The 47,645-nt window shown below is 32.4% G+C and carries 53 protein-coding genes and 3 pseudogenes (1 of these 56 running past the window's edge); 34 read left to right on the plus strand and 22 right to left on the minus strand.

The features are described from left to right. A protein-coding gene (locus KAR67_RS04265; RefSeq protein ID WP_002876220.1) for an adenosylmethionine--8-amino-7-oxononanoate transaminase crosses the window boundary here: on the minus strand, nucleotides 1-520 show its beginning. 764 nt of this gene lie to the left of the window's left edge; 520 of the gene's 1,284 nt are visible here — the first part of the coding sequence; its start codon is at nucleotides 518-520; the stop codon falls past the left edge of the window. Between the two features lie 66 nt (nucleotides 521-586). On the opposite strand from KAR67_RS04265, the gene KAR67_RS04270 reads away from it, so the two are divergent. From KAR67_RS04270 to KAR67_RS04300, 7 genes are read left to right on the plus strand one after another with little or no spacing between them, the layout of a single operon-like run. Then, nucleotides 587-1,729 (plus strand): pyridoxal phosphate-dependent aminotransferase family protein, encoded by a 1,143-nt coding sequence (locus KAR67_RS04270; protein ID WP_002908752.1) that lies wholly within the window; start codon nucleotides 587-589, stop codon nucleotides 1,727-1,729. Continuing rightward, nucleotides 1,726-2,337, plus strand: a complete 612-nt coding sequence (locus KAR67_RS04275) for a pimeloyl-ACP methyl esterase BioG family protein (RefSeq protein ID WP_170876380.1) — start codon at nucleotides 1,726-1,728, stop codon at nucleotides 2,335-2,337. The genes KAR67_RS04270 and KAR67_RS04275 overlap by 4 nt, the downstream gene beginning before the upstream one ends. Beyond that, nucleotides 2,334-3,020 carry a malonyl-ACP O-methyltransferase BioC gene (gene bioC, locus KAR67_RS04280; protein ID WP_002854349.1) on the plus strand — a complete coding sequence of 229 codons (687 nt, stop codon included), beginning with the start codon at nucleotides 2,334-2,336 and terminating at the stop codon, nucleotides 3,018-3,020. The genes KAR67_RS04275 and bioC overlap by 4 nt, the downstream gene beginning before the upstream one ends. 53 nt (nucleotides 3,021-3,073) lie before the next feature. Beyond that, on the plus strand, nucleotides 3,074-3,823 hold the full coding sequence (modA, locus tag KAR67_RS04285; RefSeq protein WP_002854529.1) for a molybdate ABC transporter substrate-binding protein: 750 nt from the start codon (nucleotides 3,074-3,076) through the stop codon (nucleotides 3,821-3,823). Next, nucleotides 3,820-4,221: a TOBE domain-containing protein gene (locus KAR67_RS04290; protein ID WP_139890751.1), complete on the plus strand. Its 402-nt coding sequence runs from the start codon at nucleotides 3,820-3,822 to the stop codon at nucleotides 4,219-4,221. Before modA ends, KAR67_RS04290 begins: the two co-directional genes overlap by 4 nt. Then, complete coding sequence (gene modB / locus KAR67_RS04295) at nucleotides 4,214-4,882, plus strand: molybdate ABC transporter permease subunit (RefSeq protein ID WP_057037935.1); 669 nt, start codon at nucleotides 4,214-4,216, stop codon at nucleotides 4,880-4,882. The genes KAR67_RS04290 and modB overlap by 8 nt, the downstream gene beginning before the upstream one ends. 9 nt (nucleotides 4,883-4,891) lie before the next feature. Continuing rightward, entirely contained in the window at nucleotides 4,892-5,776 is an 885-nt protein-coding gene (locus KAR67_RS04300; protein WP_170876381.1) for a sulfate/molybdate ABC transporter ATP-binding protein, read from the plus strand. An 84-nt stretch (nucleotides 5,777-5,860) separates the two neighbouring features. On the opposite strand, the gene KAR67_RS04305 is transcribed toward KAR67_RS04300, so the two are convergent. Further along, complete coding sequence (locus KAR67_RS04305) at nucleotides 5,861-6,634, minus strand: OXA-61 family class D beta-lactamase OXA-193 (protein ID WP_002783228.1); 774 nt, start codon at nucleotides 6,632-6,634, stop codon at nucleotides 5,861-5,863. A gap of 219 nt (nucleotides 6,635-6,853) precedes the next feature. On the opposite strand from KAR67_RS04305, the gene panB reads away from it, so the two are divergent. From panB to panD, 3 genes are read left to right on the plus strand one after another with little or no spacing between them, the layout of a single operon-like run. Then, a complete protein-coding gene (gene panB / locus KAR67_RS04310; RefSeq protein WP_002783229.1) occupies nucleotides 6,854-7,678 on the plus strand; it encodes a 3-methyl-2-oxobutanoate hydroxymethyltransferase in 825 nt (274 codons plus the stop codon). A 10-nt stretch (nucleotides 7,679-7,688) separates the two neighbouring features. Further along, on the plus strand, nucleotides 7,689-8,537 hold the full coding sequence (gene panC / locus KAR67_RS04315; protein WP_002778123.1) for a pantoate--beta-alanine ligase: 849 nt from the start codon (nucleotides 7,689-7,691) through the stop codon (nucleotides 8,535-8,537). Next, entirely contained in the window at nucleotides 8,534-8,914 is a 381-nt protein-coding gene (panD, locus tag KAR67_RS04320) for an aspartate 1-decarboxylase (protein WP_002778106.1), read from the plus strand. The genes panC and panD overlap by 4 nt, the downstream gene beginning before the upstream one ends. A 158-nt stretch (nucleotides 8,915-9,072) precedes the next feature. Here the strand turns inward: panD and KAR67_RS04325 are convergent, their stop codons facing one another. From KAR67_RS04325 to surE, 3 genes are read right to left on the minus strand one after another with little or no spacing between them, the layout of a single operon-like run. Beyond that, on the minus strand, nucleotides 9,073-9,483 hold the full coding sequence (locus tag KAR67_RS04325) for a GNAT family N-acetyltransferase (protein WP_002788009.1): 411 nt from the start codon (nucleotides 9,481-9,483) through the stop codon (nucleotides 9,073-9,075). Then, the gene (locus tag KAR67_RS04330; protein WP_072212055.1) at nucleotides 9,467-10,126 is read right to left on the minus strand and encodes a ThiF family adenylyltransferase; all 660 of its coding nucleotides are present in this window, start codon (nucleotides 10,124-10,126) and stop codon (nucleotides 9,467-9,469) included. The genes KAR67_RS04325 and KAR67_RS04330 overlap by 17 nt, the downstream gene beginning before the upstream one ends. Then, nucleotides 10,116-10,892 carry a 5'/3'-nucleotidase SurE gene (gene surE, locus KAR67_RS04335; protein ID WP_002788012.1) on the minus strand — a complete coding sequence of 259 codons (777 nt, stop codon included), beginning with the start codon at nucleotides 10,890-10,892 and terminating at the stop codon, nucleotides 10,116-10,118. The genes KAR67_RS04330 and surE overlap by 11 nt, the downstream gene beginning before the upstream one ends. 162 nt (nucleotides 10,893-11,054) lie before the next feature. Between surE and KAR67_RS04340 the strand changes: the two genes are divergently transcribed. The 7 genes and pseudogenes from KAR67_RS04340 to cdtC all read left to right on the plus strand — a co-directional run bounded on the left by KAR67_RS04340 (nucleotide 11,055) and on the right by cdtC (nucleotide 14,599). After that, nucleotides 11,055-11,351, plus strand: a complete 297-nt coding sequence (locus KAR67_RS04340; RefSeq protein WP_170876382.1) for an MFS transporter — start codon at nucleotides 11,055-11,057, stop codon at nucleotides 11,349-11,351. Beyond that, the gene (locus KAR67_RS04345; RefSeq protein ID WP_002788016.1) at nucleotides 11,342-11,545 is read left to right on the plus strand and encodes a hypothetical protein; all 204 of its coding nucleotides are present in this window, start codon (nucleotides 11,342-11,344) and stop codon (nucleotides 11,543-11,545) included. The genes KAR67_RS04340 and KAR67_RS04345 overlap by 10 nt, the downstream gene beginning before the upstream one ends. A gap of 149 nt (nucleotides 11,546-11,694) precedes the next feature. Continuing rightward, entirely contained in the window at nucleotides 11,695-11,862 is a 168-nt protein-coding gene (locus KAR67_RS04350; RefSeq protein ID WP_100219628.1) for a phosphoglycerate transporter, read from the plus strand. A gap of 341 nt (nucleotides 11,863-12,203) precedes the next feature. Further along, nucleotides 12,204-12,425 (plus strand): hypothetical protein, encoded by a 222-nt coding sequence (locus KAR67_RS04355; RefSeq protein ID WP_131235566.1) that lies wholly within the window; start codon nucleotides 12,204-12,206, stop codon nucleotides 12,423-12,425. Then, on the plus strand, nucleotides 12,413-13,189 hold the full coding sequence (gene cdtA, locus KAR67_RS04360) for a cytolethal distending toxin subunit Cc-CdtA (protein ID WP_002783241.1): 777 nt from the start codon (nucleotides 12,413-12,415) through the stop codon (nucleotides 13,187-13,189). Before KAR67_RS04355 ends, cdtA begins: the two co-directional genes overlap by 13 nt. A 24-nt stretch (nucleotides 13,190-13,213) precedes the next feature. Next, nucleotides 13,214-14,017: a cytolethal distending toxin nuclease subunit Cc-CdtB gene (cdtB, locus tag KAR67_RS04365; RefSeq protein WP_057032186.1), complete on the plus strand. Its 804-nt coding sequence runs from the start codon at nucleotides 13,214-13,216 to the stop codon at nucleotides 14,015-14,017. A 9-nt stretch (nucleotides 14,018-14,026) separates the two neighbouring features. Continuing rightward, nucleotides 14,027-14,599, plus strand: a pseudogene (gene cdtC, locus KAR67_RS04370) (cytolethal distending toxin subunit Cc-CdtC). A gap of 53 nt (nucleotides 14,600-14,652) precedes the next feature. Here cdtC and zupT read toward each other — a convergent pair. After that, nucleotides 14,653-15,528, minus strand: coding sequence for a zinc transporter ZupT (gene zupT, locus KAR67_RS04375; RefSeq protein ID WP_002783252.1), 876 nt, complete (start codon nucleotides 15,526-15,528; stop codon nucleotides 14,653-14,655). 147 nt (nucleotides 15,529-15,675) lie between these two features. Between zupT and lpxB the strand changes: the two genes are divergently transcribed. From lpxB to KAR67_RS04415, 8 genes are read left to right on the plus strand one after another with little or no spacing between them, the layout of a single operon-like run. Next, nucleotides 15,676-16,767, plus strand: a complete 1,092-nt coding sequence (lpxB, locus tag KAR67_RS04380; RefSeq protein ID WP_002778080.1) for a lipid-A-disaccharide synthase — start codon at nucleotides 15,676-15,678, stop codon at nucleotides 16,765-16,767. A gap of 17 nt (nucleotides 16,768-16,784) precedes the next feature. Beyond that, nucleotides 16,785-17,270, plus strand: coding sequence for a transcription elongation factor GreA (gene greA / locus KAR67_RS04385; protein ID WP_002778078.1), 486 nt, complete (start codon nucleotides 16,785-16,787; stop codon nucleotides 17,268-17,270). Nucleotides 17,271-17,279: 9 nt separating this feature from the next. After that, on the plus strand, nucleotides 17,280-18,038 hold the full coding sequence (locus KAR67_RS04390) for a metallophosphoesterase (RefSeq protein ID WP_323321445.1): 759 nt from the start codon (nucleotides 17,280-17,282) through the stop codon (nucleotides 18,036-18,038). Next, nucleotides 18,031-18,987: a chemotaxis protein gene (locus KAR67_RS04395; RefSeq protein WP_002778075.1), complete on the plus strand. Its 957-nt coding sequence runs from the start codon at nucleotides 18,031-18,033 to the stop codon at nucleotides 18,985-18,987. The genes KAR67_RS04390 and KAR67_RS04395 overlap by 8 nt, the downstream gene beginning before the upstream one ends. Nucleotides 18,988-18,990: 3 nt before the next feature. After that, complete coding sequence (locus KAR67_RS04400; RefSeq protein ID WP_002782069.1) at nucleotides 18,991-21,285, plus strand: chemotaxis protein CheW; 2,295 nt, start codon at nucleotides 18,991-18,993, stop codon at nucleotides 21,283-21,285. Nucleotides 21,286-21,289: 4 nt separating this feature from the next. Continuing rightward, complete coding sequence (locus tag KAR67_RS04405) at nucleotides 21,290-21,811, plus strand: chemotaxis protein CheW (protein WP_002778071.1); 522 nt, start codon at nucleotides 21,290-21,292, stop codon at nucleotides 21,809-21,811. Then, complete coding sequence (gene serB, locus KAR67_RS04410; RefSeq protein WP_052777552.1) at nucleotides 21,811-22,434, plus strand: phosphoserine phosphatase SerB; 624 nt, start codon at nucleotides 21,811-21,813, stop codon at nucleotides 22,432-22,434. Before KAR67_RS04405 ends, serB begins: the two co-directional genes overlap by 1 nt. A gap of 1 nt (nucleotide 22,435) precedes the next feature. Then, nucleotides 22,436-23,422, plus strand: coding sequence for a transaldolase (locus KAR67_RS04415; protein WP_070253309.1), 987 nt, complete (start codon nucleotides 22,436-22,438; stop codon nucleotides 23,420-23,422). Here KAR67_RS04415 and KAR67_RS04420 read toward each other — a convergent pair. After that, entirely contained in the window at nucleotides 23,419-23,841 is a 423-nt protein-coding gene (locus KAR67_RS04420) for a Sua5/YciO/YrdC/YwlC family protein (RefSeq protein WP_002778064.1), read from the minus strand. The two genes, KAR67_RS04415 and KAR67_RS04420, sit on opposite strands and share 4 nt — an antisense overlap. Further along, entirely contained in the window at nucleotides 23,838-27,107 is a 3,270-nt protein-coding gene (gene carB / locus KAR67_RS04425; protein ID WP_070263325.1) for a carbamoyl-phosphate synthase large subunit, read from the minus strand. Before carB ends, KAR67_RS04420 begins: the two co-directional genes overlap by 4 nt. Nucleotides 27,108-27,213: 106 nt before the next feature. Here carB and KAR67_RS04430 point away from each other — a divergent pair. The 3 genes and pseudogenes from KAR67_RS04430 (at nucleotide 27,214) to KAR67_RS09630 (ending at nucleotide 28,172) form a co-directional block, all read left to right on the plus strand. Beyond that, nucleotides 27,214-27,410, plus strand: a pseudogene (locus KAR67_RS04430) (hypothetical protein). A gap of 45 nt (nucleotides 27,411-27,455) precedes the next feature. Then, nucleotides 27,456-27,804, plus strand: a pseudogene (locus tag KAR67_RS04435) (hypothetical protein). Next, a complete protein-coding gene (locus tag KAR67_RS09630; RefSeq protein ID WP_002808731.1) occupies nucleotides 27,780-28,172 on the plus strand; it encodes a hypothetical protein in 393 nt (130 codons plus the stop codon). Before KAR67_RS04435 ends, KAR67_RS09630 begins: the two are co-directional and overlap by 25 nt. On the opposite strand, the gene KAR67_RS04445 is transcribed toward KAR67_RS09630, so the two are convergent. From KAR67_RS04445 to KAR67_RS04470, 6 genes are all read right to left on the minus strand, one after another. Beyond that, nucleotides 28,156-29,049 (minus strand): DMT family transporter, encoded by an 894-nt coding sequence (locus tag KAR67_RS04445; protein WP_002778056.1) that lies wholly within the window; start codon nucleotides 29,047-29,049, stop codon nucleotides 28,156-28,158. The genes KAR67_RS09630 and KAR67_RS04445 overlap by 17 nt on opposite strands. Continuing rightward, the gene (locus KAR67_RS04450; protein WP_002778054.1) at nucleotides 29,043-29,984 is read right to left on the minus strand and encodes a fatty acid desaturase family protein; all 942 of its coding nucleotides are present in this window, start codon (nucleotides 29,982-29,984) and stop codon (nucleotides 29,043-29,045) included. Before KAR67_RS04450 ends, KAR67_RS04445 begins: the two co-directional genes overlap by 7 nt. Before the next feature lie 83 nt (nucleotides 29,985-30,067). Next, on the minus strand, nucleotides 30,068-31,522 hold the full coding sequence (gene prpD, locus KAR67_RS04455) for a 2-methylcitrate dehydratase (protein WP_002788042.1): 1,455 nt from the start codon (nucleotides 31,520-31,522) through the stop codon (nucleotides 30,068-30,070). A 9-nt stretch (nucleotides 31,523-31,531) separates the two neighbouring features. Continuing rightward, a complete protein-coding gene (locus KAR67_RS04460; RefSeq protein ID WP_057030652.1) occupies nucleotides 31,532-32,659 on the minus strand; it encodes a citrate synthase/methylcitrate synthase in 1,128 nt (375 codons plus the stop codon). Next, complete coding sequence (gene prpB / locus KAR67_RS04465) at nucleotides 32,656-33,531, minus strand: methylisocitrate lyase (protein ID WP_002778052.1); 876 nt, start codon at nucleotides 33,529-33,531, stop codon at nucleotides 32,656-32,658. Before prpB ends, KAR67_RS04460 begins: the two co-directional genes overlap by 4 nt. After that, nucleotides 33,531-35,438 carry a propionyl-CoA synthetase gene (locus tag KAR67_RS04470; protein ID WP_002778051.1) on the minus strand — a complete coding sequence of 636 codons (1,908 nt, stop codon included), beginning with the start codon at nucleotides 35,436-35,438 and terminating at the stop codon, nucleotides 33,531-33,533. Before KAR67_RS04470 ends, prpB begins: the two co-directional genes overlap by 1 nt. A gap of 190 nt (nucleotides 35,439-35,628) precedes the next feature. Between KAR67_RS04470 and KAR67_RS04475 the strand changes: the two genes are divergently transcribed. Further along, nucleotides 35,629-36,609, plus strand: a complete 981-nt coding sequence (locus KAR67_RS04475) for a hypothetical protein (RefSeq protein WP_173939646.1) — start codon at nucleotides 35,629-35,631, stop codon at nucleotides 36,607-36,609. Here the strand turns inward: KAR67_RS04475 and mreC are convergent. The 8 genes from mreC to KAR67_RS04515 form a co-directional block, all read right to left on the minus strand. Further along, entirely contained in the window at nucleotides 36,604-37,353 is a 750-nt protein-coding gene (mreC, locus tag KAR67_RS04480; protein ID WP_002778048.1) for a rod shape-determining protein MreC, read from the minus strand. The two genes, KAR67_RS04475 and mreC, sit on opposite strands and share 6 nt — an antisense overlap. Next, nucleotides 37,343-38,383: a rod shape-determining protein gene (locus tag KAR67_RS04485; RefSeq protein WP_002788045.1), complete on the minus strand. Its 1,041-nt coding sequence runs from the start codon at nucleotides 38,381-38,383 to the stop codon at nucleotides 37,343-37,345. Before KAR67_RS04485 ends, mreC begins: the two co-directional genes overlap by 11 nt. 13 nt (nucleotides 38,384-38,396) lie before the next feature. Beyond that, the gene (gene clpX, locus KAR67_RS04490; RefSeq protein WP_002778039.1) at nucleotides 38,397-39,620 is read right to left on the minus strand and encodes an ATP-dependent Clp protease ATP-binding subunit ClpX; all 1,224 of its coding nucleotides are present in this window, start codon (nucleotides 39,618-39,620) and stop codon (nucleotides 38,397-38,399) included. Next, on the minus strand, nucleotides 39,613-40,404 hold the full coding sequence (gene lpxA / locus KAR67_RS04495) for an acyl-ACP--UDP-N-acetylglucosamine O-acyltransferase (RefSeq protein WP_002843034.1): 792 nt from the start codon (nucleotides 40,402-40,404) through the stop codon (nucleotides 39,613-39,615). Before lpxA ends, clpX begins: the two co-directional genes overlap by 8 nt. A 10-nt stretch (nucleotides 40,405-40,414) precedes the next feature. Further along, nucleotides 40,415-40,855 carry a 3-hydroxyacyl-ACP dehydratase FabZ gene (fabZ, locus tag KAR67_RS04500; RefSeq protein WP_002782472.1) on the minus strand — a complete coding sequence of 147 codons (441 nt, stop codon included), beginning with the start codon at nucleotides 40,853-40,855 and terminating at the stop codon, nucleotides 40,415-40,417. A 114-nt stretch (nucleotides 40,856-40,969) separates the two neighbouring features. Beyond that, entirely contained in the window at nucleotides 40,970-42,061 is a 1,092-nt protein-coding gene (locus tag KAR67_RS04505; protein ID WP_002778036.1) for an epoxyqueuosine reductase QueH, read from the minus strand. Beyond that, nucleotides 42,061-42,519, minus strand: coding sequence for a thioredoxin-dependent thiol peroxidase (bcp, locus tag KAR67_RS04510; RefSeq protein WP_002778035.1), 459 nt, complete (start codon nucleotides 42,517-42,519; stop codon nucleotides 42,061-42,063). Before bcp ends, KAR67_RS04505 begins: the two co-directional genes overlap by 1 nt. Beyond that, complete coding sequence (locus KAR67_RS04515) at nucleotides 42,516-42,722, minus strand: 4-oxalocrotonate tautomerase family protein (protein WP_002778034.1); 207 nt, start codon at nucleotides 42,720-42,722, stop codon at nucleotides 42,516-42,518. The genes bcp and KAR67_RS04515 overlap by 4 nt, the downstream gene beginning before the upstream one ends. A gap of 326 nt (nucleotides 42,723-43,048) precedes the next feature. On the opposite strand from KAR67_RS04515, the gene ilvE reads away from it, so the two are divergent. The 5 genes from ilvE to KAR67_RS04540 form a co-directional block, all read left to right on the plus strand. Continuing rightward, a complete protein-coding gene (ilvE, locus tag KAR67_RS04520; protein WP_002782466.1) occupies nucleotides 43,049-43,963 on the plus strand; it encodes a branched-chain-amino-acid transaminase in 915 nt (304 codons plus the stop codon). Between the two features lie 15 nt (nucleotides 43,964-43,978). After that, a complete protein-coding gene (locus KAR67_RS04525; RefSeq protein WP_002831023.1) occupies nucleotides 43,979-45,061 on the plus strand; it encodes a prohibitin family protein in 1,083 nt (360 codons plus the stop codon). A 10-nt stretch (nucleotides 45,062-45,071) separates the two neighbouring features. Continuing rightward, nucleotides 45,072-45,602, plus strand: a complete 531-nt coding sequence (locus KAR67_RS04530) for a DUF2393 family protein (protein ID WP_002782463.1) — start codon at nucleotides 45,072-45,074, stop codon at nucleotides 45,600-45,602. Then, nucleotides 45,602-46,111, plus strand: a complete 510-nt coding sequence (locus KAR67_RS04535; RefSeq protein ID WP_002778025.1) for a DUF2393 family protein — start codon at nucleotides 45,602-45,604, stop codon at nucleotides 46,109-46,111. The genes KAR67_RS04530 and KAR67_RS04535 overlap by 1 nt, the downstream gene beginning before the upstream one ends. A gap of 111 nt (nucleotides 46,112-46,222) precedes the next feature. Next, nucleotides 46,223-47,645: cache domain-containing protein (locus KAR67_RS04540; RefSeq protein WP_192801062.1), on the plus strand; the 1,423-nt coding region annotated here is incomplete at its 3' end.

Genomic DNA, 47,645 nt, shown 5'->3' on the forward strand with positions numbered 1-47,645 from the left:
ACTCTAAAAGTAAAGGCTTATAAGTATCTTTATAAAGTGCTACATCTCCTACACTTAAGGCTCCTAAGGTTTCACCATGATAAGAATTACTTAAAGATAAAAATTTACTTTTTTTCACTCCCTTATTTAAATGATAATGAAAGCTCATCTTAAGTGCGACTTCAATAGCGCTTGAACCATTATCTGCGTAAAAACATTTGTTAAAATTCCTGCCTACTTTTTCGCAAAGTCTTGCAGAAAGCTTGATGATGGGCTCATGTGTAAAACCTGCTAAAATCACATGCTCTAGCTCATCAACTTGTTTTTTAATGGCATTTGCGATTTTTTCATTACAATGCCCAAAAAGATTTACCCACCACGAGCTCACACAGTCCATATAAGCCTTATCATCAAAATCATAAAGCCACACTCCTTTAGCTCTTTTTATAGGAATGAGTGGCAAATTTTCATGATCTTTCATTTGCGTACAAGGGTGCCAAATATGCTCTAAATCGAGATTTTTTAAGATTTGATTTTGCATTATAACTTCTTTTTTAAATATATTTTGGCAAAATAATACTTTAAATTTCTGAATTTTAGGAAAAAAATGAGCCTTGAAAATATCTTAGAAGCCCTTGAAAAAAATCACAATCTTAGAAAACTTACAAGCCTCAAACATGAAGGAAATTTTGTTTTTAAAGAGGGTAAAAAGCTTTTAAATTTAGCGGGGAATGATTATTTAAATTTAAGCTCTTGCAAATCTTTAAAAGATGAATTTTTAGATAATGTCAAAGAACAAGACTTATTTTTTTCAAGCTCAAGTTCAAGGAGCTTGAGTGGAAATTTTACAATTTATGAGGAATTAGAAAGCTTTTTAAAATCCAAATTTAAAGAAAAAGAAATCTTACATTTTAACAGCGGTTATCATCTTAATATCTCTTGTATAGCTGCACTTGTGAGCATTCCAAATACACTTTTTTTAGCAGATAAATTCATCCATGCAAGTATGATTGATGGACTAAAACTTGGCGGAGCAAAATTTTTTCGCTTTCATCATAACGATATGAATCATTTAGAAAATTTAATTCAAAAACATTATGATCATTATGAAAATATCATCATTTTAAGCGAAGCATTATTTAGCATGGATGGTGATTTTTCTGATTTTAATACACTCATCGCCTTTAAAGAAAAATACCCTAAAATCAAACTTTATATCGATGAAGCGCACAGCGTGGGTTGCTTTGATGAGGAGGGCTTGGGACTTGTTAAAGCTTTAAATTTGGAAGAAAAGGTTGATTTTATAGTTTTTACCTTTGGCAAGGCTCTTGCTTCTATGGGTGCTTGCATAATTTGTAATAATCTTTATAAAAGCTTTTTTATCAACAAAGCTAGAGCTTTTATTTATTCTACAGCGCTGCCTCCTATCAATATAGCTTGGACAAAATTTATTTTTGAAAAAATGAGCGAGCTAAAAGAAAAAAGAGAAAAATTACAAATCATAGGCAACTTTTTTAAAAATCAACTCATAGAAAAAAATCATCAAATTTTAGGCGATGCTTACATCATCTCCTTGGTTTTGGGAGAAAATCAAAAGACTATAGAATTAGCAAAAAAACTTGAAACAAATGGCATTTTTGCACCCGCTATAAAAGAACCTACGGTGCCTAAAAATACAGCTAGAATTCGTTTTTCTTTGCATGCAGGACTTAGTAAAGAAGATTTAAAGAAAGTGATAGAACTTTTATGAAAATAAGCAATTTAATTCAAAATGAAAACTCACAAGAACTTATCTTGGTATTTGGCGGTTTTGCTTCACATCCTAGCCATTTTGCACATTTAAAAAGCGATAAAAATGTAGTTTTGGTTTATGATTATGAAAATTTAGACTTTAAATTTGATTTAAACTCTTTTTCTAAAATCACTCTCATAGCTTTTTCTATGGGAGTTTGCGTAGCAAGTAGAGTTTTAAAAGATATAGAGTTTTCGCAAAAAATAGCTATCAATGGCACTCCTTTTGGCATAGATAAATTAAAAGGAATTCATCCTGCAATTTTTGCTAAGCAAATTAAAAAATTTGATCTCACGGCTTTTAAAAAATCTTTATTTAAAGAGCGCAAAAATGAAGCAAAAAACTTTATTTTTAAAGATGAAAAAGATTTAAAAACCGAGCTTGAAAAACTTTTCGAATTTGCCTCAAAAGAGTGTAATGAAAACTTTATTTGGGACAAAATTTACTCAAGCAATAATGATGAAATTTTTCCTCAAAATGCTTTAAAAAACACTTTTTCAAAGCTTATTTTCCTAAATGAGCCACATTTTGCTTTTTTTCATTTTAAAACTTGGGATGAAATTTGAATTTTTTAAAAGCAAAAGATTATCAAAAACACGCAAAAGTGCAAGATTTAATGGGTTTAAAACTTTGTGAAATTTTAAAAAATTTAGAAATTTCGCATTTTAAAAAAGTGTTTGAATTTGGTTGTGGTAGGGGCGAATTTAGCGACAAACTTTCAAAAATTATCACTTTTGATGAATATCTAAAAAATGATATTTTGGATTATCCTGACAATCTTAATGTAGAAATTTTTGATATGAATACCCTAGCTACACAGATTTTAAGCAAGCAAAAATTTGATCTTATCACTTCTAATGCGAGTTTGCAATGGCTTGATTTAAAGCAGGTTTTGCCCACACTAGCAAATATGTTAAATGAAAAAGGAATTTTACTTCTTTCTACTTTTGGAAAAATGAATTTAAAAGAGATCAAACAAAGCACAGGCTTGGGTTTAAAATATTTTAGCACAAAAGAACTTGAACAAATTTTTAAACCCTATTTTTCTGATATTAAAATCACTGAAGAAATTGTAAATTTGGAATTTCAAAACGCTTTAGAGGTTTTTAAGCATTTGAAATTAAGCGGGGTAAATTCTTTGGGATTTTATCGCTTAAACAAGCAATTCTTAAAAGAATTTGAAGAAAAATTCCAAAATAAACTCACTTATCATCCTATTTTTATTTTATGCAAAAAAGATACAAAATAAAATTTCTTATGTTATAATACAAAAAATCAAGATTATCTACAAAGGAAAGTGCAGTGAAAAAGCTTGTGTTAATTTTTATAGTGTTGTTTTTATCTTTAAATTTAAATGCACAAAATTTAAGTGTTTTCGTAGCTTCTTCAGCTTCAAAAGCTATGGAAGAAGTCAAAAATGAATTTTTAAAATCACACCCTAATGACAATATAGATCTTGTTTTTGGTGCTTCGGGAAAGTATTATCAACTTTTGAAACAAGGGAGAGAATTTGATCTATTTTTTTCAGCCGATACAAAATACGCGCAAGCAATTTATGAGGATCAAAACGCTTTAGATAAACCAAAAGTTTATGTTTTAGGTATCTTAGCCTTATATAGCTTAGATGAAAGCTTACTTGAAGGTGGGATAGAAAAGCTAAAAGATAAAGCAAATAAAATTCATCACCTAAGCCTTGCAAATCCAAAAGTTGCTCCTTATGGAGTGGCTGCTAAAGAAGTACTTGAAAATTTAAAATTAGACAAACTCTTTGAAGATAAAATTGTTTTAGGTGAAAATATCTCCGTGCCCGTTTTACATGTCGATAGCAATAATGCGGATTTGGGTATTGTGGCTTATTCTTTAGTATCTTCTATCAATCATCCTAAGGGCAAAGCTATTTTAATCGATCAAAAATACTTCACCCCTTTAAAACAAAGCTATGTCATCACAAGATACGCTAAAGATAAAAAATTAGCCTTTGAATTTAGCGATTTTATCAGCTCACAAAAAGCAAAAGAAATCTTTAAAAAATACGGATTTGACACACCTTGAATATCTTAAATGGCAAGATTATAGAGCTTTTAAATGAGGGTGAGATTGTCATCGTTAAGATCAGTATTAAAGAGCATATTTTTAAAGTTTTAATGCTTGATCTTCATTCTTTGCAAGATCTTAAAATAGGTACAAAAATTCAAGTACTTTTTAAAGAACACGAACTTGGCTTTGCCTTGCCTCATTCTATTTTAAGTGTGGAAAATTCATTTCTAGCAAGGATTAAAAGTATTAAAAAGGGCAAAATTCTATATCATATCTTTTTTGATTTTGAGGGTGATGAAATTTCTAGCATTATCACCAAAGAAAAAGCCTTAGAGCTCAAACTTGAAGAAGGACAAGAATGGCTTTGCTTTGTCAAGGAAAATGATATCATTTTAAAGGCTGTTTATGGATAATGATTTTTTACAAACCCTTTATCTTACCTTTAAACTTGCATTTATCACCACCTTTATGCTCTTTTTCATCGGAGTATTTTTAGCCTATCTTTTAAGCTTTGTGAAATTTCCTTTTAAAAGTTTGGTACAAACCTTTGTAGCCTTGCCTTTGGTTTTACCTCCAAGTGTTTTGGGCTTTTATCTACTCATAAGCTTTTCACAAAACAGCTTTTTAGGACAATTTTTAAAAGAATATTTTAACCTTTCTTTGGTTTTTAGCTTTGAAGGTTTAGTATTTGCTTCTTTGATTTTTTCTCTGCCCTTTATGGTAAATCCTTTACAAAGTGCTTTTTCATCAATCAATCAAAACCTACTTGATGCTTCTTATGCTCTAGGAAAGGGTAAAATTTATACACTTTTTAGAGTGATTTTACCCAATTCTAAAGTAGGGATTTTTAGTGCTTGCGCGATGAGTTTTGCACACACCATTGGTGAATTTGGAGTGGTGATGATGATAGGTGGACACAAAAAAGGTGAAACTTTGGTCGCAAGTATTGCTATTTATGATGAGCTTGAAGTTTTAAACTATACTTTAGCACATCAATACGCTTTTACTTTATTTGCGATTTCTTTTACCATACTCTTAAGTCTTTATTTTGTAAATAAAAAAATCGCTCTATAGGCCACTTTTATGATAAAAATCGATATAAAACTTCCCATTAACACAGCAAAAGGCAAGAAGCAACTAGAATTAAACACTTGCCTAAAAGCAAATGAAATCACTGCTATTTTTGGAGAAAGCGGTGCGGGAAAAACGACTCTACTTAAAATCATTGCAGGACTTATAAAACCTGAATTTGGGCGCATAGAAGTAGGAGATGAGCTTTGGCTTGATACCCAAAAAAATATCAATTTAGCCATACAAAAAAGAAAAATCGGCTTTGTTTTTCAAGATTATGCTCTTTTTCCAAATATGAGCGTAAAAGAAAACATTTCTTACGCTGCGACTTCAAAACAAAAAGTAGAAGAGCTTTTAAGCTTAATGAATTTGGAAAATTTAGCCAAAATTTATCCCAAAAATTTAAGTGGCGGACAAGCACAAAGAGTGGCTTTAGCAAGGGCTTTAGCAAGAGAGCCACAAATTTTACTTTTAGATGAGCCTTTGAGTGCATTGGACTTTAAAATGCGATCTTTTTTACAAGATGAGCTTGTGAAAATTTTACAACATTTTAAAATCACGACTTTATTAGTAAGTCACGATTTGGCTGAAATTTACAAATTGAGCCATAGAATTTTAGAGCTTAGTGATGGAAAAATCATCAAAGATGCAAGAACAAATGAATTTTTTACCTCATCAAATTTAAGTGCGAAATTGCGCTTGAGCGCGACTTTGCTTGAGATGAAAAAAAGTGATATTTTAGTTATTTTTACTTTGCTTTTAAATCAAGATATCGTTAAAATCACACTTAGCGAAGAGGAATTTTTAAAATCTTATAAAGATGTAAAAATCGGCGATACGCTTTTGCTATCCATAAAAGCCTTTAACCCTATCATCGTAGGAAAACTTGATAAATAAGAGCAAAAATTTAATTTTTTAATGAGTACTTTAAGTGTACGCAAATCATACAATTAAGTATTTTTGCATTTTACGAAATACTCACTAGCCATCATTTTTAACTTTTTTTACAAGTTCATCTAAATATTTTTCTAAAATTTTTTCTCTTTTATATAAATCTTCAAATTTATCAATATCTAAATTTAGCGCGAAAGCCTTATATTTATTTTCATCTTTTAAATACACAAAACCTACAATCCAAGCAATTTTTTGCTCATCATTAAAACCTGTTTTTCCAAAAAGCTCTAAATTTTCCATATTTTTTAAATAAATCATTTCCTTAACACTATTCATTGCTTCTTGAGAAAAAGGTAAGCTATTTTGTGAAAGTCTAAAAAGCAAAATTGCTTGTTCTTTAGCGCTTATTTTTAGTGAGTTGTCAAGCCAAAAAGTATCGATCTTGGAAATTTTAGCATTACCATAATGAAGCTTGTTTAAATATTCTTGCATAGTTTTGATACCAATTCTTCTTGCCACTTCTTTAAAAGCAAGAACATTAGAATATTTTATAGCTGAACTTAAATTCATATCTTGCGCCCAAGAAGATAAAAATACTTTTTCACCTCTATAGTGATAAAAAATTTCTTTTTTAGTTTTTATCACACCACTATCAAGTGCAATTAGAGCATTAAAAATTTTAAAAGTGGAAGCGGGAGAGAAAGTCTCCATAGCCCTTGAAAAGTCGTTACTCGCCCAAGTTTTTCCATCATAAAAAACAAAAGTGCCGCTTGTATTATACTCTTTAAACCAATTATTTAATATCTTATCTTGCCCAAACACTAAATTTAAGAAAAGTAAAAATAAAGTTATTTTTTTCATAAAATATCTTTCTATTTAAATAATTTTAAACAAAATACTTTTTAAAGCTTTATTTTATTTAAATATCCTTTAAAATGAACTGAAATTTTCTAAAATTGCAACCATTAAAGCAATCCATCGATTAAATATAACTTACTTTATCATTCATTTACTATTTATGAAAAATTATATGCTAGTTTTTTGCTTATTATTTTATAGCTAAAAATTGAGGTATGCAAAATGAGAAAAAGTATGATTAGTTTTTTGGAAAAAAAGGCCAAAAATGAAAAAATAACCATGGTAAGTGCGTATGATTATCATAGTGCAAGAATTTTAGACAATAGCGATATAGATATTATATTGGTTGGAGATTCATTAGCCATGACGGTACTTGGTATGCAAGATACTTTAAGTGTTACTATGGATGAAATGTTGATCTTTACCAAAGCTGTTTCTCGCGGAGCTAAAAAGTCTTTCGTACTTGCGGATATGCCTTTCATGTCTTATCAAAGCTCGGATCGTGACGCTATCTTAAATGCCTCAAGATTTATCAAAGAAAGCCACGCAAATGGGGTAAAAGTGGAAGGGGGTATAGAAATCGCAAGCAAGATTAAATTGATTTCCCAATCAGGAATACCCGTCGTTGCTCACCTAGGTTTAACCCCACAAGCTGTAAATATGCTAGGTGGCTATAGGGTTCAAGGTAAAGATTTACAATCGGCCCAAAAAATTATAGATGATGCAAAAGCTGTGCAAGATGCGGGTGCTTGTATGTTGGTTTTAGAATGTGTGCCTGTAAAACTAGCACAAAAAATAAGCTCTATTTTAGAAATTCCAACAATCGGCATAGGTTCAGGCAAATACTGCGATGGACAAGTTTTAGTTTATCACGATCTTTTGGGTTTAAATAAAGATTTTAAAGCAAAATTTGTAAAGCATTTTGATAAAATTGATCCTCAAGTAGGAGTTGAAAAATATAGAGATGAAGTTAAAAGCGGTATTTTTCCTTCCCAAGAGCACAGCTTTGATTATTTAGATGATGAATTATTAGATAAATTATACTAAGGATACAAATATGCAAGTCATTACTTCTGTCAAAGAAGCAAAACAAATTGTAAAAGATTGGAAATCACATCAACTTAGTATAGGCTATGTTCCAACCATGGGTTTTTTACACGATGGACATTTAAGTTTAGTCAAACATGCCAAAACACAAGATAAGGTTATAGTAAGTATCTTTGTAAATCCTATGCAATTTGGGCCTAATGAAGATTTTTCTAGTTATCCAAGAGATTTAGAACGCGACATTAAAATGTGTCAAGATAATGGCGTTGATATGGTTTTTATCCCCGATGCAACTCAAATGTATCTTAAGAATTTTAGCACCTATGTAGATATGAATACGATCACTGATAAACTTTGTGGGGCTAAAAGACCGGGGCATTTTAGAGGCGTTTGCACGGTTTTAACTAAATTTTTTAATATCCTAAACCCTGATATAGTCTATATGGGGCAAAAAGACGCGCAGCAATGCGTAGTCGTTAGGCATATGGTTGATGATTTAAATTTTGATTTAAAAATTCAAATTTGTCCTATCATTAGAGAAGAAGATGGCTTAGCTAAAAGCTCTAGAAATGTATATCTTAGCAAAGAAGAAAGAAAAGCGTCACTAGCTATATCTCAAAGCATTTTTTTGGCTGAAAAATTAGTCCGAGAGGGAGAAAAAAATACTTCTAAGATCATCCAAGCTATGAAAGATATTTTAGAAAAAGAAAAACTAATCAAAATCGATTATATAGAATTAGTCGATTTTAACACCATGGAAAATATCGAAAATATCACTGATAATGTTTTAGGAGCGGTGGCTGCTTTTGTTGGAAAAACAAGACTCATTGATAATTTTTTAGTACAAGGATTAAAATGAATATCACTTTACTCAAATCAAAAATACATCGCGCAAGCGTAACAGAAGCTAGGCTTGATTATGTAGGAAGTATAAGTATAGATGAAAAATTATTGCAAGCGAGTGGAATTTTAGAATACGAAAAAGTCCAAGTAGTCAATGTCAATAATGGCGCTAGATTTGAAACCTATACCATAGCCACGCAAGAAGAAGGAGTTGTATGCTTAAATGGTGCTGCGGCTCGTCTTGCAGAAGTGGGAGATAAGGTGATCATCATGTCTTATGCTGATTTTAATGAAGAAGAAGTAAAAACATTTAAACCAAAAGTTGTTTTTGTGGATGAAAATAACACTGCTACAAAAATAACAAATTATGAAAAACACGGAGCTATTTTCTAACATCTAGCTATTTTTGTAATTTTTTCTATCTTAGATAAATTCATTTATCTAAGATAAGTAAAAAATGATTTTTATATCTTTTAATCCATTATTTTTGCTTATCTTAACTTCTAGTTTTTATAAACCACATCTTTTTTCATTAAAAATTTTTTTAAATTTTATCCCTCTTTGATAACCTTGTTTTCCCTTATAAGTTCAAAACCATTTTTTAAGAAAAAATCTTTAGCACTTAAGGATGCGAAAGTGTAAATTTCATTATGCAAATAAGTTTTTAAAATAAAATCAAGTAAATTTTGTGCTAAACCTTGTCTAACAAAATCAGGATGAGTAAAAAGCAAATCAAGCAATTTCTGCTCTTGTTTAACACTTATAAAACTTGCGATTTTTCCTCTTTTTTCATAGACAAAGATCTCATCATATTTAAATTTTTCTTCCCATTGTTGTCTATCAATTTTAATCCAAGCACAAATTTGATCTTTTGTATAATCCTTAGCACAAAGTGTTTTTACGCTTTGCTCAAAAAGCGACAAACAAGCATTTAAATCTTTAATATCAGTTTTTCTTAGCAAGAACTTTTCTTAATGCCAAGCTGGCTAGGGCTAAACCAAAAGATGCAGTCACACCCATAAAAGATCCAAGATCTTTACAATGCGCTTCCTCATCTGAAAATACCACATCAAAATTTCCTTTAAAGCCTGATTTTCTAAGTTCATAACGGAATTTTTTCGCTAAAGCATCTCCGTGGGTTTTAAATATACTTGTAGTTTTTATACGCGTAGGATCAAGCTTTCTAGCCCCACCCGTAGAAGAGATAAAAATTTGACGCTTAAAATCGATCAAATTTGCAAGCGCTACTTTTGCAGGAATATCATCAATTGCATCGATGATTAAATCAAATTCACTTAAATCAAAATTCGCTAAAAATTCATTATCTATTTTACTTACTATACCCTTAGCATTGTAAATTCTAGCAAAAACCTTAGCTTTTTCTTCGCCCAAATTTTCACTATGAATTTGGCGGTTTTGATTGGTGATTTCAAATTTATCCGCATCGATTAAAGTAAGATTTTGAAAACCGCTACGATAAAGTGCGTCTACACACATCCCACCTACTCCACCAAGTCCGCATACGAGCACCTTGGTTTGTGAAATTTTATTGAAGTTTTCCTCGCTTACTAGCCATTTTATACGCGTAAATCTATCATTCATCATTTGCCTTTAACCATTTTTTAACTTTTTTCATTTTGTCATAAGCACTTAAATCAAGCATTATAGGAGTTATAGTCACATAACCCTTTTTCAATAAAGCTATATCGCTATCTTTCTCATCTTCAAAATCCAAATTTGCTGCTGCTAGCCAATAATACTCCACTCCGCGTGGATTGATATTTGAATGCGCTTCAAAATTATACACTCGCTTACCTGCTTTACAAATTTTAATGCCTTTTATATTGGATTTTGCTGGAAAATTAATGTTTAAAAATTCTTTTTTTCCTAAAGGAAAGCCTTTATCAAAAATATTTTGAACGATTTTTTTAGTAATTTTTAAAGCATTTTTAAAATCAAGCTCTTTTTCACTTTTTTTGTAAAATTGCGAAAGAGCTATGGCTGGAATTCCTTGTAAAACTGCTTCCATAGCACCCGCACAAGTACCTGAATATGTGATATCTTCACCCACATTTGCACCTTTATTAATCCCACTTATCACAAGATCAGGCAAACGCGTTTTATAAAGCGCATGAAGAGCAAGATAAACACAATCTGCAGGGGTTCCATCATCAAGCTTGTAAAATCTTTTTCCTACTTTGATAAAACGCAAGGGTTTTGTAAGGGTTATAGAATGTGAACAAGCTGATTTTTCAGTAGCAGGCGCAACTATGGTAATTTTTGCTTTAAATTCTTTTTTTAACATTTTAATGAGTTTTTTAAGTCCCTCACTTTCAAAACCATCATCATTGGTAATAAGAATTTCTTTCATTGCTCTTCCTTGCAAAAGATAAAATTTGGATTGTAGCATATTTTTGTAATATAAATTTTGATTTTAAAATATTAATTTTAATACTATTTTTAATTATATTTTTATTTAATATTTATTAATATATTTACATAATAAATTACAAAAAAGGGAGGCGGAGCATGCATGTTTGATTTTTTTAAACCAAAAGTAAAAGCTATAAAATTTCCTAAAGAAGAAATTTTACCCAGATACTACAAGATGAGAGCTTGGAGTTTAAGTGGAGTTTTTATAGGATATATGGGATATTATCTTGTACGAAACAATATCACTCTTTCAACTCCATTTATACAAAATCAACTCGAACTTAGCAAGTCAGATATCGGGACAATCACAGGTTCCATGCTTATAGCCTATGGAATTAGCAAAGGCGCAATGAGCGTACTTAGTGATAAAGCTGATCCTAAAAATACATGGCTTTAGGTCTTATTTTATGTGCTCTTGTAAATGTTTTACTTGGTTTTTCAAATTCTTTTTACGCTTATGTAGGTTTTGTTATCGCGCTTGGGGTTTTTCAAGGTATGGGGGTAGGTCCTTCTTTTATCACTCTTGCAAACTGGTATCCTAAAAAGAGCGGGGAATTTATACAGCTATTTGGAATATCTCGCACAATTTAGGAGGAGGTATAATCGCTCCTATAGTGTCGCTTTCTGGATTTGCTTTAGCAGCATTTTTAGGCGTAAGCTTGGCAGATTTTAATGAAACACATTAGCATATCAATCATTTTTATGTTCCTGCTTTTTGTGCTGTGCTTATTAGCCTTTATGTGCTTTATGCAGTCAAAGGAAGTCCTAAAAATGAAGGTTTGGTTGATATTACTGAAATCAATGAAATGCGAGGGATTAAAACAGAAGAAATCAAAGCTATAGAAACTCCAAATTTAAGCAGTTTTGAAATTTTTTATCATTATGTACTTAAAAACAAAAATGCTTAGTATGTGGCTTGGATGGATACTTTTGTTTATATGGTGCGTTTTAGGCTTATTTCTTGGCTTCCTATTTACTTGCTAGAAACAAAAGGCTTTAATAAAGAACAAATGGGTATTGCCTTTTGGCTTTTTGAATAGGCTGCTATACCTTCTACTTTACTTGCAGGATATATTTCAGATAAAATTTTTAAAGGCTATAGAATGCCTCCTGCTATAGGTGCTATGGTGATTATTTTCTTTATGATTATTGGATATTTTACTTCAAATAATCTTTATATGGTTATTTTCTTTGCAGCTATGGCGGGTGTTTAGTCTATATACCACAATTTTTAGCAAGTGTGCAAACTATGGAAGTCGTTCCTGCTTTTGCAGTAGGATCTTGTGTAGGATTTCGTGGCTTTATGAGTTATGTAGTCGGCGCTTCACTTGGAACAAAAGCTATAGGCTGGGCTGTGGATTACTATGGTAGTTGGAATGCTGGTCTTATCATGCTCCTTAGTGCTTGTATACTTTGCTCTATCTTGTGTCATTTTGGTGCTAAGAAAAAAGAGGATATATGCAAAAAATAAAATTAAGCCTAATGTTTTTGATTGTAACAATCATTTTTTCAGCTTGTTCTTCAAAAGAACAACAAATCAATCCTTTAGGAAGATCTTATGGTAAATTTAACGATAACGATCCTTTAAAACTTGGTTCAAAACCTACACCCCCTGTCAAACAAAAAACACCAAGCTTGGTAGAAGGTAAAAAATTTCCCGCCATACCACTTGTCCCACCTGTAATCACTCCTAATACCTTTAAAGGAGATAATGCCGTCAAAGGTCCATTGCCAAGGCTAAAATCTCCAAACGAATTTGCTTCAAATGCTTTATACGAAAACACAGGTATGGTAAGTGATTTTGTCACTATTATGAATCCCAATGGAGCATCTTTAACAATCTGGGCTTTAAATCCTGGCAATTGGATATGGGGATATAGTTTATTTGCTAGTAGACCTTTTGGAGATGCAAGAGCTTGGCAGCTTATTGAATTTCCAAACAATACAGTAATGATTAAAAATGCAAAAACATTTACTTGCTTAAACGCCTATAGAAATGGCATCGTTCATTATCCTTGCGATCAAACAAATTTTGCGCAGTTTTGGAGACTTTATCCGATGACTAATGGAGCTTATCAAATTCAAAATTTTGCCACCCAACAATGTATACAAACACCTGTTTCAAATGTAATGGAAGAATTTAATTTGAGCTTTTATAATATTTATTTAACCGATTGTTTGAAAGAAAAAGAAAAGAATTTGGATAGACAGTGGTATATAGGCGCTCCTATTTAATTTTTTCGCTATGAAAGGAAGATAATGAAAAAAATAGTATTTTTGATTTTAAGTTTTAATGTATTATTTGCCGCTTTAGAAAATTACAACACCGGAACTTGGAATTTGCAAGGCTCATCAGCTGCAACTGAAAGCAAATGGAATGTTAGTATAAGACAACTCATAACCGGTGCAAATCCTATGGATGTTTTAGCTGTTCAAGAAGCGGGGGTTTTACCTAGTACAGCTATGATGACTCCTAGACAGGTACAACCCGTGGGCGTGGGTATTCCTATACATGAATACATATGGAATTTAGGCTCTGCATCAAGACCTAGCTCTGTTTATATATATTATTCTAGAGTGGATGTAGGAGCAAATCGTGTGAATTTAGCTATCGTTAGCAGAGTGCAAGCGGATGAAGTTTTTGTTTTACCCCCTCCAACAGTTGCTTCAAGACCTATTATAGGCATACGCATAGGCAATGATGCTTTTTTCAATATACACGCTCTAGCAAGTGGGGGAAATGACGCAGGAGCCATTGTCGCTGCTGTGGATATGTTTTTTAGAAATAGACCTGATATTAATTGGATGATTTTAGGCGATTTTAATAGAGAATCAGGCGCCTTAGTAACCTTGCTAGATCCTGACTTAAGAGCGCGCACTCGCGTAGTTGTTCCGCCTTCTTCTACGCAAACAAGTGGAAGAACGATTGATTATGCTATCACTGGAAATTCCAACACTGCAGCTTTATACAACCCACCACCGATAGTTGCGATTTTAGCTTTAGCAGGATTAAGAACCTTTTTGGCTTCAGATCATTTTCCTGTAAATTTTAGAAGACCTTAGGAGCTTAATATGAAAAAATTTTTTATTTTATTTTTTGCCCTTTTGAGCTTTTTGAAAGCAGAGCCTAGCTTGGATGAATTAGCAGACTTTACTCCTATGTTTGCTATAAGATCTTTAGAAACAGGAATTTCTTTAAGTCCTTTTAGAAAAACTTCAAAAAGGTTAGAAGATCAAAATTGGTTTTTAAAAGAGATTGTAGCAAATGATGAGCTAAAAGCTAGGGATATGCACGCAAAAGATTTGCCTTTTGGCTATGTTCAGTTTATAAGCCCTAGGGGCGATGATATATGCCTAGCTGTTTTAAGTGAAAAAAGTTTTGGCACCAAATCTTGCAAACAAGATTTGCAAGATGGAACAATGCAGACTATTTTTCTATCATACCAATGACAAATGGTTCTATACAAATTAGATCTTTAACCAATGGTGGCAATCAATGCATGAGCACTTTTCCTGACTCTAGTATCGCCATAGAAAATCGCTTTGGTTTAGGAGAATGCCTTTTGGATCGTTCTATCGTAACTGTATTAAGCAAACTTTTCTTTTTCTTCCCCTGCTATAATCGAAGCAAGCGCAATTTACTAACACTTTTCTAACAAAACCAAGCTTTCATGGCTTAGTTTATAACTTGATTTAACTCAAGGATTTAACAAAATCAAACTCACCGCCATTACCGCCATTCCTAAAACAAGTCCATAAAGGCTATCGTGGGCTTTATCATAAGTCTTTGCCGCAGGCAATAACTCATCAAAAGAGATAAACACCATGATCCCAGCCACTACAGCAAAGGTGATGGCTAAAGTAAGCTCATTCATGATAGGCAAGATCAAAAACGCTCCCACAATCGCTCCCATAGGCTCGGCTACACCCGAAAGTGCAGAGTAAATAAAGGCTTTTTTCTTATCCTTTGTAGCATGATAAATCGGTAAAGAAACTGCCATTCCTTCAGGGATATTGTGTATAGCTACAGCCACAGCGATAGCCACACCAAAGCTAAGATTATCAAGGCTTGAGATAAAAGTCGCAAAACCCTCAGGAAAATTATGTATCGCTATGGCAAGTGCAGTAAATATCCCTGTTCTTTTCAATGCCTTTACATTGATCTTTTTTAAAGGTTCACCTGCATGAAAAGCGGGTGCTTTTTCATTTTTTTGAGGCAAGGGGCAAATTTTAAGCTCACTTAGATCTTCTTTAGGATCGTGAGGGTTGACATCTTCTGGGATAAATTTATCGATGATGGCTGATAAAAAAATTCCACCGAAAAAACACAAAAGTGCTAAAAGTTCTCCATAGTTTGAATTATAGTATTTTTTAAAATCTGTAAAAGCAGAGGGTAAAATTTCCATAAAAGAGATATATATCATCACTCCAGCAGAAAAACCAAGGCCAAAAGAAAGAATTCTAAGATTGTCATTTCTGCTAAAAAATGCTATCACAGAACCAATAGCGGTTGAAAGTCCGGCAAGGATGGTCAAAGCCATCGCTACTAAAATTTGTTCTAATGTAAATTCCATAAAAAGCATTATAGCAAAAATCAGTAAATAAATTTTATTTAATAATAATTTTTATTAATTATTATTAAACTTAAAACAATAAAAACTAACAAATGCTAAGAAAAATTTAGATATTATTTTACTTTAAAAATTGTATAGAGAGTGAAAATGAAAAATCTTTTAGTATGCGCCTTAGAACCTTCGGCAAACCTACATTTAAAAGAAGTTTTAAAAGCTTATAAAGAAGAATTTGGCGAATTTAAACTTGATGGAATTTATGATGAAAATTTATGCAAAGAATTTGCCCTAAATTCTACGCCACTTTATAGCTCGCATGAATTTAGTGCCATGGGTTTTGTAGAAATTTTACCTTTGATTTTTAAAGCAAAAAAAGCAATTAAAGAATTGGTAAATTTGACTTTAAATCAAACAATAGACGCGGTTTTATGTATTGACTCTCCCGCTTTTAATATCCCTTTTGCTAAAGCTTTAAAAAAAGCAAATTCAAAAACAAAAAGAATTTATTATATCTTGCCTCAAGTTTGGGCTTGGAAAAAAGGGCGCATTCCTATTATAGAAAGCCATTTTGATGTTTTAGCCTCTATCTTGCCTTTTGATGAGCAATTTTTTAGTAAAAGCATATATGTAGGACATCCTCTTTTGGATGAAATTAAAGATTTTAAAAATGAAAACGATATTAAAATTTTACTTAGCAAAAACGAAAGTGAAAAGACTATAGCGTTTTTACCAGGCTCAAGACGCAGTGAAATCAAGCGTTTAATGCCTGTTTTTAGAGAATTATCACGCAAATTTGAAGGAGAAAAAATCCTTTGTGTGCCACCTTTTAATCTCGAAAGATTAGAAATTTATGGCGATGTAAAGGATTTTAAAATACAAAGCAATACACCCCAAGTGCTTAAAAAAGCTGATTTTGCTTTTATTTGTAGTGGAACTGCTACCCTAGAAGCAGCTTTGGTAGGAACTCCTTTTGTGCTTGCTTATAAAGCAAAGACTATTGATATATTTATCGCAAGACTTTTTGTAAAATTAAAACACATTGGGCTTGCAAATATTTTTTGTGATTTTGCTGGAAAAGAAGCTTTAAATCCTGAATTTTTACAAGATGAAGTCAATGTTTTAAACCTTTATGAAGCTTATAATAAATATGATTATAAGGCATTTTTTGATAAAGTACATTTTCTAAAAGAATATTTAAAATTTGGAAGTGCGAAAAATCTCGCTAAAATATTAAATCAATAATAATTAAGGATATATAAATGCAAAAAGAACCGATGAGCCAATTTGGCTATGATAAATTAAGCGCTGAATTAAAAGATTTAAAAGATAACCAACGCCCTGCTGTTGTGATAGAAATCGACACCGCAAGAAGTCATGGGGATTTAAAAGAAAATGCAGAATACCATGCCGCAAGAGAAAAACAAGCCTTGATAGAAAGTCGTATCGCAGAACTTAGCGATTTAATCGCAAGAGCACAGATCATCGATCCTTCAAGCTATGAACATGATAGCGTTAAATTTGGATCTTCTGTGGTGATTATGGATTTAGATACTGAAAAAGAAAGCAAATATACCCTAGTAGGTATTTGTGAGGGAAATTTGGATAAGGGTTATATTTCTATTGCTTCACCTATTGCAAAGGCTATGCTTGGTAAAAAAGAGGGAGATGAATTTAAAGTGCGTTTACCAAAAGGAGAAAGCGAATTTGAAATTATCTCTATCAACTATGAACCTTTAAAATTTTAAGGATAGAAAATTTTACTACAAAATGGAGCGATTTTAATCGCAGATGCTCATGAAAATGATAAAAGAAGAGGCTTTTGGGAATTTTTACAAGCTTTAAAAAGGAGTGAAATTACCACACCTCAACTCATTTTAATGGGAGATATTTTTGACTTACTTATAGGTGAAATCTCTGCTACGCATGAATTTGCGAAACCCTATATTAAACTTCTTGAAGAACTCGCTTTAAAAATGGAAATTATTTATCTTGAAGGAAATCATGATTTTAATCTCGCTCGTTTTTTTCAAAGGGTTAAAATTTTTAATCTACAAGAACAACCCTTAAAACTTAATTTACATACAAGTAAAGGTAAAAATACCGATTTTAAAAATTCTTTTATCACTCTAGCTCATGGGGATATTTTTTTATCTCCACCTTTACAATTTGCTCTTAAAAGCTTGAGAAATCATTACTTGCTAGTATTTTTAAATTTTTTAAATCAAATAAGTTTCAATTCTATCTCAAATAAAATTCTTAAAAATCAAAATAAAAAAAATCTTTTTTATAAAATTGAAAATTTTAAAAATTTAGCCAAAGAAAGATATAAAAAATATGAAAATTTAGGCTTTTGGGTATGTGAAGGGCATTATCATCAAAATTTAATATTAGATGAAAAAGATGTTAAATATTTCAACTTAGCTAGTTTTGCATATGAGAGAAGTTTTTTTGTAGTAGAATGCTGTCAAGAAATCAAATTTCGAGAACAGAAATTGAGGGGTCAAAATGTTTGATGAAAATATCGTGAAAACGGGTTCAAATGAAATGGAGCTTGTCGATTTCCGTATCTTTAAGCAAGGACACGATAAAGTCTATGAGGGAATTTATGGGGTAAATGTCTCTAAGGTTAGAGAAATTATCAAAATTCCAAGCCTCACAGAACTTCCTGGTGTGCCTGATTATATCGAAGGAATTTTCGATCTTCGAGGCGTAGTTATACCGGTAGTAAATCTTGCTAAATGGATGCAAATCACAGAGCCAGAAAGCACTATGCTAAAACCTAGAGTTATTATCACTGAATTTAGTAATATTCTTATAGGCTTTATAGTACATGAAGCTAAAAGAATTCGCCGTATCAATTGGAAAGATATAGAACCAGCTACTTTCTCTACAGGTTCAGGTGCCTTAGATAAAGGAAAAATTACAGGTGTCACTCGTATAGAAAATGATGAAGTTCTTTTGATACTTGATTTGGAAAGTGTTGTTGAAGATTTAGGAATTTACTCTCCTAAAACCGATATAGATTTTAGTAAAATTGAAAAATTCAGCGGATCAGCACTTATTTTAGATGATAGTATGACAGCTAGAAAACGCGTTAAAGAAATGATGCAACAAATGGGCTTCCAAGTAATTGAAGCTAAAGACGGAGTTGAAGGCTTAAATAAACTTGAAGAACTCAGTCAAGTTTATGGAGAAAACTTAAGCTCTGTATTAAAAATTATCGTAAGTGATGTTGAAATGCCTCAAATGGATGGATTTCATTTTGCTGCACGCATCAAAGAAGATGCAAGATTTAAAGATATTCCTATAGTCTTTAACTCATCTTTATCTAACGAATTTATGAATGAAAAAGGTGTTCATGAAGCCGGTGGCGAAAGCTATTTGGTTAAATTTAATGCAAGTGATTTCTTCAATGAAATTGCTAAAGTCATCAAAAAACACCAATCTCAAGAACAGGGGTAAAATATGGAAGATATGCAAGAAATACTTGAAGACTTTTTGGTTGAAGCTTTTGAGCTAGTTGAGCAAATCGACCATGATTTAGTGGAGCTTGAAACAAATCCAGAAGACTTAGAATTATTAAACAGAATTTTCCGTGTAGCACACACTGTAAAAGGCTCTTCAAGCTTTTTAAATTTTGATGTTTTAACAAAATTAACACATCATATGGAAGATGTTTTAAACAAAGCAAGACATGGAGAATTAAAAATCACTCCAGATATTATGGATGTTGTTTTAGAATCCATCGATAGAATGAAAACCTTACTTAACTCTATACGCGATAACGGCAATGATACAGCTATAGGAATGGATATAGAACCAATTTGTGCAAGATTAACAGCTATATCAGAAGGAGAATCTCCAAATGGCGTTGAAAATGAAACTCCTGTAGAAGCTCCTCAAAAGGAAGAACCAGCTCCTACACCAGAACCTGAAGTAGATGTTAATCAATTAAGCGATTCTGAAGTTGAAGCCGAAATAGAAAGATTACTAAAGGCTAGGAAAGCAGAAGATCAAGCACGTCGTGCTCAGAAAAAGCAAAATACTGCAGCTTCTACAACTTCTAAACCAGCAGCAAGCACACCAAAAGCTGAAAATATGGAGAAAAAAGTTCCTGCTAGTGGAGGCGGTGGAGGCGGTATGGATCAAACCATACGCGTTGAAGTAAAAAGATTAGATCACTTAATGAATCTAATTGGGGAGCTTGTTTTAGGCAAAAACCGTTTGCTTAAAATTTACGATGATGTTGAAGAGCGTTATGAAGGAGAAAAATTCCTTGAAGAACTTAATCAGGTTGTAAGTCAATTAAGTATTATTACAACTGATGTTCAGCTTGCTGTGATGAAAACAAGAATGCAACCTATAGCAAAAGTTTTCAATAAATTCCCAAGAGTTGTTCGTGATTTAAGTCGTGAATTAGGAAAGCAAATAGAACTTGAAATTACAGGTGAAGAAACTGAACTTGATAAATCTATCGTAGAGGAAATTGGCGATCCTATCATGCATATGATTAGAAATTCATGTGATCATGGTGTTGAGGATCCAGCAACTCGTGCAGCGAATGGAAAACCTGAAAAAGGTATAGTCCAACTTAAAGCTTACAATGAAGGAAACCATATAGTTGTAGAAATTACCGATGATGGTAAGGGACTTGATGCAAATAGCCTAAAAGCTAAAGCTATAGAAAAGAATTTGATTACCGAAAGAGAAGCAGATCAAATGACAGACAAAGAAGCTTTTGCTTTGATTTTCAAGCCTGGTTTTTCAACTGCGGCTAAAGTAACAAATGTTTCAGGTCGTGGCGTAGGAATGGATGTTGTTAAAACCAACATCGAAAAACTTAATGGGGTAATTGAAATTGATAGTGAGTTAGGTAAAGGAAGTTCGTTTAAACTTAAAATTCCTCTTACCTTGGCAATCATTCAATCTTTACTTGTAGGAACTCAAGAGGAATTCTATGCAATTCCACTTGCAAGCGTTCTTGAAACAGTTAGAGTGCCAATTGATGATATTTACACTATTGAAGGCAAAAATGTATTGCGCCTTAGAGATGAAGTACTTTCTCTTGTAAGACTTTCTGATGTCTTTGGAGTTAAACAAGTGCTTGAAAGCGGTGATCAAACTTATGTCGTTGTTATAGGGGTAGCAGAAAGCAAGCTTGGTATTATAGTAGATACTCTTGTAGGACAAGAAGAAATAGTTATTAAATCTATGGGCGATTATTTACAAAACATCCAAGGTATAGCAGGTGCTACTATCCGTGGTGACGGTAGAGTAACACTTATCATAGATGTAGGCGCTATGATGGATATGGCAAAAGAAATAAAAGTTGACATCAAAGCTCAGATTGAATCAAGTGCTAAAAAACCAAAAGAAAAACCAAGTGATTACAAGGTCTTAATCGTTGATGATTCTAAAATGGATAGAACTTTAATGCAAAAAGCTTTAGAACCGCTAGGAGTTAGTCTTATTGAAGCTACCAATGGCGTTGAAGCATTAAATATTATAAAATCGGGCGATCATGATATTGATGCGATATTAATTGATATCGAGATGCCAAGAATGGATGGTTATACCTTAGCGGGTGAAATTAGAAAATATTCTAAATATCGCAATTTACCGCTCATTGCAGTTACTTCAAGAACAAGTAAAACTGACCGTTTAAGAGGTGTTGAAGTAGGTATGACGGAATACATTACCAAACCTTATTCTCCAGAATATTTGGAAAATGTGGTTAGAAAAAATTTGAAACTAGGATAAGAATATGAGTAATGAAAAATTAGAGCAAATATTGCAAAAACAGCAAACTCAGATAGCTGGTCCTGTTGGTGATCAAAAAGAAGATGATATCATACAACTTGTAGGTTTTGTCGTAGGAGATGAGGAATATGCTATTCCAATTCTTAACATACAAGAAATCATCAAACCTATAGAATATACAAGGGTTCCAAGCGTTCCTGATTATGTTTTGGGTGTATTTAATATGCGTGGAAATGTTATGCCATTAATTGATTTGGCACAGCGTTTTAATCTAGGAAGTTCTAAAATGACTCCTCAAACTCGTTATATTGTTTTAAGAGGCGAATCCAATGGAAGTGGTGTTGGAGGAAATGCGGGCTTTGTAATAGATAGACTAACCGAGGCTATCAAAATTCATAGAAACCGTATCGATCCGCCACCTGAAACTTTGGTAAAAGATAAGGGTATGATCTATGGTATAGGCAAAAGAGATGAAAATATCCTTACCATACTTAAAGTTGAAGCCTTACTTAAGCGTGAATTTTAATGATAAAACTTTGTGTTTTTGATTTTGATTCCACTTTGATGGATGGAGAAACTATTGATATATTAGCTAAGGCTTACGACAAAGAAAAAGAAGTGGTGGATATCACTCATAGCGCTATGGCGGGTGAACTTGATTTTTTTGAAAGTCTGCAAGAGCGTGTCAGTTTTCTAAAGGGAATGCCTTATGATCTTGTTCTTAAAATAGGACAAGATCTTCCATTGATGAATGGAGCTTATGAGCTTATTGAATTTTTAAATTCTAAAAATATTTTTGTTGTTATTTTTAGTGGGGGTTTTCATGAAGGTATTGATCCTGCTATGAAAAAACTAAAAGTAAATTTAGGCTTTGCAAATTATCTACATCATAAAAATAATACTTTATCAGGACTAGTGGGCGGAGAAATGATGTTTTCAAATTCAAAGGGTTTAATGCTGCAACGCCTCAAGAACTTTTTAAATTTGCAAACTCATGAAGTCATGTGTGTGGGCGATGGAGCAAACGATATCGCTATGTTTAATGAAAGCGGTTTAAAAGTCGCATTTTGTGCTAAAGAAATTTTGCGATCAAAAGCAGATATTTGCGTAGACAATAAAGACTTGAAAGAAATAATAAAGGTAATATAAGATGAAAAAATTTTCTCTTTGGTGTGATTTTATAGAAAATAGTTTTTTAGATAATAATTTTTTGAATTTACTATCTCGCGGTGTCAATGGAGCAACTTCAAATCCCGCTATTTTTAAAAATGCTATTTTAAATTCGCCTATCTACAAAGAAAAAATAGCCAAATTAAAAGGAAAAAAGGCAAAAGAAATTTATGAAGAACTTGCTATTGCTGACATACAAAAAGCAGCAGACAAGCTTGCTCCTTTATATCACACGGGAAATGATGGTTTTATAAGTCTTGAAATCGATCCGAGATTTTATGATAATACAAGCTTAAGTTTAGGCGAAGCAAAAAAACTTTATAGTGCCATTGGTAAAGACAATGTGATGATTAAAGTTCCAGCAACCAATGCTTCTTATGAAGTAATGTATGAATTGATGAAAAATGGCATCAGCGTAAATGCTACTTTAATTTTTTCTTTAGAGCAAAGCCAAAAATGCTTTGGAGCTTTAAATGCAGGTTTGATTGAATTTAGAAAAAACAATATAGCCTTGCAAGGAAAAAATACTCACTTAAGAACTCCACAAGCTGTTATAAGCATCTTTGTAAGTCGTTTTGATAGACTTTTAAATTCTAAAGCAAAAGAACAAAATCGTATAGGAATTTTAAATGCAAATTTAGCCTATAATAATATCATCTCCAAAAATGAACCTAATATCCGAGCTTTATTTGCAAGCACGGGTGTAAAAGGCGATGATTTACCAAAAGATTATTATATCAAAGAACTTCTTTTTGAAAATAGCATAAATACTGCCCCACTAGATGCTATCAATGCATTTAAAACCGAAATTGAATTTAAAAAACCTTTAATGAATTTTGAAATTTACACACAACTTAATGCTATTATTTCACAAAATGAAAGAGAAAAAGCTTGTGATGAATTACTAAAAGATGGTTTAGAGCAATTTTGCATAGCTTTTGAAGAAATTTTACAAGCACTAAACTAACGAATTTTTTTAAGCTTCTTACGATGAAGTTTTATTATTTTTGATGGGGTATTTTCAACAAATATCTCATCAACCACAACATCTGCGACACTTCTAGCCCAAAGCTCATCAAATTTTTGTCCGTGCTTGTTTGCAGAACTTGAATAAAAACAACCCATTTTTTCTAAGAATTGTGCGTGTTTGCAATCTTTGACAATTCTTACTGCTTGATTGTTTGGATAAATAAAAGTTGTTTTTTTGGCACGACGCACCCAGTTTTTAAATTGATTTGGAACTCTTACGATTTTTTTTAACTCGTCAAATTTTGCAGAAGTGATCAAGCAGGGCTGATCTTTAGCCCTGCCTTTTAAAGCATTGATTTCTTCTAAATTTTTACTTAAAAATCCTGCTGTAGTATCTGTTTGCGCTAGATAAATCAAGCTTTTAAATACTCCTGCAGGCTTTTAACTTCTAAATAACTTTGATTTTGTATCGCTTTAATCGATTTTGCACCCGCAAGAGCTGAACGCAAATTTGTAAAATAAGGGATTTTAAAACGGATAATATTTTCACGAATTTTTTTCGTATCCCCTGCAAAAGTATGACTATCACTTGTATTTATCACTAGCTGAATTTCTCCATTTTTCAGCTTGTCTTCCACATTTGGACGCCCTTCTGAAATTTTATGTACAAGCTCACACTCAAAACCATTTTCTACAATTTCTTTACAAGTTCCACTTGTAGCCATTAGTTTAAAACCTAATTTAGAGTATTCACTCGCAAGTTTTTTAGCATACTTTTTATCTTTTTCTTTTAAAGAAATGAAAACCACTCCACTTTCTGGCAAATGATTAAAAGATGAAATTTGACTTTTCGCGTAAGAATTGGCAAAATCCTTACTTATGCCCATAACCTCACCTGTTGATCTCATCTCAGGTCCTAGCTCTAAATCACTTCCACTAAGCTTAGCAAAAGGAAATACCGCTTCTTTTACGCTGATATATTTTGAAGGCTTAGGACGCAAAATCGCATTGTCAAAATTCACCACACCAAAAGCATCATAAAATTTTAAAGCTTCTTTTAAATTCCCCTGCCACATTACGCGTGTTGCAACTTTTGCCAAAGGTATACCTGTAGCTTTGCTTACAAAAGGTACGGTACGACTTGCTCTAGGATTTACTTCTATCATATAAAGTTCGTTATTGTAAATTGCAAATTGTATATTTAAAAGTCCTACAACGCCTAAATTTAAAGCAATATCTGCGGTTTTTTGTACGATTTGTTCTTGCATTTTTTCATCAATATTGCAAGGTGGCAAAGAACATGCGCTATCACCTGAATGAATTCCTGCTTCTTCAATATGCTCCATAATTCCTGCTACATAAACATCTTTACCATCACTGATAGCATCAACATCGATTTCAGTCGCATTATCTAAATACTGATCGATCAAAACAGGACTTTTATCGCTTACATCCACAGCTTCTTGCATATAAAGTCTAAGTTCACTCTCATCAGTAACCACACGCATAGCTCTTCCGCCTAAAACATAACTTGGTCTTACAAGTACAGGATAACCTATCTCGCTCGCTTTTAAAACCGCTTCTTCTACGCTTGTAGCGGTAGAATTTTTAGGTTGATTGATACCAAGTTTTGTAATAAATTCAGCAAATTTCTTTCTATCTTCTGCCATATCGATCACTCTTGCGCTTGTGCCTATGATTTTAGCCCCAAAAGCACTCAAGCGTTTAGCAAATTTAAGCGGAGTTTGACCACCAAAATGCACTATAACTCCATCTGGCTTTTCGCGTTCAATTACACCACGCAAATGCTCAAAATCAATAGGTTCAAAATACAAAATATCACTCGTATCATAATCTGTAGAAACGGTTTCTGGATTGCAATTATACATAATAGTTTTTACGCCTAAATCCTTTAATGCAAAAGAAGCATGCACACAAGCATAGTCAAATTCTATCCCTTGTCCTATACGATTTGGCCCCCCGCCTATAATCATCACTTTTTTTTCTTTTTTATCTCTTGCTTCATTTTTGCTTTGAGTAAGTTCACTTACATTGATACTAGAATAAAGATAAGGAGTTAAAGCTTCAAATTCCCCTGCACAAGTATCTACTTCGCTAAATTCTGCTATGATTTTTTGCTTCATTCTTGCATAATAGATATCATTTTGACTTAATTCTAAATTATCTTTTAGATTCACAAGCAAGGCGATCATCTTGTCTGAAAAACCCATAGTTTTTGCTTTTCTTAAAAAGGTTTTGTTATGCAAGATATCCATATCAATTTGCTCTTCAAAATCTACGATTTCTTTAATTTGGGATAAAAACCAAGGATCAATTTTACAAAGCTCATAAAGCTCTTTTACATCAAAACCCTCTCTAAAAGCTTGCGCTACATAAAGCAAACGCTTTTCGTTAGCGTTGCGAATTTTAAAGATAAGATCGTTTTTATCTTCAAATTTCACTCTATCAAAACCACTTAAATTTCTTTCCAAAGAACAAAGTGCTTTTTGTATACTTTCTTTAAAAGTTCGGCCAATCGCCATTACCTCACCCACGCTTTTCATCGCTGTGCCTAAAGTTGTATTGGCTCCTGGGAATTTCTCAAAAGTAAAACGAGGAATTTTTGTAACAATATAATCAATCACAGGTTCAAAACTAGCAGGAGTGCCGGTAATATCATTTTTTATCTCATCTAAGCTAAATCCAATCGCCAAAAGTGTTGCAACCTTTGCTATAGGATAACCCGTTGCTTTAGAAGCTAGGGCGCTTGATCTTGAAACCCTTGGATTCATTTCAATAACTATCATTCTACCATTTGTTGGATTGACAGCAAATTGCACATTTGATCCGCCCGTATCGACGCCTATTTCACGCAAAATGGCAAAAGAGGCATTACGCATAACTTGGTATTCTTTATCAGTTAAAGTAAGAGCAGGTGCAACCGTGATACTATCTCCTGTATGCACTCCCATAGGATCAAGATTTTCTATACTACACACGATAATGCAATTATCATTTTTATCGCGGATAACCTCCATTTCATACTCTTTCCATCCAAGCAAACTTTCTTCGATAAGAATTTCATGGATTGGCGAAAGTGCTAAGGCGGCATTAGCGAGTTCTTTAAATTCATCCATATTATAAACCACACCGCTTCCCGCACCACCTAAGGTATAAGAAGCACGGATCATTAAAGGAAAGCCGATTTCATCTACAGCTTTTAAAGCTTCATCATAATTATACGCGTACATAGATTTTGACAAATCCATGCCGATTTTTTTCATACATTCTTTAAAAACTTGACGATCTTCGCCTTTTTTAATCGCTTCAGGGTTTGCACCCAAAAACTTCACATCACCTAAAAGTCCGCTTTCATAAACTTCCATAGCTACATTTAGAGCCACTTGTCCACCCATGGTTGGCAAAATGGCATCGATTTTCTCTTTTTTAATAATACTTAAAATACTTTCCTTGGTTACAGGCTCTATATAAGTAGCATCAGCAAATTCAGGATCAGTCATAATAGTCGCTGGGTTAGAATTGATTAAAACTACGCGATACCCTTGTTCTTTTAAAGTTTTTGCTGCTTGAGTTCCTGAATAATCAAATTCACAAGCTTGACCTATAACGATAGGACCACTTCCTATAAGTAAAATATTTTTAATATCTGTTCGTTTTGGCATGAATTTTCCTAAGAGCATAAATTTGGGCTGATTATAACAAATTTTAGTTTTACAAACTTTGAAATTCTGTTATAATTTTAAAAAAATAGGCAAGAAAGAAACACTCATGAAAAAAATTAAAATTTCAGTTTTTTAATATTTTTTTGTCAATTTTCCGTTTTAGCAAATAATTTACCCCAAAATATAAAAGAAAATTTAGGCATTAATCAATTCTTGGACGAGAGTTTAAAAGAAATTTTAAATCAGCCCTTAAAGGAAAAATTTGCTCTTACTCCAAAGGGGGAATATTTTTTTCGAGAGTAATTTAAGTCTTTTTCAAAAACAATGCTTAGAAAATAATGCCACCGCATGTGCTTATTAGGAAGAGAATTTGCAGCAAACACGAGACTTCCTTTGGATTTAAACAAAGCTTTATTGCTTTTCCAAAAAGCTTGTAAACTTGGGAGATTGGACTCTTGCGTGAGAATCAACAATATAAAATTTAAATTACTGAAAAAGCTAGATGAAGAAACTTATCAAAGCAATTTAAAATATTTTTTAGATCAAAACTCAAGTTTTGCTTTATTAGAACATATCGCTACGCTTAGTAAAAAAGATATAAAATCAGCAATTATACTAGCCAAAAAAAGCTGCGAGCAAGGGCATGATGCTATTTGTGCAGGACTTTCTTATATGTATGCATGCGGACAAGGGGTAGAAAAAGACTTAATCAAAGCTAAAGAATTAAGCTCTAAAGCTTGTGAAAAAGATACAAAGTTGTGCTTTGCGCAAGGCTGGGTTGAATTATTTAATCAAAATGATATTTTAGCCCAAAAACTTTTTTATAAATCTTGTCAGGCCGGATATTATACTGATTGTAATATGGCAGTTGATAAAAATTCCAAAGATCAAGCTATGCAATTATATCTTATTAAAATCACACAAAAAAATAGTCAAAATCAATGTCAAAACTCAAGCAATAAACAATCTTTTGCTTGCCATAAAGCATCTGCTCTTTCTAAAGAAATTTTAAAAATCCAATTGAAAAAAATTTCTGAAAAACTGCTTTTTACAATTTTAATTTAAATTCATGAACAAAAATAGCAAAAAGTATAAAAACTCCACCTAAAATTTGCAAAAACGAAATACTTTGAGCCAAAAACAAAGACCCAAAAAGCATAGCAAACAAAGGCTCACTAAGTTCTATAAGCTGGACTGAATTTGACTTTGCAAGACTTAAGGCTCTAGTAGTGCAGTAAAATCCCCCTATAGTAGGCAAAAACGCCAAAGCTAAAAGCAAAATAAGACTTTCTAAAGAAAAATTAAGATTTAAATTTGCTCCAAATAAAGGAATACTCAAATACAAGCTTCCTATAAAAAGCAAAGCACAAAGAGGAACTAACCCAAAACCCAGTTTTAATTTTCTAGTAAAAAATAAAAATAAAGCATAGCCAATCCCTGCTAAAATAGCATTTACAAGGCCTTTTAAATGAGTAAAATTTTCCAAAGTCCCACCTTCAGCCAAAAAAATCATCCAAAGTCCCAAAAGCGCAAAAACCATAGCCAAAAGCTCATTTAAATGAAAAAAGCGTTTAACATCCAATGCTTCACAAATAAAAGTGATAATCATCCCCACACCAAAAAGCACAAAAACTACATTAGCCACACTCATACTCGTGTAAGCAGCACTCTCAAAATGATAAAGCATAAAAAATCCAAAAAAAGCAAGAAGCAAAAGTGTGAAAATTTTCTGCTTGATAAAAGCCAACAAAGTGGTCAATTTTCTCATATAAATTAACATCACAAACAAAATCACACTAGCCACAAAGCACTTATAAAAAGCTACTTCTGAACTCATAAAACCTTTTTTAAAAAGAAAAACACTAAAAATTCCAACAAAAGCGTTAAATATTGCAGCTAACAAAGCGAAAAAGAAAGCTTGAAACTTAGGATTTTTTAGCATATTTTAAGCTCCTTTTTAATTATTTTTTTCCATAGAGAGGAAGCTTGATTTGAAGAGCTAAAAATACCTCCCATATTAGAGTTTAAAAGTCTGTATTCTTCATTTTTACATAAAATATTATGAGCTTTATCTAAATTCCAAAAAGGAATATTTGCAAACAAATGGTGGATTAAATGATAATTTTCTTTATGTAAGCCAGTAAAAAATAATTCAATTTTATTGCCAAATCTATTCCAAGATTTTTCTATTTCTCTTTTATTTTTTATAATAGGAAAGTGTTCTGCCATCTCTATAAAATGTCCTACCATAGGAAAACTTGTAAGTAAAGGCACAAACCAATACATTAATAAAATATCAAGAACATTAACATAAAAACAAATACCAAAAATAACAATCCAAAATAAAATAAGATATTTAATTTCTTTATCCTTAAAATCACCCAAGCGATTTTTTATAAGATAAGAAATAAAATCAAAAGTCTTACTCAAAAACAAGGGTAAGATAAGGTGCCTAAAAATAAATTCTTTTAAAGAATAAGAAGCGAAAAGCTTTGATTGTATATAAAAATCATAATCAGGATCTTTATTTTCAATTCCTAAAAAACCATGATGTTTAATAACATGGCTTTGTCTGTATTTTTTAAAAGTTTGAAAAATAAGATATCCGCTTGGATATTTACCTAAAAAATCATTTAATTTTCTATTTTTTGCCAATATTCTATGGGCTGACTCATGTAAAATAGTCGCTAAAGCCCTTTGTCTCGTGCCAATAAATAAAACTGCAAATAAATACATAAAAATGTTTTGCATAAAACAAGAAATGACTATTATCAAAATAATTTGTAAATAATCCCATAATACAGCAAAAATTCCATGATAGTTATCAAGTTTATAAAGTACTTTAAGTTCTTTTAAAATAGTATTTTCAAATAGCATTTTTAATCCTAAAAATTATTCATTGTTTTAATTGTATTTTGTTTTAAATTAAACAAGACTGAAACAGTCTTGTTTTTTTATTTTTAACCCAGCCAAAAAAGATCGCTGAATTCATTAAAATTCATTTGCTCTAAGCTCTTTTGATCTTCGCAAATTTTCATTATTTTTTCGCATTGTTTTGGACTTAAACTCGTAGCAAGATTGGCTTTAAATTTGGCGATTAAAAGAGGAATTCCTTCGCTTCTACGTCTTTTGTGTCCTATAGGATACTCAACTTCGACTTTTTTTGTACTTGTGCCATCTTTAAAGAAAACTTGCACGGCATTAGCTATGCTTCTTTTATCGCTTTCTAAATACTCTTTTGTATAGCGATCATCCACTTCTACTTGCATTTTAGCCCTTAAAGCATCGATTCTTTCATCGCTTGCAACACTATCTTCATAATCATCTGCATTCAAACGCCCAAATATAAGTGGCACAGCAACCATATATTGGATACAATGATCCCTATCGGCAGGGTTTGCAAGCTCGCCTACTTTGTTAATGATGCGATGTCCTGATTCTTGAGTTGTGATGATGATTTTTTCTATTTGATCCAAACGATCTTTTACCTCATCATGTAAAGCTAAAGCTGCTTCTACTGCAGTTTGTGCGTGAAATTCAGCTGGAAAAGAAATTTTAAATAAAACATTTTCCATTACATAAGAACCAAATTCTTGAGGAATGGTAAGTTTTTGTCCTTTCATTTTCACATCTTCATAACCCCAAAATTTAGCGCTTAAAGCCGAAGGATAACCCATCTCTCCTGTTTTAGCTTTTAAAGCAAGATCCACACCGCGACTTGAAGCATCACCTGCTGCCCAGCTTTTTCTACTGCCTGTATTTGGCGCATGGCGATAAGTTCTTAAAGCTCCACCATCGATAAAGGCATGAGAAATAGCATTGCGAATTTCTTCAAAATCACAACCCAAAAGCTTTGCAGCTACTGCAGTGCTTGCTATTCTTACAAGTAAAACATGATCCATTCCTACTTTATTAAAACAATTTTCAAGCGCCAAAACTCCTTGAATTTCATGAGCTTTTATCATGGCTTTTAGGACACATTTTACTTTTAAAGGCTCTTTTCCTTCGCTGATATTTTTACGACTTACATAATCAGCTACCGCCCAAATCGCGCCTAAATTATCACTTGGATGCCCCCATTCAGCCGCAAGCCATGTATCATTAAAATCAAGCCATCTTACCATAGCACCCACATTAAAAGCTCCACGGATTGGCTCTAATTGATAAGAAGTTCCAAACACTTTTGCGCCTAAAGGTCTAAATTCAGCCCCTTCAACACTTGGCCCTAAAAGCTTGGTGCAAGCAGGATATTTAAGCGCTAAAAGTCCACAACCTATAGTATCCATCAAACAATATCTAGCCGTTTCTAAAGCCAAATCACTTGTAATTTCAAATTCATCAGCATATTTTGCAATTTTTGTTAAAAGTTCATCAAATTCAGGGCGTTTTGCCTCTAAAATTCCCATATCACTCATTTTTTCTCCTTATCTATCTTGAATTTTTACAAATTTTCTTGGTTCAACGCCTATATATTCGCTATTTGGGCGTATAAGCTTATTGTTTGCTCTTTGCTCTTTAATGTGCGCACACCAACCACTTACGCGACTCATAATAAAAATCGGCGTAAAATACTCAGTTGGAATTCCCATAAAATGATAAGCTGATGCACTATAAAAATCTGCATTAGGTGGCAAACTTGGGCGTTTTTCTTTCATCAAAGCTTCTATGGCTTCACTGATTTTAAAAAGCAAATCATCGCCCCCTAAATGCTTACTCCAAACCTTAATAAGTGCATTTCTAGGATCACCTCCAAGTCCATAAACACGGTGACCAAAACCCATTAAAAGCTCTTTATTTTCTAATTTTTTATTCACACCCTCAATGGCATCCTCAACACTTTTAAAACTTTCTATTAAGTGCATCGCTGCTTCATTTGCTCCTCCATGCAAAGGCCCTCTTAAAGCTCCAATAGCCGCAGCAACCGCACTAAAAATATCACTTTTTGTAGAAGCACAAATTCTAGCTGTAAAAGTTGAAGCATTAAATTCATGCTCTGCATAAAGGATTAATGAGCATTGCATAGCCTTGATAAAATCTTCTTTTGGAGCTTCAAGTTTTAATTTTTCCAAAAAATATCCCGCTATACTTGTTTGATTGGAATCAAAATCAATTTCTTTACCAAAATTCACATAATGATGCCAATAACAAAGCATGCTCGGTAAAATTCCCAAAAGTCTGATGATTTTTTCATCTTGATCGCTAAAATCCTCATTTTCACCCTCTAAAGCTCCCAATGCTGCAACAGCTGTTTGCATCAAATTCATAGGATGAACTTCTTTAGGTATAGCTTTTAAAACGTTTTTTAAATTTTCACTCAAAGCTCTTTGAGCAATGATTTTTTCTTTATAATTTTCTAATTCTTTTGCGTTGGGTAATTCTCCAAACTGAAGTAAATAAGCTATTTCTTCAAATTCTGCATTTTGCGCTAACTCTTCTATGCTATAACCATAATAATTTAGTCCATTTCCAAGCCCGCAAGTACAAATTGCACTTTGTCCTGCGATAACTCCTGCCAATCCACCCGTTTTTTTAGTTGCTTCACTTATACTCATTTTGCACCCCTTTTAAATAATTCGTCTAATTTTTGCTCATAAGAATAATAATCTAGCATTTCATAAAGCTCTTCTCTAGTTTGCATAATCTCAAGAACATCTTTTTGATGTCCGTTTTTCAATATACTTTCATAAACTTGTACTGCAGCTTTATTCATCGCACGATTTGCACTTAAAGGATACAGCACCATAGACACTCCTGCTCTATTTAATTCTTCTTTGGTAAAATAAGGAGTCTTTCCAAATTCTGTGATATTTGCAAGAATTGGAACTTTTACATTTTTAACAAATTCTTCATATTCTTCTAAACTTGTAATAGCTTCAGCAAAAACCATTTCAGCTCCAGCCTCAACATATGCTAAAGCCCGTTCGATAGCTTTTTGCTGACCTTCAATTGCATGCGCATCCGTTCTTGCCATAATCACAAAATCAGGATCGATTTTTGCATCTACTGCTGCTTTAATACGATCACACATCTCTTCAGTGCTTACTAATTCTTTATTAGGACGATGTCCGCACCTTTTTTGAGCCACTTGATCTTCAATATGAGTTGCCGCTGCACCCGCACGAATTAATTCTTTTATCGTTCTTGCAATATTAAAAGCACCTCCAAAACCTGTATCTGCATCAACTAATAAAGGCGTATCCACTCTAGAGCAAATGCGTCTTACATCAATGCATACTTCTTCAAGTGCGATAATCCCCAAATCAGGCAAGCCATAACTCGCGCTTGCCACGCCACTTCCCGAAAGATATAAAGCTTTGTGTCCTATTTTAGTAGCTTGTAAAGCACTATAAGCATTGACAGCTCCTACTATGGTCAAAGGTTTGCTTGTCTTTACTAATTCTTTAAATTTTTTTCCTGCACTCATTATTTTTCTCCTTTATTTTTTGGGTATCCTAAAGCATTAATAGCTTTTTCGCAAGCTTTTAAAACATTACTATCCTCTATAGTAGCTGGAACATTTAAGGTTGAACCATCAGCTATTTCTCTTAAATTTTTACGCAAAATTTTTCCACTTCTTGTCTTAGGTAAAGCACTAACAACTGTGGCAATTTTAAACGAAGCTACGGCTCCAATTTCTTGACGCACCAAAGCTACAACTCCTTCAACTATACCCCTATGATCTCGCTCTATACCCTCTTTTAAAACGATAAAGCCCATAGGTATTTCACCTTTAAGCTCATCATTTACACCTATAACCGCACATTCTGCAACATCAGGATGTTTTGCTATAATCTCTTCCATTTCTCCAGTTGAAAGTCTATGGCCTGCAACATTGATGATTCCATCCATTCTTCCTAAAACATACACATAGCCATCTTTGTCGATATAGCCTGTGTCTCCTGTTAGATAATAGCCTGGAAATTGATCTAAATATCCCCTACGATATCTTTCATCATTCTCCCAAATTCCCATTAAACAAGCTGGAGGTAAAGGAAGTTTTAGGCACAAAATTCCTTTTTTTCCTGCTCCAAGCTCTTGACCTTTTTCATCTAAAACCTTAAGATTAAATCCTGGCATAGGTTTTGTAGGACTTCCTGCTTTAACAACTTGTGCTTCCAAGCCCAAAGGATTAGCCGCGATCGCCCAACCTGTTTCAGTTTGCCACCAATTATCAATCACAGGTTTTTTTGTAAGCTTTTCTATCCATTTAAGCGTATCGCTATCGCATCTTTCACCTGCCACAAAAATAGATCTTAAGCTATCAAGATTAAATTTTTTAATCCATTCTCCTTTAGGATCTTCTTTTTTAATCGCCCTAAAAGCAGTTGGGGCTGAAAAAAGCACATTCACTTTATATTCTTCAATAATTCTCCAAAATGCTGAAGGATTAGGCGTTCTTACAGGTTTTCCCTCATAAACTATAGTTGTACATCCATTCATCAAAGGTGCATAAACTATATAAGAATGTCCCACAACCCAACCTACATCAGAAGCGGTAAAAAAGACATCTCCTGCTTTAGCATTATAAATATTATCCATCGACCATTTCATAGCCACAGAATGACCTCCATTAGAGCGGATTACTCCTTTTGGAGAACCTGTGGTGCCTGAAGTATAAAGTATATAAAGCGGATCGGTAGCTAAAACAGGTACAGGATCTACACCCCGAGTTTTTTCCTCTTCAAGCTCCCAATCAATATCCCTCCAAGGAAGCATATTTGCTCTATATTGTGGGCGTTGCCAAATCAAACAAGTCGTAGGCTTATGAGTACATTTTTTAATAGCCTCATCTAAAATAGGTTTATACTCGATAATGCTACTTACTTCTATCCCGCAACTTGCACTAATAATCATTCTAGGTTTAGCATCTTCTATCCTCGTAGCAAGTTCATGTGCTGCAAAGCCTCCAAATACAACACTATGAATAGCCCCAAGCCTAGCACAAGCAAGCATAGCTATAAGTGCTTCAGGTATCATTGGCATATAAATAACAACGCGATCCCCTTTAACCACGCCCTTGTTTGCTAAAATTCCGGCTACTTTTGCAACACGATCACGAAGTTGCTTATAAGTATATTTTTTCTTTGTATCCGTAACAGGAGAATCATAAATCAGTGCTAATTGATCGCCCCTGCCATTGTGTACATGTAAATCAAGCGCATTATAACAAGTATTCATACACCCGCCAACAAACCATCTGTAATGCCCATCGCTATCATCAAGCACCCTATCCCATTCATTATACCAATGCACTTTTTTAGCTGCTTCAGCCCAAAATGCTTCAGGATTTTGAAGAGATTCTCGATAAGTCTGCTCATAAACAATACCCATAATCCATCCTTTCTTGATAAGTTGAATTTGCATTATAGAGTTTTTGTTTGAAAAATAAAATGCCAATTTTTTGGTTTAATTGTGTGATTTTGTAGCTAAAAAAATAAATTTTGTATATTTTTTGAACAAAATTTTAATTTTTGTATATATATTTACCTATATTTTTAATAATTAGAAAATATAAAAAATAATGAAAAAAATATATTTGTATCAAAAAGTAACAAAAATAATTTTTAAGAGTGAGACAATGTTAAATTCTAAAGATAGAACACAAGTAATTTTGGAAAAATCAGGCTTAAGTTTGAGCAAATTTGCAACAATTTTGGGCAAAGATCGTAGAACGCTTGCTAAATTTATAGAAAATGACACAGTAAAAGAACTCGATACCAAAAGTAAAGAAAAAATTTGTGAATTTTTTCGCTATCCTTTTAAAATATGGGAAAGCAATGAAAACGAATTTTATACACTCTTAAATCAAATAGAAAATAATGAAATTCGCATCATTGACGAAGGATACATCGGAGGATTAAAATATATTTTTGAAAATGAAAATGAAGGTTCACTTATATTACACCCTGCTTTTCCAAATCCCGCTTATAGGGATTTTATCGTGCCTTTAGTATATCAAAATAACGACAGCGAAGAGGCTAGAATATATCGCATAAAAAGGGGTGAAAAAATGAGAGCACATTCTTTTAATGCAAGCGAGTGGTATTCTATCAAGTCTTTACTTGAATTTTGTTTTTCGCCTATAGGAAATTTTTATACAAAAGAACAAAAAATTCAAATTTTAGAACTCATGATTAATACCTTTAAAGATAATCTTAACAAATCTTTATATTTCTTTGATTCTTATGATAAAAAAATTTATGGGCTTGATGTGTTTTATCTTTCTATCAATGCTAAAGAAAATACAATGTTTTTTAAAGCCCCTTTGGAAATGCTATTAGTCGAGATTAAAAACTCAACCCTAGTTCATAAAATTCACGAGCATTATACCCATGCAAAAAAATGTCCTGCGCATATTTTAGCTCAAGATGCATGTTTTATCATGGAAATTTTATTACAATGTTTAAAAGACAATTTAGACATTAAAGAAAGCTGTGATATCCTAGATAAAAAAAGCCCATATGGAAATTTATTTAAAAAGAGTCTAAGTGTTGATTTATAAACTATCGATTATATAAAGATAGGCAGGGATATTGATGTTAGCATAAGGTTTTACTTCAACACTTTGATACATATCCTCATCTTTGATTGCACTTACAATACCCACTGGAACATCTGAAAAAAAGATATTGTCAAGGCCACTTGTTAAAATCTCATCTCCTATATTAATTTTTGCCCATTTGGGTATAAATTTAACCTTAAGTTTATCATCTTCGCCTTGGATAAGGCCAGGAATTTTATTTTTACCTATATATACAGAAAAAACACATTGTTCATCACCCTGTAAAAGTGCCATAGCTCTGCCATCTTTATTGATCGCAATGCCTATAGTGTATCCTTGATGAATCAAACCTTTATTTTTATTAGGAGATACTTTGGCAAAATCAAGCCACAATCTTTTATAATCATTTAATTTTACATAAGAAATAACTCTTACTAAAGAAACTTGAGGTAAGTATCTTGTTGAATTTTTATCCTCTAAAATACGATTTAATTGGTTTGCAAAGCTTGTAGTTAATACAGCTGCATATTCTAGCTCTTGATTTCTTGCTTTTAATTGTTCAATTTGATCTACTTGATCAAAATGCTTGGAAAAAAATTCGGTGATAGCATCCTTAATTCCATAAAATTTTTCTAACACCGTATCATTTACCAAAAGAACATTTTTTTTTACCAAGCCCCCATAGTAAAAAGATATAAAAACTAAAAAAAATAAAACAAGGACAAAGATAAGCTTATTCTTCATTCGTCAATTGTTGCAATAGTGAAATTTCCTCCAAAGCTTTACCCGTTCCCTTAGCCACGGCTAAAAGTGGTTCATCAGCAATATATACTGGCAAGCGAACAATTTCACTTAAATATTTATCAAGTCCACGAATCAATGCTCCACCACCTGTTAAGACAACACCATTTTCTACTATATCACTTGCAAGATCAGGTGGCATCATTTCAAGTACCATTTTTAAAGCATCTGCTATTTCTTTTAAATATTCCCTCATTGCCTCTCTAACATCTTCACTTGTAAGCTCGATACGACTTAAAAGTCCACTCACTTGATCGCGCCCCTTTACAACCATAGAAAGTTCTTTTGGAAGCTGGATAGCTGAACCAATAGCGATCTTAATCTCCTCGCCCGTTCTTTCGCCAATGATAAGATTGTATTTTTCTTTGACATAATTTACTATACTTGTATCAAGCTTATCACCTGCAGTACGAATAGACTTTGAAATAACAAGCCCACCTAGTGAAATCACACCAATTTCAGTTGTTCCACCCCCTATATCTACAACTAAATTTCCTTTAGGTTCTTGTATAGGTAAATTTGCCCCAATAGCTGCTGCCATAGGTTCTTCTATCAAAAATACTTCTCTTGCACCTGCACTTAAGGCACTTTCTCTAACAGCCTTTCTTTCAACTTGAGTTAAGCCATAAGGGACTGAAATGATGATTCTAGGTCTTAAAAAACTTTTTCTGCGGTGAGTTTTTTCTATAAAGTAACGAATCATTTTTTCTGTCATATCAAAATCAGCAATAACTCCATCTTTCATCGGGCGAATAGCTTCGATGTTACCTGGAGTTTTTCCCACCATATCTTTAGCTTCTTTACCTACGGCTAAAATTTTAGCCCTAGAACCATACCTTTCTCTTTCAACTGCCACAACAGAAGGCTCATTGATAACTATGCCCTTATCTTTTACCAAAACAAGAGTATTAGCAGTTCCTAAGTCTATACCCATATCGCTTGAAAAAAATCCTATAAGTTGATCTAAAATCATTTTTATCCCTTTTTTAGCTTATTTTCTTTTTGATTAATAACGCTTTTGCACCATCTCTTACCACTTCTTTGGTGATAACGATATCATAATTTTTATATTCTGGTAACTCAAACATCAAATCCACCATTATTTCTTCTATAATACTTCTAAGTCCTCTAGCGCCCGTTTTTCGTTCTAAGGCTAATTTTGCAATTTCTCTTAAAGCATCATCTTCAAATTTTAAGTTCACGCCATCAATAGCAAAAAGTTTTTGATATTGCTTTACGATAGCATTTTTTGGCTCGGTCAAAATTCTTACCATATCATCTTCATTAAGCTCGTTTAAAGAAGTTATAACATGTAAGCGCCCTATAAGTTCAGGTATAAGGCCAAAATGCACTAAATCATCAGGCTCTATCTTTTCAAGCAAAGCTTTGCTATTTTCTTTTTCATTATCGAAAAAGCCTACGACCTTATCGCCTAATTTTCTCTTAAGTATAGTTTCTAAGCCATCAAATGCACCACCACAAACAAATAAAATATTTGAAGTATCAATTTGAATAAAATCTTGATTAGGATGTTTTCTTCCTCCTTTAGGCGGAATATTAACCAAGCTTCCTTCTATAATCTTAAGCAAAGCTTGCTGCACGCCTTCTCCACTCACATCACGAGTGATAGAGCGATTTTCACTCATTCTAGCTATTTTATCAATCTCATCGATAAATACTATGCCCTTTTGAGCTCTTTCTACATCTCCATCAGCAGCTTGCAAAAGACGGGTTAAAATATTTTCTACATCCTCGCCCACATAACCTGCTTCGGTTAAAGAAGTCGCATCGCAAATGGCTATAGGTACATCCAAAAATTTAGCTAAAGTTTGAGCAAGTAAGGTTTTTCCACTACCTGTAGGACCTATAAGAAGGATATTGGATTTAAAAAGCTCCACATCATCATCTTGAAGTTCAGATTTGAAAAGTCTTTTATAGTGATTATAAACCCCTACACTAAAAACTTTTTTAGCCCTATCTTGCCCTATGACATAGCGATCCAAATAAGCTTTTAATTCTTTTGGGGTAATATCTTTAAAATCAACGCCATGTTCATGTTTTGGCTCTTTAAATTCTTTTTCTTCCCCATAGATAATACTATAAGCCCCCTCAACACAATACTCACAAATAAATGCATCATCGTTTTCATTAGCTAAAATTCTTCTTTGTGGATTTTCCACTTCATTACAAAAACTGCATTTTCTAGGCATTATTTTTACCTCTATATACAGGGATTCCGCGTTTTGTTTCTAATATAAATTTACACATTTTATTAATATTTTCACTTTCATTATTTTCTAATAATTTTTGAGCATTTTCTTTTAAATCCCCCTGTCTAAACAAGAATTTAAAAGCTTTACTAAGCCTATCTACTTCATCCTTATCAAAACGACGACGAATTCCTACTAAATTCAAACTTCTAATACTTGCACGATTTCCTTCAGCTAAACAAAAAGGTACTATATCTTGCGAAAGCGCACTCGCACCTGCTATCATACAGCCCTCACCCACTTTAACAAATTGATGAATAGGAGTAAGACCACCCACAACGGTAAAATCTCCTAGTTCTACATGCCCTGCTAAGGTTGCGTTGTTGGCTAAAATAATATTATCCCCTAAAAGGCAATCATGTGCGATATGACAATACGCCATTATAAAAGCATTGTCTCCTATACGAGTAAAACCATCGCCTTTAGCTGTACCCGAATTTATCGTAGCAAATTCTCTAATAGTAGAATTTTGCCCTATAATTACTCCGCTTTTTTGCTCGTCCTTATAAGATATATCTTGAGGAATATCACCTACTATAGCATATGAAAATACACGAGAATGATCACCTATGGTAGTATCTGAAAGTATTCTCGCCCCTTGCTTGATAACAACCCCATTGCCTATCTTAGCTTCTTTGCTTACATATGCATAAGCCTCAATAACAACATCATCACCTAAAATAGCTCCATCTTCTATTACAGCACTAGGATGAATTTTTTTCACTGATTCTCTCTTATTTGTCTACTATCATAGCTTTAAGTTCTGCTTCTGCAACCAAATTTCCATCTACAAAAGCTTGACCCTTAAAAATCCACATATTGCCACGATTTTTAACTACTTGCATTTCATAATCAAGTCTATCTCCAGGGCGAACAGGATTTCTAAATTTAGCTCCATCAATACCTGTAAAATATACAACCTTACTTTTTGGATCTACCTTAGCATCCATGCTTTCAAAAGCCAAAACCCCACCCGTTTGCGCCATACCTTCTAAAATCAAAACTCCAGGATAAATAGGATGACCTGGGAAATGTCCCATAAAAACATGATCGCTTATGCTGATATTTTTATATCCTCGAACAACTTCTCCAACTTTTAACTCTGTGATTTTATCAACAAGCAAAAAAGGATAACGGTGAGGTAAAATTTCTTGAATTTTCATTACATCTATCATTAAATCGGCCTTAAAAACAATTAAAAAACATAATTATATAAAAAAATCATTAAAAATTATGTTAATCCAATCAATTTTAGTCAAAATTTTAAGTGATTTTAAAATATTTTAAATCTATGTTCTTTTTATAACTTCCTTAACATCATAGTAAATTTCACTCTTGGCTACAATCTCATATCTTGTAGGTAAAATTTTTTCAAGCACTATAACAGGGCTAAGATCATAAGCTCCAAAATGTTTATTTCGCCATTTAATTTCTTCTTCTATTTTTAAAGGATGTTTTAAAAAATCTTCAAAACTTTTCCATTTGTTTTTAAAATCAGAATTAAAGCGCCAAAATTCTATAAAGCTGATTTCATCTTTCGTGCTTTTATAGATTCCATTCTTTAAATTTTCATTTAAATTTTTCTCATCTAAACTAAATCTTGTATAATGATTTTTAAAATGAGAATAAAATAAAATATGACTCTTAACGGCTTTTTTATCAAGCTTTATTAAAGCACTTAAAAGTCGGTAGTTTAAGAATTTTTGTCTTATGATTTCAAATTTTATACCCTTTTTTTCTAATAAATTAACTTTTTTATAAAGAGCTATTCTAGCTTCTATGCTTGCGGGTAAAATTTGAGCATTAATAGGTGACATTAATTCATCAATAAAGTTTTTATCTTGCTTTTGCTTTTTAAGCCCATAAATACAACCACAATAATTTTGATGATAAAGCATTTCTTTTTTTGCTAAAGCAAATTGCCTTTGAGTGCCTCCATTTTTACGAAAATCAGGAGCTAAAAATTCCACCCCATAAGGCTCACACTCTTTTTGCAAAGCATTTTTTAACTGCTCTAAATCCTTCTTAGGGCTTGTTAAAAGTGTTGTTGTAAGCTTTTTTTCTCCTATTTTGGCTGCAAATTCTACACTTGAACCCATTCTTAGATCAAAACAAATTTCACATCTTGCACCTTTTTCTGGCTCATCTTCATAGCCTTTTACAGCTTTTAGCCATTTTTCATACTCATACTCGCCCTTATAAAGCTTGATACCGAGCTTATCACAAGATCTTTTTACATCTAAAAATCTTAATTCATATTCGCTTAAAGGATGGATATTAGGATCATAGAAATATCCTATAATTTTTTCTTTAGGATATTCTTTTCTAAGCTCTTCTATAAAATAATGACTGTCTACACTACAACAAATATGCACCAACATTAAAGACTTTCAAGCACTTTTAGTGCATGATCTTTTACGCGGACATTGCTATAAATTTGGGCAATTTTTCCCGCTTCATCGATAACAAAAGTCGATCTTATAATGCCTTCATATTCTTTACCATAATTTTTCTTAAGTCCCCAAGCTCCATAAGCTTTTGCCACTTCTTTTTCGCTATCACTTAATAATATGTGCTTTAAATTAAATTTAGCAATAAATTTATCATGACTTGTCACACCATCAGGACTTACACCGATAATCACTGCATTTTTATCACAAAACTTATCATAATTTGCACTAAAATCGCAAGCTTCTGTGGTGCAACCTGGAGTATTGTCCTTAGGATAAAAATATAAAATCACTTTTTTACCAATAAAATCTTTAAGAGCGATTTTCACCCCATCTTGATTTAAAAGTTCAAATTGTGGCGCCTCATCCCCTACTTTTAAAACACTCATTTATTTGCCTTTGCCTTAATGGCCTCTACGCTTTCACCACCAAAACCTATGTCATAACTTTCGATATCTTCTAACATCACCACTACCCTTTCTTTGCTTTTGTTGTATTTTGTGCTTAAAAGCTCAGTTATATCGGCTATCAATTCAGCTTTTTGCTCCTTACTTAAAGCTGGCTTTGCTAGTTTAATATTTACAATTGGCATTTTTTCTCCTTTGATTTTTATAATTATTTCAAACTTTAATAAATAAATTTTTAAATTTACACTAAATTCTATAAAAAATTTAATTCAGTTTTTCACAATCTTGACTTAAAAATCGTGGTATTAAATTTCTCATTCTTATTTTAATCATCAGAAAAAGGCCATATCCTTAATAAAATCGACTCGATAAATTCTAAAAGTTTGATTTTATTTTTTATTAAAATCCTTCATAAATGTTTAAATTTATACTTTATATATCAAGCTATCATTAATTTACTTTTGCTAAAATTAAAAGTTTTTTAACAAAAATATGACTATTAAGGCTAAAAATGATCTCAGCAGATAAAATTTGGATGGATGGAAAATTAGTTGATTTTAAAGATGCAACCTTGCACTTTTTAACCCATTCTTTACATTATGGTAATGCTGTTTTTGAAGGAACAAGAGCTTATAAAACAGATAAAGGCTTAGCGATTTTCAGACTTGAAGATCACACTAAAAGACTTTTAGAATCTGCTAAAATTACTCTTTTAAACTGCCCTTTTTCTCAAAAAGAGCTTGAAAAGGCACAAATTGAACTTTTAAAAGTAAATGATTTTAAAAACAATGTCTATATTCGCCCTGTAATCTTCTTAGGAGATGGAGTAATGGGACTTTATCATGTAAAAGCCCCTGTACGCGTTGGCATCGCTGCTTGGGAATGGGGTGCTTATTTGGGTGAAGAAGGTTTAGAAAAAGGTATTAAAGTAAAAATTTCATCTTTTGTAAGAAATAGTGTAAAATCTTGTATGGGTAAAGCAAAAGCGAGCGCAAACTATCTTAACTCTCAAATTGCAAAATTTGAAGCTATTGAAGCAGGATATGAAGAAGCTTTGATGCTTGATGAAGAGGGTTTTATAGCAGAAGGTACGGGAGAGTGCTTCTTTATCGTAAAAGATGGAGTTTTAATCACTCCACCTAATGATTTTTCTTTAAAAAGTATCACTCAAGACACAGTTCTTAAAATCGCTCACGATCTTGGTTTAACTGTACTTCGTCAAAGAATTTCAAGGGATGAGGTTTATACTGCTGATGAAGCATTTTTTACTGGAACTGCTGCAGAAATCACTCCTATTAATAATGTTGATGCAAGAATTATAGGCAGTGGTATAAGAGGTTCTATTACTAAAAAACTTCAAGATGCTTATTTTGATGTAGTTTATGGACGCAATGAAAAATACGCATCTATGCTAACTTATATTTAAAGATAAAGGAAATAAATGCCAGCTGATTTGAATGATTATTTCAATAAAAAAAATAGAAATTCTAATAACAATAACAACCGACAAAATTTCAATTTCAAAGCTCCTGAATTTAATTTCAAGGGTTTTGGAAAATTTTCTCCTTTTGTTTATGGTGTAATTATTATTGTTTTGTTTTTAATTATCGCAAAACCTTTTATGGTGATAAATTCTGGAGAAATGGGGATTAAATCCACTACAGGTAGATACGACCCAAATCCTTTAGAGCCAGGACTCCATTTTTTTATACCTTTTATACAAAAAATAACTACAATTGATACGAGAGTAAGACAAATCAATTATGCTTCTATAGAAGGAAGTAATGAGAATTTAACTTCAGGTTCAGGTGTGATTAATAAAAACAGCATTTCCGTGCTTGATTCACGCGGCTTGCCTGTTTCTATTGATGTAACAGTTCAATACCGCTTAAATCCTTTACAAGTTCCTCAAACTATAGCAACTTGGAGTTTAAATTGGGAAAATAAAATCATAGATCCTGTGGTGCGTGATGTGGTTCGAAGTGTTGTAGGAAAATATACTGCTGAAGAGTTGCCAACAAATCGTAATGCAATCGCAACCCAAATCGAAGAAGGGATAAGAAAAACCATAGAAGCACAACCTAATGAGCCAGTGGAACTTCGTGCGGTTCAACTTAGAGAAATTATATTGCCTTTGAAAGTAAAAGAGCAAATTGAACGCGTGCAAATTGCAAAACAAGAAGCAGAAAGAACTAAATATGAGGTAGAAAGAGCAAATCAAGAAGCTTTAAAAAAAGCTGCTTTGGCTGAAGGGGAAGCAAATGCAACCATCATCAGTGCTAAAGGTAAAGCAATGGCTGTAAAAATAGAAGCAGATGCGCAAGCTTATTCTAATAAAGAAATTGCGAATAGTTTAAATACTCCTTTGCTTAACTTAAAACAAATTGAAACCCAAAAAGAATTTAATGAAGCCTTGAAAGTCAATCAAGATGCTAAAATTTTCTTAACTCCTGGTGGAGCAGTACCAAATATTTGGGTGGATACTAAGGATGCTAAAAAACAAAGTTCTACTAACATGAACTAGGATATATAAAGTGGAAAGACTAAAAGAAATTGTGCATTTTTACACTACTCACTTATATTTAGTGGATTATATGCTGATTTTATTTGTCTTTTTCCTCTTTACTTGCGTTCTACTCTTGTGTATCTTTTTACGCCACAAACCTGTGGCGGCTCTTTTGATCATCGCACTTAATATAATTATTTGTTTTTTGATTTATACATATGGATATAAATTCATAGATAGCGAAGTAAGGAGTAGAAAAACAACCATTGTAGAACAAAAATTCATCCAAAGCTCTGAAGCTTTAATTATTGATTTTAATATCACAAATACTTCTAAAAACGACTTTAAACAATGTAAAGTGATTGCTAGAATTTTCAAGGATAAATTACCCGAAGATAATCTCATCAATGAATATAAAAATCAACTCATTCCCTTTAGGCAAAAAAGCAGGGAAATTTTTAATCTGAAAAAAAATACAACTCAATTTCAAAGAATTTCTTTTGATAATTTCAACTATGACAATAATTACACCATACGCCTCAATTCGGAGTGTTTTTAATGCAATTTACAATTTTTCATATTTTGGCTTTTGTTATCTTGCTTCTTTGCTTTATTTTAGTTTGTATTTTAATTTTTTTAAAAGTGAAGCAAAAAGAATTTGCTCTTATTTCCTATACTATCGCGACCATTTTCACCGCACTTTTAATTTATTCTGTATTTCTCACTATCAATCAATTCACAACCCAAGCTAGTCTTAGCAAACTTACCTTTTCTAGAGATTTAAGACATGAAAGTATTATTATTACAGGAAGAGTGCAAAATCTTACCAAATTTAATATTCGTAAATGCTATTTAATGCTAAGTATACTAAATAAAAAGCGAGTTGGAGGTGAAATTTTCAATGATAAAAATATCCGTAACGCTAAAATGCAAAATACAAGTGTTTCTTATACTATAGAAATCATAGACACACTCCCGGGTAATACCTATAAAGAATTTAGAGCTAGCGTTCCTTTTCCTCCAACTTTTAATAATCCTGAATTTTATCACACCTTAAAATGTATTTGATATTGTTAAATAGTTTTAAAACATCTATAAAAAATAATTTTATATTAATTTTATTTTTTTTGATATACTAACGAGCTTTATTTTTAGTAAAAAATTTATGTGAGGTTTTTCATGTTTAGACTATCGAGCGTTAGTTCAAAACTCTTATTATCAGTTGCTATTAGTGTTATTTTAGCTACAGCTCTTATGATTGCTATTGTTTCTTTTCAAGTTGCTTCATATTCAGAAAAAGAAGCCAGAAATACTATTTTATTATCTTCAAAAAGATATGTGAATTATATACAAGGTATGTTAAATGAAGAAGTCACACTAACCAAAGGAGTTGCTACATCGTTAAATGAAATGTTTCAAAATAATGATCATATAGATATCGATTTAATTGAAAGTCTTATAAAAAATACTTTTGATAGTAGTCACTATGCAGCATATACATTTCTCTATTTAAAAGATACTACTGTATTAAGTGATATGCAGAATGTAGATAAAAAATATATTAGCCCAGATGGAAAAACTTTTTCTATGATATTTTTTGATCAAATAGTAGAAAAATCTGGTGGAATAACTACTATTTCAACTCCAAACAATTTCTCTCAATTAAATCTAATACAAAATATCGAACAAAATGCAAAATATGGAGATAAAGACTCTGTTTTTGTAGATTCTCCTAGAAAACTTAATTATGATAATAATGAATTTTTAGGTATAAATTTCGGTATGCCTATTTTTAACAATAAGGGCAAATTTATTGGAGTTATAGGATATACTATAGATTTACTAGAAATTTCCGAGACTATATTGGATCCAAAATTCGACTTTTTTGAAGGGGATCTAAGATTCTTAATGAACGATCAGGGTATTATTGCTATTCATAAAAATAAAAATGCAATTTTAAAAACTTTATTTGATATTAACAAAGATCAATCTGCTCAATTAATTGTTGAGGCAGTTAAAAACCATAAAGATGAAATCTTAGATAATTATATTGCCTCAACAGGAGATCTTAGTTATGCTAGTATCTCTTCATTTAGCACTTTAGGTAATTCTAGTCATTGGAGTGTAATTGTAACAGCTCCTAAAAAATCAGTTTTAGCCCCTTTATATAAACTACAATATATTATTATTAGTGTTGCCATAATAGCACTAATTGCTATTTTGGCTGTTGTGTACTTTTTTATAAGAAAAATCATAGGCTCTAGAATTCCTCTTATACTTAAGTCTTTGGAAAATTTCTTTCGCTTTTTAAATCATGAAAAAATAGAAGTTCAGACAATTGAAATTAAAGCTAATGATGAATTGGGCAAAATGGGTAAAATTATCAATGAAAACATCCTTGCTACTAAACAAGGTTTAGAACAAGATGCTAAAGCAGTAAAAGAAAGTGTTGAAACTGTAGGAGTAGTAGAAAGTGGTAATCTTACTGCAAGAATTACAGCTAATCCTAGAAATCCACAATTAATAGAACTTAAAAATGTTCTAAATAGACTTTTAGATGTTTTACAAACTAAAGTAGGATCAGATATGAATGCTATTCATA

This window comes from Campylobacter sp. JH32 (assembly GCF_017846535.1).
Lineage (GTDB): Bacteria > Campylobacterota > Campylobacteria > Campylobacterales > Campylobacteraceae > Campylobacter_D > Campylobacter_D coli.

Bases quoted from the DNA above. Each gene is read 5' to 3' on its own strand.
- KAR67_RS04270 (WP_002908752.1), top strand. From the start codon at position 587: ATGAGCCTTGAAAATATCTTAGAAGCCCTTGAAAAAAATCACAATCTT.
- KAR67_RS04275 (WP_170876380.1), top strand. From the start codon at position 1,726: ATGAAAATAAGCAATTTAATTCAAAATGAAAACTCACAAGAACTTATC.
- modB (WP_057037935.1), top strand. From the start codon at position 4,214: ATGGATAATGATTTTTTACAAACCCTTTATCTTACCTTTAAACTTGCA.
- KAR67_RS04300 (WP_170876381.1), top strand. From the start codon at position 4,892: ATGATAAAAATCGATATAAAACTTCCCATTAACACAGCAAAAGGCAAG.
- KAR67_RS04305 (WP_002783228.1), bottom strand. From the start codon at position 6,634: ATGAAAAAAATAACTTTATTTTTACTTTTCTTAAATTTAGTGTTTGGG.
- panB (WP_002783229.1), top strand. From the start codon at position 6,854: ATGAGAAAAAGTATGATTAGTTTTTTGGAAAAAAAGGCCAAAAATGAA.
- panC (WP_002778123.1), top strand. From the start codon at position 7,689: ATGCAAGTCATTACTTCTGTCAAAGAAGCAAAACAAATTGTAAAAGAT.
- panD (WP_002778106.1), top strand. From the start codon at position 8,534: ATGAATATCACTTTACTCAAATCAAAAATACATCGCGCAAGCGTAACA.
- KAR67_RS04330 (WP_072212055.1), bottom strand. From the start codon at position 10,126: ATGATGAATGATAGATTTACGCGTATAAAATGGCTAGTAAGCGAGGAA.
- surE (WP_002788012.1), bottom strand. From the start codon at position 10,892: ATGAAAGAAATTCTTATTACCAATGATGATGGTTTTGAAAGTGAGGGA.
- KAR67_RS04340 (WP_170876382.1), top strand. From the start codon at position 11,055: ATGTTTGATTTTTTTAAACCAAAAGTAAAAGCTATAAAATTTCCTAAA.
- KAR67_RS04345 (WP_002788016.1), top strand. From the start codon at position 11,342: ATGGCTTTAGGTCTTATTTTATGTGCTCTTGTAAATGTTTTACTTGGT.
- KAR67_RS04355 (WP_131235566.1), top strand. From the start codon at position 12,204: ATGGAAGTCGTTCCTGCTTTTGCAGTAGGATCTTGTGTAGGATTTCGT.
- cdtA (WP_002783241.1), top strand. From the start codon at position 12,413: ATGCAAAAAATAAAATTAAGCCTAATGTTTTTGATTGTAACAATCATT.
- cdtB (WP_057032186.1), top strand. From the start codon at position 13,214: ATGAAAAAAATAGTATTTTTGATTTTAAGTTTTAATGTATTATTTGCC.
- zupT (WP_002783252.1), bottom strand. From the start codon at position 15,528: ATGGAATTTACATTAGAACAAATTTTAGTAGCGATGGCTTTGACCATC.
- lpxB (WP_002778080.1), top strand. From the start codon at position 15,676: ATGAAAAATCTTTTAGTATGCGCCTTAGAACCTTCGGCAAACCTACAT.
- greA (WP_002778078.1), top strand. From the start codon at position 16,785: ATGCAAAAAGAACCGATGAGCCAATTTGGCTATGATAAATTAAGCGCT.
- KAR67_RS04395 (WP_002778075.1), top strand. From the start codon at position 18,031: ATGTTTGATGAAAATATCGTGAAAACGGGTTCAAATGAAATGGAGCTT.
- KAR67_RS04400 (WP_002782069.1), top strand. From the start codon at position 18,991: ATGGAAGATATGCAAGAAATACTTGAAGACTTTTTGGTTGAAGCTTTT.
- KAR67_RS04405 (WP_002778071.1), top strand. From the start codon at position 21,290: ATGAGTAATGAAAAATTAGAGCAAATATTGCAAAAACAGCAAACTCAG.
- serB (WP_052777552.1), top strand. From the start codon at position 21,811: ATGATAAAACTTTGTGTTTTTGATTTTGATTCCACTTTGATGGATGGA.
- KAR67_RS04415 (WP_070253309.1), top strand. From the start codon at position 22,436: ATGAAAAAATTTTCTCTTTGGTGTGATTTTATAGAAAATAGTTTTTTA.
- carB (WP_070263325.1), bottom strand. From the start codon at position 27,107: ATGCCAAAACGAACAGATATTAAAAATATTTTACTTATAGGAAGTGGT.
- KAR67_RS09630 (WP_002808731.1), top strand. From the start codon at position 27,780: ATGTATGCATGCGGACAAGGGGTAGAAAAAGACTTAATCAAAGCTAAA.
- KAR67_RS04445 (WP_002778056.1), bottom strand. From the start codon at position 29,049: ATGCTAAAAAATCCTAAGTTTCAAGCTTTCTTTTTCGCTTTGTTAGCT.
- KAR67_RS04450 (WP_002778054.1), bottom strand. From the start codon at position 29,984: ATGCTATTTGAAAATACTATTTTAAAAGAACTTAAAGTACTTTATAAA.
- prpD (WP_002788042.1), bottom strand. From the start codon at position 31,522: ATGAGTGATATGGGAATTTTAGAGGCAAAACGCCCTGAATTTGATGAA.
- KAR67_RS04460 (WP_057030652.1), bottom strand. From the start codon at position 32,659: ATGAGTATAAGTGAAGCAACTAAAAAAACGGGTGGATTGGCAGGAGTT.
- prpB (WP_002778052.1), bottom strand. From the start codon at position 33,531: ATGAGTGCAGGAAAAAAATTTAAAGAATTAGTAAAGACAAGCAAACCT.
- KAR67_RS04470 (WP_002778051.1), bottom strand. From the start codon at position 35,438: ATGGGTATTGTTTATGAGCAGACTTATCGAGAATCTCTTCAAAATCCT.
- KAR67_RS04475 (WP_173939646.1), top strand. From the start codon at position 35,629: ATGAAAAAAATATATTTGTATCAAAAAGTAACAAAAATAATTTTTAAG.
- mreC (WP_002778048.1), bottom strand. From the start codon at position 37,353: ATGAAGAATAAGCTTATCTTTGTCCTTGTTTTATTTTTTTTAGTTTTT.
- KAR67_RS04485 (WP_002788045.1), bottom strand. From the start codon at position 38,383: ATGATTTTAGATCAACTTATAGGATTTTTTTCAAGCGATATGGGTATA.
- clpX (WP_002778039.1), bottom strand. From the start codon at position 39,620: ATGCCTAGAAAATGCAGTTTTTGTAATGAAGTGGAAAATCCACAAAGA.
- fabZ (WP_002782472.1), bottom strand. From the start codon at position 40,855: ATGATAGATGTAATGAAAATTCAAGAAATTTTACCTCACCGTTATCCT.
- KAR67_RS04505 (WP_002778036.1), bottom strand. From the start codon at position 42,061: ATGTTGGTGCATATTTGTTGTAGTGTAGACAGTCATTATTTTATAGAA.
- bcp (WP_002778035.1), bottom strand. From the start codon at position 42,519: ATGAGTGTTTTAAAAGTAGGGGATGAGGCGCCACAATTTGAACTTTTA.
- KAR67_RS04515 (WP_002778034.1), bottom strand. From the start codon at position 42,722: ATGCCAATTGTAAATATTAAACTAGCAAAGCCAGCTTTAAGTAAGGAG.
- ilvE (WP_002782466.1), top strand. From the start codon at position 43,049: ATGATCTCAGCAGATAAAATTTGGATGGATGGAAAATTAGTTGATTTT.
- KAR67_RS04525 (WP_002831023.1), top strand. From the start codon at position 43,979: ATGCCAGCTGATTTGAATGATTATTTCAATAAAAAAAATAGAAATTCT.
- KAR67_RS04535 (WP_002778025.1), top strand. From the start codon at position 45,602: ATGCAATTTACAATTTTTCATATTTTGGCTTTTGTTATCTTGCTTCTT.